Source organism: Parajatrophihabitans canadensis (assembly GCF_053764775.1).
In genome coordinates this window covers 3,371,589-3,429,259 of sequence record NZ_CM132445.1, presented here as the reverse complement: position 1 = coordinate 3,429,259, position 57,671 = coordinate 3,371,589, and the positions used below count along the sequence as shown (strand labels likewise).

The 57,671-nt window shown below is 63.3% G+C and carries 51 protein-coding genes, 1 pseudogene and 1 riboswitch (1 of these 53 only partly in view); of the genes and pseudogenes, 24 read left to right on the top strand and 28 right to left on the bottom strand.

The genetic code is table 11. The features are described from left to right. Positions 1–874, bottom strand: partial view of an NAD+ synthase gene (locus ACSMXN_RS16590; RefSeq protein ID WP_022912670.1) — the 5' end (the start) only. 884 nt of this gene lie to the left of the window's left edge; the window shows 874 of its 1,758 coding nt (coding positions 1–874); the start codon lies at positions 872–874; its stop codon lies beyond the left edge, outside the window. Positions 875–1,226: 352 nt separating this feature from the next. Here ACSMXN_RS16590 and ACSMXN_RS16585 point away from each other — a divergent pair, with 352 nt between their 5' ends. The 4 genes from ACSMXN_RS16585 to ACSMXN_RS16570 all read left to right on the top strand — a co-directional run bounded on the left by ACSMXN_RS16585 (position 1,227) and on the right by ACSMXN_RS16570 (position 8,171). Beyond that, positions 1,227–2,504, top strand: coding sequence for an Ig-like domain-containing protein (locus ACSMXN_RS16585; RefSeq protein ID WP_155958310.1), 1,278 nt, complete (start codon positions 1,227–1,229; stop codon positions 2,502–2,504). Between the two features lie 159 nt (positions 2,505–2,663). Then, positions 2,664–4,022 carry a type I glutamate--ammonia ligase gene (gene glnA / locus ACSMXN_RS16580; RefSeq protein WP_022912673.1) on the top strand — a complete coding sequence of 453 codons (1,359 nt, stop codon included), beginning with the start codon at positions 2,664–2,666 and terminating at the stop codon, positions 4,020–4,022. A 95-nt stretch (positions 4,023–4,117) separates the two neighbouring features. Continuing rightward, on the top strand, positions 4,118–5,008 hold the full coding sequence (locus ACSMXN_RS16575; RefSeq protein WP_022912674.1) for a type 1 glutamine amidotransferase: 891 nt from the start codon (positions 4,118–4,120) through the stop codon (positions 5,006–5,008). After that, complete coding sequence (locus tag ACSMXN_RS16570) at positions 4,989–8,171, top strand: bifunctional [glutamine synthetase] adenylyltransferase/[glutamine synthetase]-adenylyl-L-tyrosine phosphorylase (protein ID WP_022912675.1); 3,183 nt, start codon at positions 4,989–4,991, stop codon at positions 8,169–8,171. Before ACSMXN_RS16575 ends, ACSMXN_RS16570 begins: the two co-directional genes overlap by 20 nt. Here the strand turns inward: ACSMXN_RS16570 and ACSMXN_RS16565 are convergent. Beyond that, positions 8,117–8,758 (bottom strand): phosphatase PAP2 family protein, encoded by a 642-nt coding sequence (locus ACSMXN_RS16565; protein WP_196811229.1) that lies wholly within the window; start codon positions 8,756–8,758, stop codon positions 8,117–8,119. The genes ACSMXN_RS16570 and ACSMXN_RS16565 overlap by 55 nt on opposite strands. A 453-nt stretch (positions 8,759–9,211) precedes the next feature. Between ACSMXN_RS16565 and ACSMXN_RS16560 the strand changes: the two genes are divergently transcribed. After that, positions 9,212–10,519, top strand: a complete 1,308-nt coding sequence (locus ACSMXN_RS16560) for a lysylphosphatidylglycerol synthase transmembrane domain-containing protein (RefSeq protein ID WP_022912677.1) — start codon at positions 9,212–9,214, stop codon at positions 10,517–10,519. 138 nt (positions 10,520–10,657) lie between these two features. Here the strand turns inward: ACSMXN_RS16560 and glnA (ACSMXN_RS16555) are convergent, their stop codons facing one another. The 3 genes from glnA (ACSMXN_RS16555) to ACSMXN_RS16545 all read right to left on the bottom strand — a co-directional run bounded on the left by glnA (ACSMXN_RS16555) (position 10,658) and on the right by ACSMXN_RS16545 (position 13,598). After that, a complete protein-coding gene (gene glnA, locus ACSMXN_RS16555) occupies positions 10,658–12,082 on the bottom strand; it encodes a type I glutamate--ammonia ligase (RefSeq protein WP_022912678.1) in 1,425 nt (474 codons plus the stop codon). 245 nt (positions 12,083–12,327) lie between these two features. Next, positions 12,328–12,831 carry an RDD family protein gene (locus ACSMXN_RS16550; protein WP_022912679.1) on the bottom strand — a complete coding sequence of 168 codons (504 nt, stop codon included), beginning with the start codon at positions 12,829–12,831 and terminating at the stop codon, positions 12,328–12,330. 2 nt (positions 12,832–12,833) lie between these two features. After that, positions 12,834–13,598: a DUF4191 domain-containing protein gene (locus ACSMXN_RS16545; protein WP_022912680.1), complete on the bottom strand. Its 765-nt coding sequence runs from the start codon at positions 13,596–13,598 to the stop codon at positions 12,834–12,836. A 216-nt stretch (positions 13,599–13,814) separates the two neighbouring features. Between ACSMXN_RS16545 and ACSMXN_RS16540 the strand changes: the two genes are divergently transcribed. Further along, on the top strand, positions 13,815–15,089 hold the full coding sequence (locus tag ACSMXN_RS16540) for a hypothetical protein (protein ID WP_022912681.1): 1,275 nt from the start codon (positions 13,815–13,817) through the stop codon (positions 15,087–15,089). Between the two features lie 104 nt (positions 15,090–15,193). Here the strand turns inward: ACSMXN_RS16540 and lipA are convergent, their stop codons facing one another. Then, positions 15,194–16,144 carry a lipoyl synthase gene (lipA, locus tag ACSMXN_RS16535; protein ID WP_455407604.1) on the bottom strand — a complete coding sequence of 317 codons (951 nt, stop codon included), beginning with the start codon at positions 16,142–16,144 and terminating at the stop codon, positions 15,194–15,196. 49 nt (positions 16,145–16,193) lie between these two features. Then, positions 16,194–16,862 carry a lipoyl(octanoyl) transferase LipB gene (lipB, locus tag ACSMXN_RS16530; RefSeq protein ID WP_022912683.1) on the bottom strand — a complete coding sequence of 223 codons (669 nt, stop codon included), beginning with the start codon at positions 16,860–16,862 and terminating at the stop codon, positions 16,194–16,196. A gap of 179 nt (positions 16,863–17,041) precedes the next feature. On the opposite strand from lipB, the pseudogene ACSMXN_RS16525 reads away from it, so the two are divergent. Then, positions 17,042–17,755, top strand: a pseudogene (locus ACSMXN_RS16525) (MMPL family transporter); the annotation flags it as partial. Between the two features lie 69 nt (positions 17,756–17,824). Further along, entirely contained in the window at positions 17,825–19,432 is a 1,608-nt protein-coding gene (locus ACSMXN_RS16520) for a protein kinase domain-containing protein (RefSeq protein ID WP_022912685.1), read from the top strand. A gap of 21 nt (positions 19,433–19,453) precedes the next feature. Here ACSMXN_RS16520 and ACSMXN_RS16515 read toward each other — a convergent pair whose 3' ends face one another. The 3 genes from ACSMXN_RS16515 to lpdA all read right to left on the bottom strand — a co-directional run bounded on the left by ACSMXN_RS16515 (position 19,454) and on the right by lpdA (position 23,513). Continuing rightward, positions 19,454–20,356 (bottom strand): TIGR01777 family oxidoreductase, encoded by a 903-nt coding sequence (locus ACSMXN_RS16515; RefSeq protein WP_022912686.1) that lies wholly within the window; start codon positions 20,354–20,356, stop codon positions 19,454–19,456. Positions 20,357–20,438: 82 nt separating this feature from the next. Further along, a complete protein-coding gene (sucB, locus tag ACSMXN_RS16510; protein ID WP_022912687.1) occupies positions 20,439–21,992 on the bottom strand; it encodes a 2-oxoglutarate dehydrogenase, E2 component, dihydrolipoamide succinyltransferase in 1,554 nt (517 codons plus the stop codon). Between the two features lie 141 nt (positions 21,993–22,133). After that, positions 22,134–23,513, bottom strand: a complete 1,380-nt coding sequence (gene lpdA, locus ACSMXN_RS16505) for a dihydrolipoyl dehydrogenase (RefSeq protein WP_022912688.1) — start codon at positions 23,511–23,513, stop codon at positions 22,134–22,136. A gap of 271 nt (positions 23,514–23,784) precedes the next feature. Here lpdA and ACSMXN_RS16500 point away from each other — a divergent pair, with 271 nt between their 5' ends. Further along, complete coding sequence (locus tag ACSMXN_RS16500; protein ID WP_022912689.1) at positions 23,785–24,108, top strand: hypothetical protein; 324 nt, start codon at positions 23,785–23,787, stop codon at positions 24,106–24,108. 109 nt (positions 24,109–24,217) lie between these two features. Here the strand turns inward: ACSMXN_RS16500 and ACSMXN_RS16495 are convergent, their stop codons facing one another. Next, entirely contained in the window at positions 24,218–25,714 is a 1,497-nt protein-coding gene (locus ACSMXN_RS16495; RefSeq protein WP_035943501.1) for a leucyl aminopeptidase, read from the bottom strand. 109 nt (positions 25,715–25,823) lie between these two features. Here ACSMXN_RS16495 and gcvT point away from each other — a divergent pair, with 109 nt between their 5' ends. Further along, positions 25,824–26,933, top strand: a complete 1,110-nt coding sequence (gcvT, locus tag ACSMXN_RS16490; RefSeq protein ID WP_022912691.1) for a glycine cleavage system aminomethyltransferase GcvT — start codon at positions 25,824–25,826, stop codon at positions 26,931–26,933. A 5-nt stretch (positions 26,934–26,938) separates the two neighbouring features. On the opposite strand, the gene cobT is transcribed toward gcvT, so the two are convergent. Beyond that, positions 26,939–28,009, bottom strand: coding sequence for a nicotinate-nucleotide--dimethylbenzimidazole phosphoribosyltransferase (gene cobT / locus ACSMXN_RS16485; protein WP_022912692.1), 1,071 nt, complete (start codon positions 28,007–28,009; stop codon positions 26,939–26,941). 84 nt (positions 28,010–28,093) lie between these two features. On the opposite strand from cobT, the gene ACSMXN_RS16480 reads away from it, so the two are divergent. Together ACSMXN_RS16480 and ACSMXN_RS16475 are read left to right on the top strand one after the other, a co-directional pair. Beyond that, positions 28,094–28,300 (top strand): hypothetical protein, encoded by a 207-nt coding sequence (locus ACSMXN_RS16480; RefSeq protein ID WP_027139295.1) that lies wholly within the window; start codon positions 28,094–28,096, stop codon positions 28,298–28,300. Between the two features lie 26 nt (positions 28,301–28,326). Continuing rightward, the gene (locus tag ACSMXN_RS16475) at positions 28,327–29,337 is read left to right on the top strand and encodes an aldo/keto reductase family protein (protein ID WP_022912694.1); all 1,011 of its coding nucleotides are present in this window, start codon (positions 28,327–28,329) and stop codon (positions 29,335–29,337) included. A 32-nt stretch (positions 29,338–29,369) separates the two neighbouring features. On the opposite strand, the gene ACSMXN_RS16470 is transcribed toward ACSMXN_RS16475, so the two are convergent. Together ACSMXN_RS16470 and nadA are read right to left on the bottom strand one after the other, a co-directional pair. After that, positions 29,370–29,984, bottom strand: coding sequence for a DUF3043 domain-containing protein (locus ACSMXN_RS16470; protein WP_022912695.1), 615 nt, complete (start codon positions 29,982–29,984; stop codon positions 29,370–29,372). Positions 29,985–30,157: 173 nt separating this feature from the next. Beyond that, positions 30,158–31,369: a quinolinate synthase NadA gene (gene nadA, locus ACSMXN_RS16465; protein WP_027139296.1), complete on the bottom strand. Its 1,212-nt coding sequence runs from the start codon at positions 31,367–31,369 to the stop codon at positions 30,158–30,160. A 221-nt stretch (positions 31,370–31,590) separates the two neighbouring features. On the opposite strand from nadA, the gene ACSMXN_RS16460 reads away from it, so the two are divergent. From ACSMXN_RS16460 to ACSMXN_RS16450, 3 genes are all read left to right on the top strand, one after another. After that, positions 31,591–32,550, top strand: a complete 960-nt coding sequence (locus ACSMXN_RS16460; protein WP_022912697.1) for a DoxX family protein — start codon at positions 31,591–31,593, stop codon at positions 32,548–32,550. A gap of 98 nt (positions 32,551–32,648) precedes the next feature. Further along, positions 32,649–33,035, top strand: a complete 387-nt coding sequence (locus ACSMXN_RS16455; protein ID WP_022912698.1) for an iron-sulfur cluster assembly accessory protein — start codon at positions 32,649–32,651, stop codon at positions 33,033–33,035. An 87-nt stretch (positions 33,036–33,122) separates the two neighbouring features. Beyond that, the gene (locus tag ACSMXN_RS16450; protein WP_022912699.1) at positions 33,123–34,097 is read left to right on the top strand and encodes a carbohydrate kinase family protein; all 975 of its coding nucleotides are present in this window, start codon (positions 33,123–33,125) and stop codon (positions 34,095–34,097) included. Here ACSMXN_RS16450 and ACSMXN_RS16445 read toward each other — a convergent pair. The 4 genes from ACSMXN_RS16445 to ACSMXN_RS16430 all read right to left on the bottom strand — a co-directional run bounded on the left by ACSMXN_RS16445 (position 34,094) and on the right by ACSMXN_RS16430 (position 38,856). Beyond that, positions 34,094–34,615, bottom strand: a complete 522-nt coding sequence (locus tag ACSMXN_RS16445; RefSeq protein WP_155958311.1) for a type II toxin-antitoxin system PemK/MazF family toxin — start codon at positions 34,613–34,615, stop codon at positions 34,094–34,096. The genes ACSMXN_RS16450 and ACSMXN_RS16445 overlap by 4 nt on opposite strands. Before the next feature lie 10 nt (positions 34,616–34,625). After that, positions 34,626–36,581 (bottom strand): asparagine synthase (glutamine-hydrolyzing), encoded by a 1,956-nt coding sequence (gene asnB / locus ACSMXN_RS16440; RefSeq protein WP_022912700.1) that lies wholly within the window; start codon positions 36,579–36,581, stop codon positions 34,626–34,628. 2 nt (positions 36,582–36,583) lie between these two features. Continuing rightward, positions 36,584–37,156 carry a dTDP-4-dehydrorhamnose 3,5-epimerase gene (locus ACSMXN_RS16435; protein ID WP_022912701.1) on the bottom strand — a complete coding sequence of 191 codons (573 nt, stop codon included), beginning with the start codon at positions 37,154–37,156 and terminating at the stop codon, positions 36,584–36,586. 92 nt (positions 37,157–37,248) lie between these two features. Continuing rightward, complete coding sequence (locus tag ACSMXN_RS16430; RefSeq protein WP_022912702.1) at positions 37,249–38,856, bottom strand: aminotransferase class V-fold PLP-dependent enzyme; 1,608 nt, start codon at positions 38,854–38,856, stop codon at positions 37,249–37,251. Between the two features lie 133 nt (positions 38,857–38,989). On the opposite strand from ACSMXN_RS16430, the gene ctaC reads away from it, so the two are divergent. Together ctaC and ACSMXN_RS16420 are read left to right on the top strand one after the other, a co-directional pair. Further along, complete coding sequence (ctaC, locus tag ACSMXN_RS16425; protein WP_022912703.1) at positions 38,990–39,973, top strand: aa3-type cytochrome oxidase subunit II; 984 nt, start codon at positions 38,990–38,992, stop codon at positions 39,971–39,973. Positions 39,974–39,986: 13 nt separating this feature from the next. Then, complete coding sequence (locus ACSMXN_RS16420; RefSeq protein WP_022912704.1) at positions 39,987–40,409, top strand: cytochrome c oxidase subunit 4; 423 nt, start codon at positions 39,987–39,989, stop codon at positions 40,407–40,409. A gap of 56 nt (positions 40,410–40,465) precedes the next feature. Here ACSMXN_RS16420 and ACSMXN_RS16415 read toward each other — a convergent pair whose 3' ends face one another. After that, the gene (locus ACSMXN_RS16415) at positions 40,466–41,095 is read right to left on the bottom strand and encodes a class I SAM-dependent methyltransferase (RefSeq protein WP_027139298.1); all 630 of its coding nucleotides are present in this window, start codon (positions 41,093–41,095) and stop codon (positions 40,466–40,468) included. Positions 41,096–41,179: 84 nt separating this feature from the next. On the opposite strand from ACSMXN_RS16415, the gene ACSMXN_RS16410 reads away from it, so the two are divergent. Next, entirely contained in the window at positions 41,180–41,818 is a 639-nt protein-coding gene (locus tag ACSMXN_RS16410) for a helix-turn-helix transcriptional regulator (protein WP_196811231.1), read from the top strand. Positions 41,819–41,898: 80 nt separating this feature from the next. Here the strand turns inward: ACSMXN_RS16410 and qcrB are convergent, their stop codons facing one another. The 4 genes from qcrB to ctaE form a co-directional block, all read right to left on the bottom strand. After that, positions 41,899–43,548, bottom strand: a complete 1,650-nt coding sequence (gene qcrB / locus ACSMXN_RS16405) for a cytochrome bc1 complex cytochrome b subunit (RefSeq protein ID WP_022912706.1) — start codon at positions 43,546–43,548, stop codon at positions 41,899–41,901. After that, positions 43,548–44,642, bottom strand: coding sequence for a cytochrome bc1 complex Rieske iron-sulfur subunit (gene qcrA / locus ACSMXN_RS16400; RefSeq protein WP_022912707.1), 1,095 nt, complete (start codon positions 44,640–44,642; stop codon positions 43,548–43,550). Before qcrA ends, qcrB begins: the two co-directional genes overlap by 1 nt. Next, positions 44,639–45,442 (bottom strand): cytochrome bc1 complex diheme cytochrome c subunit, encoded by an 804-nt coding sequence (qcrC, locus tag ACSMXN_RS16395; RefSeq protein ID WP_027139300.1) that lies wholly within the window; start codon positions 45,440–45,442, stop codon positions 44,639–44,641. The genes qcrA and qcrC overlap by 4 nt, the downstream gene beginning before the upstream one ends. Before the next feature lie 174 nt (positions 45,443–45,616). Further along, positions 45,617–46,267: an aa3-type cytochrome oxidase subunit III gene (gene ctaE / locus ACSMXN_RS16390; RefSeq protein WP_022912709.1), complete on the bottom strand. Its 651-nt coding sequence runs from the start codon at positions 46,265–46,267 to the stop codon at positions 45,617–45,619. A 124-nt stretch (positions 46,268–46,391) separates the two neighbouring features. Here ctaE and ACSMXN_RS16385 point away from each other — a divergent pair, with 124 nt between their 5' ends. Together ACSMXN_RS16385 and trpD are read left to right on the top strand one after the other, a co-directional pair. Beyond that, the gene (locus ACSMXN_RS16385; RefSeq protein ID WP_022912710.1) at positions 46,392–46,820 is read left to right on the top strand and encodes a hypothetical protein; all 429 of its coding nucleotides are present in this window, start codon (positions 46,392–46,394) and stop codon (positions 46,818–46,820) included. Between the two features lie 30 nt (positions 46,821–46,850). Next, on the top strand, positions 46,851–47,927 hold the full coding sequence (trpD, locus tag ACSMXN_RS16380; RefSeq protein ID WP_022912711.1) for an anthranilate phosphoribosyltransferase: 1,077 nt from the start codon (positions 46,851–46,853) through the stop codon (positions 47,925–47,927). On the opposite strand, the gene ACSMXN_RS16375 is transcribed toward trpD, so the two are convergent. The 4 genes from ACSMXN_RS16375 to ACSMXN_RS16360 all read right to left on the bottom strand — a co-directional run bounded on the left by ACSMXN_RS16375 (position 47,924) and on the right by ACSMXN_RS16360 (position 51,222). Next, positions 47,924–48,601, bottom strand: a complete 678-nt coding sequence (locus ACSMXN_RS16375; protein ID WP_022912712.1) for a DUF4166 domain-containing protein — start codon at positions 48,599–48,601, stop codon at positions 47,924–47,926. The two genes, trpD and ACSMXN_RS16375, sit on opposite strands and share 4 nt — an antisense overlap. Positions 48,602–48,712: 111 nt before the next feature. Next, positions 48,713–48,937, bottom strand: coding sequence for a hypothetical protein (locus ACSMXN_RS16370; protein WP_022912713.1), 225 nt, complete (start codon positions 48,935–48,937; stop codon positions 48,713–48,715). 138 nt (positions 48,938–49,075) lie between these two features. Next, the gene (locus ACSMXN_RS16365) at positions 49,076–49,363 is read right to left on the bottom strand and encodes an Lrp/AsnC ligand binding domain-containing protein (protein WP_027139303.1); all 288 of its coding nucleotides are present in this window, start codon (positions 49,361–49,363) and stop codon (positions 49,076–49,078) included. Positions 49,364–49,413: 50 nt separating this feature from the next. Continuing rightward, positions 49,414–51,222, bottom strand: coding sequence for a DEDD exonuclease domain-containing protein (locus ACSMXN_RS16360; protein ID WP_455407603.1), 1,809 nt, complete (start codon positions 51,220–51,222; stop codon positions 49,414–49,416). Between the two features lie 247 nt (positions 51,223–51,469). Between ACSMXN_RS16360 and ACSMXN_RS16355 the strand changes: the two genes are divergently transcribed. The 4 genes from ACSMXN_RS16355 (at position 51,470) to ACSMXN_RS16340 (ending at position 55,755) form a co-directional block, all read left to right on the top strand. Then, positions 51,470–51,712, top strand: coding sequence for a hypothetical protein (locus ACSMXN_RS16355; RefSeq protein ID WP_051148840.1), 243 nt, complete (start codon positions 51,470–51,472; stop codon positions 51,710–51,712). Positions 51,713–51,869: 157 nt separating this feature from the next. After that, positions 51,870–52,053, top strand: a riboswitch (cyclic di-AMP (ydaO/yuaA leader). 15 nt (positions 52,054–52,068) lie between these two features. Continuing rightward, positions 52,069–53,145 (top strand): C40 family peptidase, encoded by a 1,077-nt coding sequence (locus ACSMXN_RS16350; RefSeq protein WP_155958312.1) that lies wholly within the window; start codon positions 52,069–52,071, stop codon positions 53,143–53,145. Next, positions 53,142–54,545: a hypothetical protein gene (locus ACSMXN_RS16345; RefSeq protein WP_155958313.1), complete on the top strand. Its 1,404-nt coding sequence runs from the start codon at positions 53,142–53,144 to the stop codon at positions 54,543–54,545. The genes ACSMXN_RS16350 and ACSMXN_RS16345 overlap by 4 nt, the downstream gene beginning before the upstream one ends. 82 nt (positions 54,546–54,627) lie before the next feature. Beyond that, the gene (locus ACSMXN_RS16340; protein WP_022912719.1) at positions 54,628–55,755 is read left to right on the top strand and encodes a glycosyltransferase family 4 protein; all 1,128 of its coding nucleotides are present in this window, start codon (positions 54,628–54,630) and stop codon (positions 55,753–55,755) included. Here ACSMXN_RS16340 and ACSMXN_RS16335 read toward each other — a convergent pair. Continuing rightward, positions 55,746–57,572, bottom strand: coding sequence for an AMP-dependent synthetase/ligase (locus tag ACSMXN_RS16335; protein WP_022912720.1), 1,827 nt, complete (start codon positions 57,570–57,572; stop codon positions 55,746–55,748). The genes ACSMXN_RS16340 and ACSMXN_RS16335 overlap by 10 nt on opposite strands. Positions 57,573–57,671 lie beyond the last annotated feature (99 nt).

The window sequence follows — 57,671 nt, the reverse complement described above, 5'->3', positions numbered from 1 at the left end:
CGCCTAACAAGGTCGGCTCCTCGGCGTTCGCGCCCAGTGAGTCGGCGAACGGACGAGGTCCTAGTGGGGCCTGCGCTCTCTTGACAACGACGTCGCCGACGATCGGTGAGTCGTCGCTGGTCGCCGTCGGCAAATCGAGGTCCACATAGAACAATCCCTCGACGAACTGGGGTGCGCGGGCAAGCAGCGCGCCATCGGCTGCGACGACAAATGAATCGCCGTCGAAGACGAGCTCGTCCTGACCGCCAACCTGATTCACGTACACGACCGGGGCACCGGCCTCCCGGGCTCTGCGCTGCACCAGCGGCAGTCTCAGATCGTCCTTGTTCCGCTCGTATGGCGAGCCGTTGATGTTGAGCAGCAGCCCGACCTCCGCCGCGGCGGCAGCGGTGAACGGCCCACCGTCCTGCCAGACGTCTTCACAAATTGTCAGGCCGACGTCGACGCCGCCGAAGCGAACAACAGTCAATTCGGAACCGGCCGTGAAGTACCTGTCTTCGTCGAATACGCCATACGTCGGTAGGTGGTATTTGAAGTATCGAGCGACAACTTCACCGTTTTGCAAGAACGCGGCCGCATTGCGAGCGCCGGCCTGCTCGTCGAGGTAGCCGACTACGACCGCGATGTCGCCCAGCCCGTCAGCTCTCAGGCGTGCCGCGAGGTCAACCAGTTCTCGCCGCGAGGCCGTTCGAAAAGAATGCCTGAGCACGAGGTCTTCAGGCATGTACCCGGTGAGGGTCATCTCCGGAAACACCACGAGTTGGGCGCCGTGCCGGGCCGCCTCCTCGGTGCGGCGCGCGACCATCGCCGCGTTGCCGGCAAAATCGCCCACCGTCAGGTCGACCTGCGCGAGGCTGATACGTATCTGTGTCACCCTCACAGTCTGCCGCGCCGGGTTCGGCGGGGCGCAAGAACCCAACATTTCCAAGTCACAAGTCTCGATCAGCGCTTGTTCGGGGCGATTCCAGGAGCCGTCATAAAGCGCGCGGGATTAGCGAACGCGCGCTTCAACTGGAATACTTCGAGCACAATGCCGTACAAATCACTCAGATTTGACACCATTTCGTCATCTCTACCGGCGTGTCGACGGTAGAAAGTAGGTCACAATAGAGCAGTCAGCCGTCGGGGCTGATTCTTGCTGTACGGCCCAATCCGATCAGCCGCCTAAACCGAATACGTCATCGTGCGGCGCGGACGCTGCAGCAAGTCTCTAGGAGGATCACGTCTTGGCTCGCCATTTGCGCAGCACGTATCGCAACGCCGTCCTTGTCGTCAGCGCGGTGGCAATCGCCGCGGTCGCCCTCAGCGCCTGCTCGGCGAAGAAGCAAGCGACAACCGCTGCGGGCGTCAATGCGTCCTCCGCCAGCCAGTCAGATGCCTCACAGCAGCCTTCGACTCCGCCGGCGGCTGAGCCCGCCCTGCTGACCGTCAGCGCCGCGACTGGCGCGAAAGACGTCAATCCAGCCCAGCCGATCAAGGTCAACGTCAGCAACGGCTCGCTTACCACGGTGTCGCTGATGACCCCCGAGGGTAAGGCCGTGAAGGGCGCCGTCGCGGCGAACAAGCTGTCCTGGGCGTCCGCTGAGCCGCTCGGCTATGGCAAGACGTATGCGTTGACGGCTACCGCGACCAATGTCGACGGCAAGACCACCACCGAGACGCGCTCATTCACGACAGTTCAGCCGAGCAACTTGACGATGCCCTACATCCAGCAAGGGTCGGGCTACACGATCACCCCCGGAGCCACCTACGGGGTTGGCCAGGTGGTCAAGATTCATTTTGACGAGGCCATCCCGGACCGGAAGGCTGCTCAGGCCGCTCTGACCGTCACGACCGTGCCCGCTCAGGTGGGCGCCTTCAGCTGGCTGAGCGATCAGGACGTGTACTGGCGCACCCAGACCTACATGAAGTCGGGTACGAAGGTCACGATCACGGCCAAGGCCTATGGCACCAACTTCGGCGACGGTCTTTACGGCCAGGCGGATGCGACGACCTGGTTCAAAGTCGGAGCCAAGCACGTCTCGATTGCCGACGACAACACCAAGCTGGTGAACGTCTACGAGAATGACAAGTTGGTCAAGACCATGCCGACTTCGATGGGACGCGATACCACGATCGCCGGCGACACCGGCCCGATTGATTTGCGGACAAATTCCGGCCCGCATGTCGTCATTGGCGGCGAGACCAACATCAACATGAACTCGGCGTCCTTCGGCCTGAGCAAGGGTGCGAACGCGTATCAGACGATCGTGCCGGTCGGCGTCAAGATCTCCTACGACGGCGAGTACGTGCACTGGGCGGACTGGTCGGTCTGGGCGCAGGGCAACACCGACACCTCGCACGGCTGCCTCAACGTCTCGCCGGACAACGCCTGGTGGTTCTACCACTTCTCCGTTCCGGGTGACATCGTCGATGTGCGCAACACCGGTCGTCCGCTGGAGGAATGGAACTCGGGCTACTGGGCGGTGTCCTGGGCCAAATGGCTCAGCACGAGCGCCAGATAGTTCCCCACAAGTCTCGGCGCTGGATAGCCCCGACCGAGAAGACACGAACCGCAGAGAGCCCCCGCCAGCGCGGGGGTTCTCTGCGTTGTCGGGGTCTCGACGCTCCCGAGGTGGCAGGCCGTTATCACCGCGAAATGCGGACACGGCAGACTGCGGGGTGTGGATCGCCAGCAGGAGTACGTCCTTCGCACGCTCGAGGAACGCCAGATCCGGTTTGTCCGGCTCTGGTTCACCGATGTGCTCGGTTATTTGAAGTCGGTTGCCGTCGCGCCCGCTGAGCTCGAGGGTGCCTTCGCTGAAGGCATTGGCTTCGACGGTTCGGCGATCGAGGGCTTCGCGCGCGCCAGTGAGTCGGACATGCTGGCCCGACCCGACCCATCGACATTTCAGATCCTGCCGAGCGATGACGGCCAGCCGAGCGATACGGCGCGGATGTTCTGCGACATCACGATGCCGGACGGCTCGCCGTCCTGGGCAGATCCGCGCTACGTCCTGCGCCGGACCTTGTCCAAAGCAGCCGACCGGGGGCTGACGTTCTACACGCACCCCGAGATCGAGTTCTTTCTGCTCAAGGATCGTCCTAGCGACGGCACGGAACCAAAGCCCATCGACAACGGTGGGTACTTCGACATGACGAGCCACGACACTGCGCATGACTTCAGGCGCACGGCCATCGACGCTCTCGAGGCTGTCGGAATCTCGGTCGAGTTCAGCCATCATGAGGTCGCGCCGGGCCAACAGGAAATCGACCTGCGCTACGCAGACGCGCTTTCGATGGCCGACAACATCATGAGCTTTCGGCACATCATCAAAGAGGTAGCGCGCACGAAGCAGGTCCACGCGACGTTCATGCCAAAGCCTTTTCGCCATCAACCTGGCAGCGGCATGCACACTCACCTTTCGCTCTTCGAGGGTGATCGCAACGCTTTTCACGACGCCTCGGACGAGCTCTTTCTGTCGCCGACTGCGCGAGCCTTCATCGCGGGTCTGCTACGGCACGCACGCGAGATCACAGCAGTCACCAACCAGTGGGTCAACTCCTACAAGCGACTCTTCGGCTATGCCTCGCCGGGCCAGATCGTCGAGGCCCCGACCTACATCTGTTGGGGTCACGCCAATCGTTCGGCGCTAGTGCGGGTGCCGATGTACAAGCCGGGGAAGGCCAACTCGACCCGTGTCGAAGTCCGTTCGCTCGATTCCGCCTGCAATCCCTACTTGGCGTTCGCGGTGATGCTCGCTGCCGGATTGAAGGGTATCGAGGAGAACTACGAATTGCCGCCCGGCGCTGAGGATGACGTCTGGTCCTTGTCAGACACTGAACGCCGTGCGCTCGGCTACGACGAACTGCCGCATAATCTCGCGGACGCACTCGATGCGATGGAGTCATCAGAGCTCGTCGCAGAGGCACTGGGCGAACACGTGTTTGAGTTCTTCCTGCGCAACAAGCGCGCAGAATGGGTCGATTATCGGGCCGAGGTAACGCCCTTCGAGTTGCGGCGCTACCTGCCCTCGCTCTAGTGCCGCTCGCACCGGTCTGATCCCAGCAGCTCCAGTCGAACGTGTCGGAACGCCGTAGTTCTGGTCGGAGATTTCCGATCAGTAGCCTGGATGCCATGCCAGTCGATGACAGCAGCCCGGCTACGGGTCCAGACAACGTCCGCAGGCCGATCCTTGTCGTCGAGAATGACGTCACGGACCCCGTCGGCCGGCTTGGTGACTGGCTTACCGACGGCGGTGCGATGCTCGATATTCGCTCGATGCCCGATGGTGCGGCTCTACCGGAATCGCTAGACGATTTCGGTGGTCTGGTCGTGATGGGTGGGGCTCAAAACGTCTACGACGACGACGTCGCGCCGTGGCTGCCCCAGCTTCGGGCATTGCTGGCCGCGGCCGTCCAAAGCGAGGTGCCGACGTTGGGTGTCTGTCTTGGGGGGCAGTTGCTGGCGGTGGCTGTTGGTGGCCGGGTCGGGCTTGCGGAGACGCCCGAGTACGGTGCGCAACTGATTGCCAAGCGGCAGGCCGCGGCCGACGACGTGCTGTTCAAGGAGCTGCCGATCACGCCGGACGTACTTCAATGGCATGTCGACGAGATCACCCAACTGCCGCCCCGCAGTGTGCTCCTGGCTTCTTCGCCCGGGGGCGAGGTGCAAGCGTTTCGGGTCGGGCGCAGGGCATGGGGTCTGCAGTTTCACATCGAGACCTCGCCGGAGACGATTACGGCCTGGGCTGAAGACGATGCGGCTGCGCTCGCAGACTATGACGTCGAGCGAATTGTCGATCGGTCGATCGCGGCTCACGACGACATTGCCGAGGTTTGGCAGCCCTTTGCGGCCCGGTTTGCCGCGGTAGTTGCAGACCCGGCGTTGGCTGCGACGCCGCGCGGGCTTCCGATGGCGTCGAGCTCGGTCCCTACCAGCGTCGCCGGGCCGGTCACCGATCCAGCGGAGATCCGGGCCGCGCTCGCGGCTCAGATGCAGGCAGCTCGTGGCTCCCACGGTCACTGACGGGGAAGAAGCCCGCGGCAACGATTATCAGGCCGAGAGCAGCAACGACGCTCGGGTTGGCGCTCGGCTGGTTCGGACGGGTTTCGCGGACCCGGTGGCTGCCGGTCGGCTGCTCTCCGACGACCTGCTCGGCATTTGGGATCCGGTCGCCAACGGACCGCGCGATGATGCGGCCGCCGCCATAGTCTCTGCCTTGGGACGGACCGCTGACCCAGACCAGGCCGTTGTCATGCTTGCGAAGTTGGCGGCCACCCCGGTTGGTCCGCAAGTGTTGATTGAACTGCGGGCCTCGGCAAGTTTCCGAACGCGGTTGCTCGCTGTGCTCGGGGCTTCGCTGGCACTCGCCGAGCATGTCTTGATGAATCCGTCCGACGCCTTGCTCCTGCGCGGCTCGAACGCGGATCTGCCATCAATCGAGGACGCTCGGCATCGAATTCTCACGGCGGTCGGCGGCGATGCCGACGATCCGGTACTTGGTACCGCGGGTTGCCCGGCATCGCTGGTAGGCCCACCCGCGGTCACTGCCTTGCGCAACGCCTACCGCGCCGAGTTGCTGGTCGTCGCGGCGCAAGATCTGGCTGGTGAACTGGATCTTCAACAGGTCACCGAAGCGCTCGCCGACCTCGCGGGATACGTGCTCGCGGCTGGCCTGGCGGTTGCCAGGGCGGTGTTGCCACCGGCTGCCGCGGCCTGCCGCCTGGCCATCGTGGCGATGGGAAAGGCAGGCGGACGCGAACTGAACTACGTTTCCGACGTCGATGTTGTCTTCGTCGCAGAGCCGGAAACGTCAGACGGCTCGATCGACGAGGCCCTGGCGAGCGCCACCAAGCTTGCCGCTGAGACGATCAAGATCTGTGGCCAAGCGGCGTGGGAGGTGGATGCCGCTCTGCGTCCCGAAGGTAAAGACGGCGCCCTGGTTCGTACGCTTGCCAGTCACGAGGCTTACTACAAGCGCTGGGCATCGACGTGGGAGTTTCAGGCGTTGCTCAAGGCGCGGCCGGCAGCAGGCGATCTTGACTTGGGCCGTGCCTACGTCGATGCGCTCGCGCCGATGGTGTGGACAGCCGCGGAGCGGCCTGACTTTGTTGCCGACGTCCAGGCGATGAGGCGGCGGGTGGTCCAGCATCTTCCTGCTGCCCTTGCCGAGCGGGAACTCAAACTCGGTCCTGGCGGGCTACGTGACGTGGAGTTTGCGGTCCAGCTTTTGCAGCTGGTTCATGGCCGGGCCGATGAATCGCTTCGCGTTCAGGCGACGTTGCCCGCTCTTGCGGCGCTGCGCGATGGTGGCTTCGTCGGTCGCGACGATGCCATCAGCCTCGCAGATGCTTACACCTTTCTCCGGACGACTGAGCATCGGGTCCAACTCGCGCGCCTTCGGCGTACTCACCTGGTGCCCGACGACGAGGGGGCGCTGCTGAGGCTCGCCCGCTCGATGGGCTTTCGCGCCGACAGCCGCGGCGACGCGGCAGCGGTGTGGCGGGATGAGTGGGCTCTGCACGTGCGCGAAGTCCGCCGGCTGCACGAGAAACTCTTCTACCGTCCACTGCTGGAGGCGGTCGCCCGGGTGCCGTCCGAGGCCATGAGGTTGAGTCCGGACGAGGCGCGCCGACGGCTGGAGGCGTTGGGTTATTCAGATCCCGCTGGTGCACTGCGCCACCTGGAGGCTCTGACGACTGGTCTGTCGCGGCGAGCGGCGATTCAGCGTGCGCTACTACCGGTCATGCTTTCGGATCTGGCCTCCTCGCCCGATCCGGACGCTGGATTGCTGGCTTATCGACAGGTTTCCGATGCGCTGGGGAGCACGCCGTGGTTCCTGCGGTTGCTGCGTGATGAGGGCGCGGTCGCCTCGCGGCTGGCAGCGATTCTGGGTACCTCGCGCTACGTGGCTCACATGCTTGTGCGCGCGCCCGAGGCCTTGCAGATGCTGGCCGATGACGTGCAGCTGCAGCCGCATCGCAGGGCCGAAATCGAAACGACCATGAACACGGCCGCTCGGCGGCAGGAGGACCCTGCGCAAGCGGGACATGTGATACGAAGCCTGCGTCGCTTTGAGCTGCTGCGCATTGCCTTTGGCCATCTCGTAGGTCTCCTCGACGACTCGCAGACGCGCATTGCTTTGACAGAGCTTGCCGACGCGACGCTGGCTGCGAGTCTGGCAACGGCCCGTGCCAGCGTGACCCGTACGCTGGGCGTCGCCGATCTGGACATCGATTTCGCGATCATCGCCATGGGACGGCTCGGCGGTCAGGAATTGGGGTATGGCTCGGACGCGGACGTGATGTTCGTCTTCGAGCCTCGTGGTGGCGATGACGGCACGGCGCCTGGGCATCGAAACGCTCCTGACCGAGCCGTCGGCATTACCGAGGCTGAGGCGGCTGAGCGGGCGCTGGCGGTGATCGAGCAGCTAAGGCTCATGCTGTCCGCAGCGACCTCGGACCCACCCCTCGTTCTGGATGCGAATCTACGACCGGAGGGCCGCAACGGGCCCATAGCTCGCTCGCTGAACTCCTACGCCGAGTACTACGCGCGGTGGTCGTCGGTCTGGGAGGCACAGGCCTTGCTTCGAGCTCGATTCTGCTGCGGAGACTCGGTTCTGGGTGAGAAGTTCATCGATCTGATCGATGACATCCGGTATCCGCCAGGCGGCCTGGCGCCTTCGGCCATTCTGGAGATCCGTCGAATAAAGGGACGTGTTGACGCCGAACGGCTACCCCGCGGAGCGGACCCGCATACGCATACCAAGCTCGGTCGGGGGGGCTTGGCTGACGTGGAATGGACGGTGCAGCTTCTACAGCTGGAATATGCCCACCAGATCCCGGGACTGCGAAGTCCGGCGACGTTGCCTGCGCTCTGGGCGGCAGCTGAAGCAGGGAGGTTCACGCGGGACCAGGCTTCGGCGTTGGAGGCAGCGTGGCGATTGGCCAGCAAGGCCCGGGACGCGATCATGCTGGTACGCGACAAGGCCGATGACCAGTTGCCAAGCCAAGGTCCGATCCTGGCCGCCATCTGTCGCGTTCTGGACTACCCGCCAGGCTCGGACCCCGGTCAGTTCATCGATGATTACCGCCGCACGACGCGGCGCGCGCGCAAGGTCGTCGAGTCCGTGTTCTACGACTCGCCAGGTACGGACCGTACCGACTCGACAGGATCCTTCGGCGGATGAGGTGCCTCGCTGAAGGCTGAGCGTCCGGACATCGTGTATTGAATGGCGCAGCCGGCAAGAAACACGACCAAGCCACCGACGGCGTCGATCACGAAGTGGTTCGCGGTGCCGACGATGACAAGCAGCGTGACGAACGGATACATGATGCCGAGAATTCTGACCCAGAGATGCTTCGCGCACAGGAAGATGGCCACGCCACACCACAACGACCAGCCAATGTGCAGGCTGGGCATGGCGGCGAATTGATTGGAATGCTCTGCAACCTTCGGATCAGCGAGTGAGCCCCAGGTGTGAAACACCTCGAGGGTGTCGATGTAGCCGTACTGCGGCAAGAGCCGTGGGGGCGCCAGCGGGTAGAGATAGAAACCGGCGAGGGCCAGCAGTGATGTGGCGAAAATAACTGTCCGGGCGCCCCGGTAGACACGCGCATGGGCCTTGTACAGCCAGATCAGCACACCAATGGTGATGATGAAATGCAGCGTTGCGTAGTAGTAATCCATCACCTGGGCCAGCGGCTCATGATGGGCCACGAAACGATTGAGTGATCGCTCGAAACTCAGGTGCAGAGTGTCCTGCAGATGCTGCACGCTACGTCCGTGCCGCAGCGCGATGGTCTCTTGCTCGGGGACAAGATTTCGAATTTCGCTATATATCCAATAGCAGAAACCGATAATCGCGACCTCTTGCCACCAGCGCGGTTGCCGGTGCTGGAGCAATCGATTTGGTAAAAATCCGGTGAAGCGCCGACGAGTCTTTTCGGTAGCGGAATCGGCCGCCGACGTCTGGCCCGACGTTTGTCGGGCCGGTTGTGATGCCGGTTGTGGAGGTGCCGATTGTGCCGTCACCTGAGCATCCTCTCATTGGAGACCGACAAGTCCCACGAGGCACCCAACTTGCTCTCAGGTTTCCAAGGATGAAACCGGAGATGAAGACCAGGGGTAGGGGACGTGATGAGTCGAGTGGGAATAACGTTCCCACCCGGGCAGCTGACTTAAGAAGGACGTTCACCCAGCAGGCGGGCGCTGAACAACGGAGTCGAGATGACCGAGGTGCAGGCATCGCGGTCGGCACCGGTTGCCGACGCCGGCTGGGACGAGCCTTGGTGGGCTTCCTCGACTGCCCGCCACCCAGCTACGAGCCAACCCAAGCGCGCCCAGACCAGCGCTGATCACCCCCTTACCGAGCTCGACCAGGTCTCAACGGCGACCGCTGCTTCGGACGCAGATCGCGAAGATCGCATCGGTTGGGACCCCGCCGGCGACACGGTGAGTGCGGTACGCGAGGCGGATGGCGCCAGATCGGTTCTCACCTCCCGCGCGCTCCGATTGTGCGAAAAGTCGACCGCGGGGCCGCACCGCGGTCTGCAGCTCGCCGTGGTCGTGATCGTCATCGGAGTTCTTGTCGCGGAGGGCTTCGCGATCGCGCCGCATGTGCGTGGCGCCGGCGCCGCACTTACTCACCCGAGCTGGGGTTGGCTCATCGTGGCCGTGCTTGCCGAGATCGGATCGATGATCTCCTTCGCCCGTGTACAGCGGCGGATGCTGGCGGCCGGCGGAATGCGGCTGGCCCTGCGCCGAGCAATCGCGGTCACTTTCGCAGCGAACGCGATGAGTGTCACGTTGCCTGCAGGTCCGGTGTTGTCTACCGGCTATACCTTCCGCCGGATGCGCGCGTGGGGTGCGAGTTCACCGGTGATCACGTGGGGCATGCTGACGTCTGGGGTGCTGAGCACTATCGCACTGACGGTGATCGCTGCCTTTGGTGCCAGCTTGGCCGGCGGTGACGCCAGCGTGCTCCTCATCGGGATCGAAATTGTCGCGGTGCTGGCCGTGGCCTGGGGGCTGCGGCGTCTCGCCCGGCGTCCCGATCTATTACTGCGGATCGGTACCTGGTCGCTGCGGCGCGTGAACCGAGCGGTCCGTCGACCAGCCCTGGCCGGTCAGGATCGGGTCCGGGAATTGCTCGACGAGTTGCTGATGATCCATCCGACTGGCCGCGATTGGCTGACCGGCCTCTACTTCGCTGCGATGAACTGGCTGCTCGATCTGTTGTGCCTGGTGGCGGCCTGCCGAGCTGTGGGCGCGCACGGCCCGACGATCGCCGTTGCGATGGTCGCCTATGCCGGCGGCATGGCGGCGTCGAGCCTGCCTTTGATACCCGGCGGGATTGGCGTGGTCGACGGCGCTTTGCTCATTGCCTTGACGCACGGTGGATTGTCGTTGGCGAGCGCGACGGCTGGCGTCGTGATGTACCGATTGATCAGCTTCGTGCTGGTGGCCGCAATCGGTTGGGTTTTCTGGTTCCTGCTGAGCCGCAAGCCGACCAGTCGCACGTCCCGCTGCCTCTGAATCTCCAACCCTCGCGCGCTTACCCTCGCGCTTCAGCCCAGAAAGCGGTACAGCCCAGAAAGCGGTATACCCCTGGGCAGCCATGACGGCCCAGGGGTATACCGACTTCTTTGCCAGATGTTTGGCTCAGCTGTTGGCTCAGATGTTGTAGTACAGATCGAACTCGTACGGGTGTGGACGCAGCCGAACCGGATCGACCTCGTTGACTCGCTTGTAGTCGATCCAGGTGGCGATCAGGTCTTCGGTGAAGACGCCGCCCTCGAGCAGGTAATCGTGGTCGCGCTCGAGTTCGGTGAGAACCTCACCGAGTGACCCTGGCACCTGCGGGATCGAGGCAGCCTCGTCCGGCGGGAGTTCGTAGAGGTCCTTGTCGATCGGCTCGGCCGGCTCGATACGGTTCCTGATGCCGTCAAGGCCGGCCATCAACATTGCCGCGAACGCGAGGTAGGGGTTGGCCGATGGGTCCGGCACCCGGTATTCGATGCGCTTGGCCTTCGGGCTTGTGCCGGTGATTGGAACCCGAATACAGGCAGAACGGTTACCGGCCGAGTAGACCAGGTTGACGGGCGCCTCGTAGCCGGGCACCAGACGGTGATAGGAGTTTACGGTCGGGTTGGTGAAAGCGAGTGCCGAAGGCGCGTGCTTGAGCAGCCCACCGACGTACCAGCGCGCGATGTCGGACAGACCTGCGTAGCCAGTCTCGTCGTAGAACAGTGGCTCGCCGTCCTTCCACAACGACTGGTGGCAGTGCATGCCCGAGCCGTTGTCACCGAACAGTGGCTTGGGCATGAAGGTCGCCGTCTTGCCGTTGCGCCACGCGACGTTCTTGACGATGTACTTGAAGAGCAGGATCTGGTCCGCGGCGTGGGTCAGGGTGTCGAACTGGTAGTTGATCTCAGCCTGGCCGCCCGTACCCACTTCGTGGTGAGCACGCTCGAGCTTGAGGCCGGCTTTCATCAGCTCAGTGCTGATCTCGTCCCGCAGATCGGCTTGGTGGTCATAGGGTGGCACCGGAAAGTAGCCACCCTTGACGCTCGTCTTGTAGCCGAGGTTGCCGCCCTCTTCTTCGCGGTTGGTGTTCCAGTAACCCTCGTCCGAATCGACGAAGTAAGAGCTCGTGTTCATTTTCGACTCGTAGCGCACCTCGTCGAAGATGTAGAACTCGGCCTCCGGGCCGAAGTAGACGGTGTCGGCGATGCCAGTGGTCTTGAGGTAGGCCTCGGCCTTCGACGCGACCTGGCGTGGGTCGCGGTCATATGGTTCGCCGGTACGGGGCTCAACGATGGAGTGATTGATGTTGAGGGTCTTGGCCTTGCGGAATGGGTCCAGGTACGCGGTGGCCGGGTCCGGGATCAACTTCAGGTCCGACTTGTGGATGGCGGCGAATCCGCGGATCGACGAGCCATCGAACATCTGACCCTCGGAGAATGACGCCTCCGAGAAGTTGGATGCCGGGACGTTGAAGTGCTGCTGCACTCCGGGTAGATCGGTGAACCGGATGTCGATGAACTCGACGCCCTCGTTCTTGATGTAGCTCAGTACTTCTTCGGAGCTGTTGAACATCGGCCATCCTTGTCTGCCTGGGTGGGTTCGGCTCCGCCAATGGAGCCGCGGCTGGGTGGGTGCTGAATCCGGAGGGTAAGCGCTCTCAAGCTAGAAACGACTGGTTGCCGAGCGGTATCTCAGATGTTTCACGCAGGTTACGTGGACCCCGTTGTGCTGTGAATCGCTTCGCCAGCCCGACCCTGCCTCATTGCAGGGACTTAGCCATTCGATGCAGCATCGGCGCGGGTTGCCGACCTATCGGATCAATGGACGATAACGGCCGTCGACGTCAGCCGATCATGCAGGCCTCGAAAGTCGGCGTCAACCACGACTGCGGGGATGAGCAAGATCAACAGCGCGGTTCTCACGATCGCTCGTCGCGGACCGACCGGCAGGTTGGCGTCGACTCGGACCACTCGCAGCTTCATGACGTACATCCCGAAGGTGCGCCCTAGGAGAACTAGCCCGAGGATGTAATCCAACGCCAGCGGGATCAGACTCCACGAGCCAGGCAGGTGACCTGCGAGTCCGGGTAGGTCGTCGCGTCGTACAAACAAGGCGGCAACCAGTGAAGAGGCCAGCAGATCGATCAGAAACGCTGCCGCACGGCGGCCAAACGGAGCGATTGAGCCGGGTCCGGATTCGTTCAGCCCGAGGCGCTCACCCCGATAGCGTTGCGGTCTGGCGACTCGCGGCGCCGCCGGATTGCTCGGCGTAGACCCACGGGTCGGTTTCGCGGGGCTGGCGGACCTGTCTGGCTCGGCCACGACTAGCTTCTGCGGCGAGCTGCGCGCTGCATATTGCGAATCTTTGCCCCTGCGGGCATCGGACCCTGCGGCAGCGGTGTTCTGCTCGCCGAAAGCGCTGATAGGCGTCGGTCGAGCGCGACCACCTGCTCTTTGGAGAGGTTGCGCGGCAGCTTCATGATGTGGGCGTTCAACTTGCCCAACGGAATTTCGCCTTCGCCTCGGCCAACCACGATGTCATAGATCGGGGCATCGCCGGCAAGTCGGGCGACGCGCTTCTTTTCCTGGGCGAGCAACGGCTTCACCCGGTGGGGTGCACCTTCGCCAACCAACACCACTCCGGGGCGGCCCAGCAACCGGTGTACGGCATCGAGCTGAGCGGTGCCGGCGACGGCATCCGTTCGGCGCCAGTCGCCACGTAGCTGCCCTAGAACGTACGCGGCCGCACCTGGTTGTCCTTCAGCCTGGCTGTAGGCCGAGCTCTGCGCTCGGCGGGAGAACACGAACAGTGCAGCGACCACGCCGAGCAGGATCGCCGGCACGATGCCATAGTAGATCTTGCCGGTCGGTAGGTAGAGCACCAAAAAGCCGACCGCTGCGCCGAGGACGAAGGCCATCACCAGCAGCGGAATGAGCTTCGCGTCGTTCTTTCGCGTCATCGAAAACGCTTGGCGCATCGAGCTGAACGTCTCGCGTCGGGTCTGTCGCTTGACCGCCCTCGCAGCCTTCTTCTCTTCGCGGCTGAGCTTCGGCTTGCTGGGTTTTTTCGACCGGGATGACTGCGCCATGTACACAGAATAGGCGACTGGACGCTGTCTGAAACCGTCCGTGCTCGCCAGGCTGGTAGGCGGGTACTTTGCGCCGTCGGGCTGGCCGCTTCAGGCACTTGCATTCGCACCCCGACACCATGAAATATGTGCCTGTCGAAGACATCCAATCTTTGTGAATTCGAGGTACAGTTACCTCGGTGTTAATTTTCTCTACCGCCGGGAGTCTCAAGAACCATGCGACTGCGTCCGCGTAAGCGCGATACGGCGGCACTCGTGCTGGCCGGGCTTTTGGCGTTGGCGCCGTTGTTGATCTTCAGTTCAGGCGGCGCCGGCGCGACTACCGACGGTTTGCCGAACCTGTCCGTTCAGGCGACTTATGGCTGTGATGACGGCACGGATTCCGGAGACGCCTTCGTTGAGGTGACCTTGACCGACTCAGCTGCTGACGCGGATGGGACGGTCTACCAAGCTGGGCTGATCACCCTCGGGACGGACGCCGAGGCCTTCCCCGACGGCGGTGGGCCGACGCTCGTAACCGTCGGCCAGCAGCCGGTGACGGTGCGACTCGCGGGCCCGGTCAATAATGGCGACCAGGTAATGGTGACCTCCACCGATCCAAGCCAGACACGACCCAAGTACACGTCGCTGGCCCATTCCTGCATGAAGAATGCTGAACCGACAATCGACGACCTGTCGCAAGCCAGCTTGACCGTGAAGTCCGGCGTTTGCGACGACGGCACGGTTGGCGCGCTCGCCCGAGTGACAAATCCCAACCGGCCGGACGCGGACTTCGTCGATGCCACCGGTCTGGATCAGGTTCCTTACACAGTCGTGCTGCTCACCGCAGGCTCTGCGGAACTTGTGGGGACCGATCAGCTCAATTTCGACCGACCGAGTACCGCATCAAGCTGTTTGTCTCCCGATGTGGCCACCACGAGTGAGAAGTTCGAGGTCCGGGCAATCGGCGTCGATGGGTCGGTCAAGGCGCAATCGGTGACTCTCAACCAGACGCCACCGTCTACCTCGCCGGTTCATCCGCCCACCTCACCGCCGACGACTGCACCGACGAGCAAGCCGACCAGCCAGCCCACCTCGGGACACACGAGCAAGCCCGCACCGCAACCCACCGCCAAGGCCACCGGGGTCGTGCCCTCGGCCGGATCGAATTCACAGGCCGGCGGCTCGCAGGGCCAGCAGCCGGGCTCAAACGGCCTCGGCCTGCTTCCCGGCAACAACGGCGGCTCCGACGGATCGGCGTCGCCCCCAGCTTCAACCCACAGTGCTCTCACGCAACCCGGCAACCGAACGAATAGCTCACCAACACCGAGCTCGTCATCAGCGCCGGCGATCGCAAACGATCCTCGGTTCCAGCGGCTTGCCGATCCGCCGCTGGATTCCAGCTCCCGGATCTTTGTCTGGCAACGCGACGCTGCGCTGATCGTGTTGCTTGACGCCCTGGCCATCAGCGGACTAGTCGGTGGCGTCGTATGGGGCGCGAAGCGACGCTGATCTCGCGTATCGAGGTTCGTGCATCGAAGGCGAGTGCATCGAAGGTTCGTGCTTCGCAGGCGAGTGGCTCAGCGCTAGTACCTACAGGTCTAGTCCTGTAGGTACTAGCCGATAGTGGTGAGCTTCCGGGCATCGAGAGCCTGTTGGTACAGGCGGCCAGCCCGGTAGGAAGAACGAACTAGCGGGCCGCTGAGGACGCCTGCGAAGCCGATGTCTTCAGCTTCTTCACGCAATTCGACGAACTCTTCCGGCTTCACCCACCTGGCGATCGGGTGATGTCGTAGCGACGGCCGAAGATATTGGGTGATCGTGATCAATTCGCAGCCCGCATCGAACAAGTCCTGAAGCGCCTGCGAAATCTCTGCCCGCTCTTCGCCCATGCCGAGGATCAGGTTGGACTTGGTCACCAGTCCGGATGCTCGCGCGGCAGTGATCACGCCGAGCGAGCGTTCGTAGGTGAATGCCGGGCGGATGCGCTTGAACACTCGAGGGACTGTCTCAACGTTGTGAGCGAGCACCTGCGGACGCGACGCGAAAACCTCATCGAGTTGAGCCGGTACTGCGTTGAAGTCCGGGATGAGGAGCTCGACCCCGGTGCCGGCATTCAGCTCATGGATCTGACGGACCGTCTCGGCATACAGCCATGCGCCGCCGTCCGGTAGATCGTCGCGAGCGACTCCGGTGACGGTTGCGTAGCGCAAACCCATCGTTTGCACGCTCTCAGCGACCCGCCGTGGTTCGTCGGTGTCCAGCGCAGCCGGCTTACCAGTGTCGATCTGGCAGAAATCACAGCGGCGCGTGCACTGGTCGCCACCGATGAGGAACGTGGCCTCACGGTCTTCCCAGCATTCGTAGATGTTGGGACAGCCGGCCTCCTGACAAACGGTGTGCAGGCCTTCGCTCTTGACCAGCTTGTGCAGCTCGGTGAACTGCGGTCCCATCACGGCCCGGGTCTTGATCCACGCTGGCTTTCGCTCGATGGGCGTCTCGGCATTGCGTGCCTCGATCCGCAGCAACTTTCGTCCCGCAGGTGCAGGATTCGCCGGCGAACTCACTTGTTCTCCTATCGGGACCGGGCTGAGGCTGGCCATCAACGGAAAGAGGTCAACTCGCGGTCAGTTCAAGTCCAGCGTACCGGGCAAGCAGATCCGGTAAGTGCCTTTCGACGACGGGAACAACCTCCGCGACGCTGATGTCGCGACCCAGTTCCTTCGACAGCGACGTGACCTCGGCGTCGGGGATGCCGCAAGGGACTATGCGGGAGAACCAGCTGAGATCCGGGTTGCAGTTCAGAGCAAACCCGTGCAACGTCACGCCCTGCGCTACGCGAATTCCGATCGCGGCGATCTTGCGGTCCGGGCCGCGGTCGTCGGCGGGCAGCCATACTCCGCTGCGGCCCTCGACCTGCCCGGTGGACAGGCCGAGATCCGCGCAGACCGAGATGAGAACACGTTCCATCTGGCGCACATAGGCGACGACATCGACCGGATTCGGTAGTTGCAGGATCGGGTAGCCAACCAGCTGCCCTGGTCCGTGCCAGGTGATCTTGCCGCCACGGTCCACGTCGATAACCGGCGTACCGTCCACCGGTCGTTCCCATGGTTCGGTGCGCTTGCCGGCCGTGAAGACCGGCGGGTGCTCGAGCAGCAGAACGGTGTCTGCGACTTCGTCAGCAACCCGTTGCGCGTGCAATTGTTTCTGCCACTGCCATGCTTCGACGTACTCGATCTCACCAGCACGCACGATCTTCAGGTCACCCACTGCGTAAGCCACTCATTCACCCTAATCGCCCCGCGGCGTGCTGCCGACTTCGCCGTGCACATCACACAAGCGAGGCACCCGACCGTGCCGCGAAACGCCCAATGCGCAGAAATCGGGTTGGCTCTGAAGCGGCGGCCACCAAAGCCGGGGGAGCGCCGCTGGCTAACGGCAGTTGCCCGTCTAGTGCGCTCCAGGTCGATCCGATCGGCGGGCGCACGATGGTGAATGCCACGTTGGCCGACTCCTACGACTCTCCAGCCGCCTACGACACCATCAAGCGTTTGCGCACCGCGCTGCATGCGATTCCCGGAGCTGACGCACAGGTTGGTGGTAACTCAGCGGCGACGTTGGACGTTCAAACGGCCTCGGTGCACGACCGCAACCTGATCATCCCGATTGTGCTCGTCGTCATCTTCATCATTCTGGCCTTGCTCTTGCGGGCGTTGCTGGCACCCCTCTTGCTGATCGGAACAGTCGTCCTATCGTTCGCTGCCACCTTGGGCGTATGCGGTTTCGCCTTCACCCATCTGTTCGGCTTCGCCGGCGCGGACCAGTCGTTTCCGCTGTTTGCGTTCGTGTTTCTCGTCGCGCTCGGCATCGACTACAACATTTTTCTGATGACCAGAGTGCGGGAAGAGACTTTGGGCTTCGGGACTCGGAGCGGAATCCTCAGAGGGTTGTCGGTGACTGGTGGCGTGATCACCTCGGCTGGCATCGTGCTCGCTGCAACCTTTACGGTGCTGGGCATTCTGCCTCTGGTGTTCCTTGCCGAAATCGGTTTCGCTGTCGCGTTCGGTGTGCTGCTCGATACGATCATGGTGCGAAGCATCCTGGTCCCTGCGCTGTCCACCGACATCGGCAAGAAGATCTGGTGGCCCTTCAAGCTCGCTTCGGGCGCGGACTAGAAGCTGCTGCTCGTGCACCCTGTGGACAACCACACAGGGGTAACGCTGAAAGTTTGTACCGTCTGGGACATGACGGTGAACGTGCCCGGCTACCGGGTCGGAGAACTCCTCGGTTACGGCAGCTACGGCGAGGTGTGGGCAGCCACGAAATCGCAGTCGGGCGAGCGGTTCGCCTTGAAACGAGTGTCGGTCAATGCGGTCTCCACCGTCCGCGAGGTCAGGGCTGAGGCTGCGTTGTTGGCCACGCTCGACCATCCCAATCTGATCAGGCTTCATGAGTTCGTGCCGTGCCAAGACGCCTTCGTACTGGTCATGGAGCTTGCCGGTGGCGGGTCGATGGCCGACCTTCTGAAACGCCGTGCTCGACTGACTCCGGCCGAAGTTGCAGCGAGCATAAGCCCGATAGCCGCGGCGTTGGCCTACGCACACGACGAGGGCGTGTGGCATTCGGACGTCAGCGCGGCGAATGTGCTGTTCACTGCCGCTGGTCATCCGAAGCTGGCAGATCTCGGCCTCGCGCGGCTGCTCGGCTCAGAGCGAGGGGCGATTTCGAGTACGCGAGCGGTGCTCGGCACTCCTGCATATGTCGACCCTGCGGTGGCATCGGGTGGTCCGGTAGGCGCCGCTAGTGATGTCTTCTCGGCTGCTGCGGTCGCGCTGCACGCCCTGACCGGGTTTGGGCCTTGGCAGTCAGCCGCAAGTGTCGGAGTGGACGAGGTTTTGGCGGTAGCCGCAGCGGGAACACTCCCGGACTTGGCAACGCTGCTAGCCGACTGCCCGCCCGCGATGTCGGCGGCGCTGATCCGAGCGCTCGATCTAGAACCTCATCGGCGCGGCACCGCAGCAGAGCTCGCCTTGGACCTGCGGGCTTCAGTGGCGCCAAGATCAGCAACGCCAACCGTGGTGTTGAAAGCCGGTCGGGTGGCCCCGCGAGTGGGGCGTCACTCGGTCGAAATCGCTAAGGAGCGCTTACGGCAGCCCTCTGAATGCAAGCCAGCCGCGGTTCTCTCCCGCGGCGCAGGTAACGACGCACGTCCACCATTCAACCGACCGGGCTTTCTGGAGAACGGAATTGTGCCGGCGGATCTGACTCACGTCGTACGAGCGCAGGTCAGACAGCCACTGACCGAGTTGCGCAACGACGGCAGACAATTTCGCTGGTTACGCAATCATCAGCGGCATATCGCTACGGGACTCCTCCTCACGGCTGTCTGTGGTCTCGTCGTTGGGTTGATGCTCACGGGCGCGATCGGTGAGAACGACGTTGGCCGACATATCGACACTGCCGCCGACAAGGGAGTTGATGTGGCTGCCGACCTCAGAAGGCTTGATGCCCAACGCGTCCTGGCCTTTTCGCGCCGGCAGCCCGATCTGCTGACCGCTGTTTACGCCGATCCTGGTCTGCTCGCCCAGGATCGCAATCAACTGACGCAACGAGTGCCGCTGGGTTGTGGTCTATCGGGCGCAAGCACGAGCTACTCATCCGTCGTGGTCACGGCTCGCTCTGATCGCAGGATCGAGTTGCGCGCTACCGCGTCGCTGGCGTCCGGAATGCTCAGTTGCGGTGCGCGGCCGCCGGTCGCAACCCGTGGCCTTGGACCGACGCCGTTGTCCATTGTGCTGACGCGCCCCGCTAGTGGCTCGTTCGAAATCACGTCACTGCAGGTAGCTCGCTAGCCGAGGGCCGCGCAGGGTGCGTCAGTTCTTGACGGCCCATTCGAGCGCGGACCGCACGTCGCCATGCTCGAACTGAAAACCCGAGCTTTGCAGAACGTTGGGTATCACGCGCTGACTGGCCAACGCGCCTTTGTCGGCAAATTCCCCAAGCACCAGCCGGATTCCGAAAGCAGGAGTCGGAAACGCCGATGGTCGATGGAGCACCTGTCCAAGCACTCTGGCGAACTCTTCGTTGCGCACTGGGTCCGGCCCGGTCAGGTTCACCGGCCCAGAGATTGAATCGGTTTCGAGAAGGTGCCGTACCGCTGCGATCTCATCGGCAAGGCTGATCCAGGACTGATACTGCTGCCCCGAGCCCAACTTTCCGCCGATGCCCACCTTGTACAGGGGTATCAAGCGTTTTACCATTCCACCACTACCAGAGAGAACGAGGCCGGTGCGTAGCGTCGCAACCCGTACCCCAGCCTCAACCGCGGGCTGCGTGGCCGCTTCCCATTGCGAGACAAGATCAGCCAGAAACCCTGTTCCAGCCGCAGCATCCTCGGGCAGCGGCTGGTCACCGCGTTCGCCGTAGAAGCCGATGGCTGACGCCGATAGCCACACGCCCGGACGATCTTCCGGTGACATCGCCGCCAACGCGCGCGCGATAGTTCCCGTCGGTTGAAGGCGACTCTGCAGTAGGACCTGCTTGTAACCTGGCGTCCATCGCTTATCGCCGATTCCGGCTCCGGACAAGCTGATCACGGCATCCGCGCCAGCCAACGCTGCCGGGTCGAGCACCTCTTGTTCCGGGTGCCATTCCGATTCCGCGGGTGAGCTGGCCGCCCTCCGGACGAGCGCCGTTATGCGATGGCCATGCAGGATCAGGTCTTTTGCCACCGCTTGGCCGAGAAAGCCAGAAGCTCCAGCGAGTACGACCTTCACGCCCGGCTCCTGTTCGGTTGTCTGTTCGCGCTATCGGATGGCAGGCGAGTTCTGTTGACCTGTGACGAAAGGCTTCTATTGGCTAGAGTCCGAGATCGCGTTCGAACTCGCCAGCCTCCAGTCGCGTCTTGATCGTCGTGAGAAAGCGGGCAGCGTCGGCGCCGTCAACCATCCGGTGATCGTAGGTCATGGCCAGATACACCATAGAACGCACGGCGATCGTCTCACCAAGGTTCGCATCGCTGATCACGACCGGCCGTTTCACAACGGCACCGGTGCCAAGGATGCCGACTTGTGGCTGATTGATGATGGGGGTATCGAAGAGAGCACCGCGACTGCCGGTGTTGGTCAGCGTGAACGTGCCGCCGCCAAGTTCGTCCGGGCTGACCTTGTTGGTTCGGGTGCGCTCTGCGAGATCAGCGATCTTACGGGCGATACCGGCGAGATTGAGGTCGCCGGCATTGTGGATGACAGGCACGAGGAGTCCGCGTTCGGTGTCCACGGCGATCCCAAGGTGTTCGGCCTCGTGATAGGTGATGGTGCCAGCTTCCGTATCGACGGACGCGTTGACGTTGGGGTGCTCCTTGAGGGCCTCAACCGCCGCTACGGCGAAGAACGGCAGGAACGAAAGCTTGACGCCCTCACGCTTCTCGAACTCGGCCTTCGCCGAATCCCGCAACCGGGCGATCCGCGTGATGTCGACCTCCACCACGGAGGTGAGTTGTGCAGAGGTTTGGAGTGACTCCACCATTCGTGCCGCAATCACCTGCCTGAGGCGTGACATCTTGACTGTCTGGCCCCGCTGCGCGGCTGGAGCGCCGGTCACGGGCGTCGCAGAGGGAGCTGTGGACGCCGCTGCTGCAGGATTTGCGGCAGCCGGCGGCGCAGCCGCCTCCTCGGCCTTTTGCTCGGCCGCGGCACTGGCGGCGGCGAGAACGTCGGACTTGCGAATCCGCCCACCCACACCTGTGCCGGTCAGGCTGTTCAGATCTACGCCGTGTTCGCTGGCGAGCTTTCGCACGAGCGGTGTGACATAGGTGCCTGCGACCTCGTCGTCATCAGCCGAATCGGGAGCTGGTGCCGTTGCAGCCGGGGCCGGTGCGGCGGGCACCTGAGCGGCGGAAGCCGGTGCTGGCGCTGCGGACGCAGGTGGTGGCGGCGCGGGCGCGGCAGGGGCTGCTGCGGCGGGGGCTGCTGCGGCGGGCGGCGGTGTCACCGTGGTTGAGGCCGGCGCAACCGCTGCAGATGCAGGCTCGGGCGCAGCGGGTGCGGACGCCGGGGGAGGGGGAGCATCTGCCGCGGGCGTGACCTGCTGAGCCGCCGGCGCCGCTTCCGCAGGTGCAGCTTCGGCTGGCGCTGCTTGTGCGTGTGCTGGTGCCGCTTCCGCGGGCGCCTCGGCGCCATCGCTGATGATCGCAAGTTCGACGCCGACCTCGACGGTCTCGTCCTCGGCGACCTTGATCGAGGTCAGGACACCGGAGGCCGGAGAGGGAACCTCGGTATCGACCTTGTCAGTGGAAACCTCGAGCAGCGGCTCATCCGCCGTGACCGTGTCGCCCTCCTGCTTCAACCAGCGGGTGACGGTCCCCTCGGTCACGCTCTCGCCGAGACGCGGCATGGTCACTGAAACCGGCATGTTCTTTGGCTCCTTCTCGTTCGGGCAACTCGTTCGGGCAACTCTTTGCGACAGTTCACGCGGCCAACCTGCTGTTCGCCGCGCAGCGCCCGGCGAGATGAGGCCGGTGACACGTGCTTGTCGCCGGCGGCCTCATCGAATTCAGTCGTGCACGTGCAAGGGCTTACCCGCTAGAAGCAGGTGAGCCTCGCCGATCGCCTCCGATTGCGTCGGGTGCGGATGGATCAACTGTGCGACCTCGCTCGGCAGCGCCTCCCAGTTGTAGATCAACTGAGCCTCTGCGATCAGCTCGCCGACGCGGTCGCCGACGATGTGGATACCGACGACGGGGCCGTCCTTTTCGGCGATGAGTTTCACGGCACCCTTGGTATTGAGAATCGAGCTCTTGCCGTTGCCGGACAGGTCATAGGTCACGGTCTTGATGTTGTCCGCCCCGTACTTCTCGGTCGCCTGGCTCCCCGTGAGCCCTACTGAGGCAACCTCGGGCTGGGAGTACGTGATCCGGGGGACCCCCGCATAATCGATCGGGGCCACCGGAAGCCCCGCGATGTGTTCGGCGACCATGATGCCCTCGGCGAAGCCCACGTGCGCGAGTTGCAGGGTAGGGATCAAATCACCTACCGCATAGACGCCGGGGACGCTCGTCCGGCAATATTCATCGACCGTGACGAAGCCTCGCTCGGTCGCGACGCCAGCCTCTTCGTAGCCGAGGTTGGTCGATGTCGGTCCGCGTCCGACCGCGACCAGCAGTAGTTCGGCCTCAAGTGTGTCACCGCTTTCGAGCGTTACCTTCACGCCGTCCTCGGTGCGCTCGACGCCGGCAAAGCGCGCTCCGAGTTTGAAACCGATGCCGCGACGCCGGAAGGCCCGCTCGAGAAGCTTGGAGCTGTCCTCGTCTTCGAGAGGCACGAGGTGGGGCAGAGCCTCGACGATCGTTACGTCGGTACCGAACGATGTCCACGCGCTGGCGAACTCACAGCCGATTACTCCGCCACCGAGCACGATCGCGCTGGCAGGAACCCGGTCTAGGACGAGGGCGTGATCAGAGGTGATGACCCGCTGCCCGTCGATCTCAAGACCTGGGAGGCTGCGAGCGTATGAACCGGTGGCAAGCACGACGTTGGTCCCGGTGTACGTGTCGCTGCCGACCGTGACCGTCTTTGGAGCGGTGAGCCGGCCTTCGCCCTCGATGGTCTGGATGCCCCGGCTCTTGATGAGACCCTGCAGACCCTTCCAGTTCTTGGATATGACGCCGTCTTTGTATTTGTTGACGCCAGCCATGTCGACGCTCTCAAACGTCGAGTTGATGCCGAATTGGGCACTCTCGCGCACGTTGTCAGCGATTTCACCGGCGTGCAGCAAGGCCTTCGTCGGAATACAGCCGCGGTGCAAGCAGGTCCCACCGACCCGGTCCTTCTCGATCAGGGCGACCGATTTGCCCAATTCTGCAGCTCGCAAAGCGGCCGCATAGCCACCGCTGCCGCCACCCAAGATCACCAGGTCAAAGGCATGATCCGCCACGAAAACTTTCTCCCTGCTGTCTTCGCCGCCCGGCTCGTGTTCGCCCGACGGGACTGCTGTTGAGACTCTGTATGAGCCGACGTCTATCTTGTCACTTCTGCGTACCGCGCGGGCACGCGGGCACCGAAGTTCCGAGCGCGACAGCGACGGGGTGGAGTTCGAGTCGGAAGTCTGAGTTGGAAGACAGTGTCGGCGATCGGGCGAGCGTGGGCCGTGACAATGCGATTATGGGCACCGACAGATGTCCGGCGTTAGAGCTGAGGAGTTGGTCATGGGGCGGTTCAGCCTCGGCAGGCGGCGCGGTAAGCGCTCGGACGGCACCTTGCGAACAGGAGATACCGCCGACACGCGCCATCTGGAGCAATTCATCGCCAGCCGCCAAGGGGTGGAAGCCTTCGTCGAGCCTCGGACGACCGTTACCGATACAACAATCCTGCTCGTGGCTCACGACGGTGAGTGGACCCGTCGCCGGGTCGATGGTCCGGCCGGCGCTGCAAGCTTCGCGAAGAAACAGGCAATCCCGTTGTATGACGCGACCGTGGTTGGCTACCCGCAGCGAATGCGCGACTACAACGCCCGGCAGAAGGACCGCTGAGTTGTCCGGCCCGCAGTTGTCCGGCCCGCAGTTGTCCGGCCCGCAGTTGTCCGGCCCTAGTCGTCTTGGTCGATCGATCCCATCCTGGCGGACACGTCGCCAAGCCGGCTCATTCTGCTAAGTCGGCGAGCGTCGCCACGATGGTACGAACGATGACGCCAGTGCCACCCTTCGGTGTGTAGCCAGATGGCGCGCCGGCGAAGGACGGTCCCGCGATGTCGAGGTGAACCCATTCCACGCCCTCGGCTACGAAATCGGACAGGAACACACCAGCTACCAGCATTCCCGCCCAGCGATCCTTTGGCAGATTGACGATGTCGGCGACGGGGGAGTCCAAGCTCGCCCGTAGGTGAGCCGGTAACGGCATGGCCCACAGCGACTCGCCGGCCGCGGACCCGACCGCGACGACGCGGTCACGGAAGGCATCGCTGCCCATCGAGGCAGTGGTCTGCATTCCGAGCGCGACCAATTGTGCACCGGTCAGGGTGGACGTCTCGATCAAGTACTCCGGTGAGTCCTCGCACGCTCGCAGGATGGCATCGGCCAGAATGAGCCTGCCCTCAGCGTCGGTGTTGTCGACCTCGACAGTGCGGCCATCTCGCATCGTGAGGACGTCTGACGGACGGTACGAGGTTCCGGATACCGCGTTCTCGGCCATCGGGACCGTCGCGGTCACGCTCACCGGCAACCGAAGCTTGGCGGCCGCGATGATCGCTTCGACCACAGCCGCAGCGCCGCCCATATCGGACTTCATCTGGGCCATCATCGCGGTTTTGAGATCCAAGCCACCGGTATCGAAAGTGATCCCCTTGCCGACGAGCGCGACATCCGCCTTGGCCCGGGCCGGGCGGTAGCTCAGGCGGACCAACCTGGGTGGCGTCACTGATCCGGCGCCGACAGCCAGGATTCCGCCGAAGTTACCGCGCTTGAGCGCCCGCTCGTCGAGTACTTCCACCGTCAAGCCGGCGGCCTCGCCGGCCTGTTTGGCATACGTTGCAAACGTCACCGGATTGAGGACGTTGGGCGGCGTGTTCACGAGGTCACGAGTGTTGTTGACGGCGTCGGTGATGATCTTCGAACGTCGTAGGGCTGCTTTGCCGGCCGACGCCGCGGGGTTGCTCACCGCGATGTCTACGCGTTTGAGGGCGGCCGGTTTCGCGGCTGACTTGTACTTGGTGAAGCGGTAGCCGCCCAGCAGCGCGCCGTCGGAGATCGCCTCGACGACGTCGGGGTCACTGCCGCTCCCGATCGCGATCGCGACCCGCTTGGCGGAGCTGATCGCACGCAAGGCCGCGCCCACGCCACGTCGAATCGACTCGGCTTCCGGTAGTTCGGATGGGTCGTCGTCGGGGTTGAACTTCCCGAGACCGGTCGCGACGACGAGTGGCACGCGCCCGTGGCCGAGGGTAGGAATCTTGACGACCTCGTCATGGCGGCCCGACGCGTCTATCGCCCGCAGCGCGCCGAGCAGGACATTGCCGAGGGCCTTGTCGACCGCCTCCGCACCCGCGGCGAGGGCGATACCGTCAGATGTTGAGATGGTGCCGATCACGATCACGTCGGCAGTTAGCGGGGCTGAGGAGTTGACGAGCGACACCGTTGGCATAGCGGTCAATATAGGTGCACCGCGTATTCATCCAAATTTCCGATGGCGCGCCGGGTCAGAGCGGCCCGTCAGAGCGACCCGATCCGAGTGACTAGGTACGGTTGCCGCCATGACTGAATTGCGTCGCTCGCCCCTCCACGATCGCCACGTCGACCTCGGCGCCAAGCTGGCCGACTTCGGAGGGTGGGAGATGCCTATCGAGTACGGCGCTTCCGGTGGCGGCGTGATTGCGGAGCACACCGCGGTGCGTGAGGCGGTCGGGATCTTCGACGTGTCCCACCTGGGCAAGGCAACCGTTTCGGGTCCACAGGCGCGTGCGTTCGTCAATTCGTGCCTGACTGCCGACCTCGCCCGCATTGATCCGGGTCAAGCGCAATACACGCTGTGCTGTGCCGAGAATGGTGGCGTCATCGACGACGTCTTCAGCTACCTCGTCTCGGACGAGGAGGTATTCCTCATGCCGAACGCGGCCAACACGACCGAGGTCATCGGCCTGATCTCCGATGCTGCGCCGTCCTCGATCACCGTCACGAACCAACATGAGGACTTTGCCGTCATCGCCGTTCAAGGCCCGCGTTCTGTGGAGGTGCTGAAGGCTCTCGACCTGCCGACTGATCTTGAATACCTGTCCTTTGTCGACGCCGAGTTCGATGGTCGACCTGTGCGGGTCTGCCGTACGGGCTACACCGGAGAGCACGGTTTCGAGCTGATACCCCCATGGTCCGCCGCGGTGGGAGTCTGGGACGCGCTAGCGGAGACAGCGCGGCTGCACGAGGGGATGCCTGCGGGCCTGGGTGCGCGTGACACGTTGCGCACAGAGATGGGCTATCCGCTGCATGGCCAGGATCTCTCCCGCGACATCACGCCCGTGCAAGCTGGATCGTCGTGGGCAGTTGGCTGGAAGAAGGATGAGTTCTGGGGTCGCACGGCGCTCGTCGCGGAGAAGGCTGCCGGTCCGGCACGTCGTCTTCGTGGTTTGGTTCTCGCCGATCGAGGCGTGCCTCGGCCACACATGAAGGTGTTGCGCACCGACGGGCTAGAAGTAGGCGAGACGACGTCAGGCACCTTCTCCCCGACGCTGAAGCGAGGCATCGCGCTCGCCTTGATCTCAACCAGCGCCGGATTGGCCGTGGGCGACGAGGTAGCAGTGGATGTTCGAGGTCGCCGGCTCAGCGCAAACGTCGTCGCGCTTCCCATGGTCGAGTCGCACGTCCGATGACCTGTTCAGCCGACACCGGCTTCCGAGCGCGTGTCGAGCTCGCCGAGTGTGCGAACGGCCGCTCGATACGCGGGTAACGCGAGCAAAGCGCCGGCGCCCTCGCCCACGCTGACGCCAAGGTCGAGAATCGGCTCAAGGCCCATGCGCTCGAGTGCTATCGAGTGCGCAGGCTCGGTCGAAAGCTGACCCGCCCGAAGCCATCTGGCGACGCGTGGACTGGCCTGGTGCGCTACGAGCGCGGCGGCGACGGTGACCACGCTGTCGAGCAGGATCGGCGTCTTTCGGTACGCGGCCCAGATGATGAAACCTGTCATCGCCGCGACATCCGCACCGCCTGCCACCGAGAGCAGTTCGGTTATCTCGTAGCGATGCGGCCAACCTCTTCGCCGAGCATCGCGGACGGCCGCGCACTTCCTGGCCCAGGTCGCGTCGTCGATCCCCGACCCCCGGCCGACTACCTTGATCGGTTCCGTATCGGTCAGTACCGAGATCAGCGTGCTGGCGACCGTGGTGTTGCCGACGCCGAGATCACCGACGATGAGCAGGTCGGCGCCCGCCTCGATCTCAGCGTCCGCGAGTGCGATTCCAGCGTCGATTGCCCGGCTGGTTTCGTTGAGGGTGAGTGCGTCTTCCCGATCGATGCGGCCGCTCGATTGTCGAATCTTGTACTCGCTGATGATGGGGTCCGTATCGCTTGCCACCGCGAGATCGGCAAGCCGCACCGTAGCGCCACCGAGCGGAGCCAGTACATTCGCGACACCGCCCCCGGCGAGCAGGTGCCTCACCAGCTGAGCAGTCACCGCGCTCTCCCGCGCCGAAACACCAACCTCGGCAACGCCGTGATCACCGGCGAAGATCACCAGGCGGACTCGACTCGGATCCTTCGGTGGACATATTCCCTGTACGGACGCGGCCCAGATCGAAAGGTCCTCCAGCGAACCCAAGGAGCCGACGGGCTTCACGAGATCGTCCTGCCGCAGTCGTGCAGTGTTCGCCGCTACGGAATCCGGGTAGTCAATACCGTCGATCGCCTGCTCGAGTCGACTCGGCGCGGGCAGGTCGGATGGTTCGCTCATGAGTCACATCCTGCCGCGTTGACCTGACCGGCTAGCGTTCAGGTAAACGCGCTTCACGTAAAGCAGGAACGGATGGTGGGTGGAATGACGCAGTCGCAAGCCTCGTCATGGACTTGGCGGTTCGAGCCGGAGGGCGTCGAAGCCGAGAATCCGGGTGCGTTCTCGAACCAGTCCGATGCCGAGAGCTGGCTCGGCGAGGCGTGGCGACAACTCGCCGAGGCAGGTATCACAGGGGTCGTGCTAGTGGGCGATGGCAAGGATGTCTATGGCCCGATGCCGTTGGCCGAGTGAGTCAATCCGCGGGCTAGGGTTGGCTTGTGGAATTCAGATACCTCGGTAACAGCGGCTTAAAGGTCTCAGAAATAACGTACGGAAACTGGCTTACGCACGGCTCCCAGGTCGAAAACGAGGTTGCTGCGGCCTGTGTGCAAGCGGCGTTGGACGCTGGGATAACGACATTCGATACGGCTGATGCGTACGCGAACACGAAGGCCGAGGTTGTCCTCGGCTCTGCTCTCAAGAATGAACGTCGTGAATCGCTGGAAATATTCACGAAGGTCTATTGGCCTACTGGCCCCCGCGGGCATAACGATACTGGTTTGTCGCGTAAGCACATTCTCGAATCCATCAATGGTTCGCTGAGCAGGTTGCAGACCGACTACGTCGATCTCTATCAGGCGCATCGCTTCGACTCCGAGACGCCTCTCGAAGAAACCATGCAGGCATTCGCCGACATCGTGCGATCGGGCAAAGCCCTTTATATCGGCGTCAGCGAGTGGACGGCCGAGCAACTACGGGCCGGTCATGCCCTCGCAGTCGACCTCGGCTTCCAGCTGATCTCGAGCCAACCCCAATACTCGATGCTCTGGCGGGTTATCGAGGACGAGGTGATACCGACTTCGCAAGAGCTAGGGATCTCGCAGATCGTGTGGTCACCGATCGCGCAGGGCGTGCTGACCGGCAAATATCGCCCAGGTGAGCCGCTCCCCGCCGGATCGAGGGCGACGGACGACAAAGGCGGGGCTGACATGATCCGTCGGTTCCTGACCGACGATGTGCTCATGCGGGTTCAAGCGCTCGCTCCGATTGCGGCCGAACTTGATCTGACACTCGCCCAGCTTGCAGTGGCCTGGGTGCTGCAGAACGACAATGTCGCATCTGCCTTGGTTGGAGCTTCCCGCCCTGAGCAGGTCCACGAGAACGTCAAGGCAGTGGGGGTAGTCATCCCTGCCGACGCGCTAGGGCGAATTGACGATGCGTTGGGTGACATCGTCGAGCGCGATCCAGCCAAGACGGCAGAGAACACTCCGAAAACGCGCGTGGCGTGATCGACTGAGGGGATCCAAGCCAAGCCAGAGCGCTAGATGCTCTCGCCGATCCGGACTCGAGGGGCGGGCCGGCGCCAGCTGCGCGGAAAATACGCCCGGCTACCTGCGTAGAAGCCGAGAGATACAGCGCCCTCGCGCGTTTCCAAGCCACGATCGCGTGCCAGCTTGCGGAGCTTGGTGCCGGTCACGACCCACTCCACCAACAACAGGAAGAAGAGCGCGAGGGTGATGATCTGCAGGGGCCTGATGATGTAACCGATGAACATCAACGGAAAGAGCAGCAACAGGTAGTTCGAGGCCATTCGTCGCGAGTCGACGTAATCGCGAGCCAGCGCGCGGACTGGTCCGGCATCTCGCTTCGGCAGGACCCGCGGATCGCCTGCCTTCATGGCTTGCCGGTATTCGGTCGTTGTCATCTTCTTCTGGCCGGCAACTTTCGCCCGCGCGCCTTGCTCCTTCTGCCAGGCAACCGCCTCTTTGCGGGTACGCGGAGCTTTCGGCACCGGCACGGAGTTCGTCCGCCGCTTCGGCGTAGGGCGCCCTTTGCGAGCGTTGGAAGCAGCGGACGCGTCTTCAGGCAGTTCGCCAGCGGAGGCGGAAAGTTCCGCGTCGATACTGTCAGTGGACTTTCGGCGAAGCAGATTCACGGCTGGATGCTTTCTTTCAAAGGCTAAATGATCTTCAAAGGCTAAGAGATCTTCGAAGGCTAATCGACTTACGAAGATTAAGTGACTTTCGAAGACTCTGTGAACAGCGCACGATCAAAATGGTCCAACGTGAGCGGTCCATCGAGAGTTGTGCCTACCTAGAGTGTGCCTGATCAATCGACGTCGGCGGAAACGATCTCGGGTAGTGCGAGCATCCTATCCAGGGCAAGCCGGGCAAAACTCGCCACCGATTCGTCGACTGCTATGCGGTTGACGACCTCACCACGGACCAAGGATTCCAGCGTCTGTACGAGGTGTGGCAGGTCGATGCGGTTCATGGTGGCGCAGTAACAGACCGTGGATTCGAGAAATGTGATCTGCTTGTCAGGATGTGCATTCGCCAGCCTGCGGACAAGGTTCAATTCGGTACCGATCGCCCACGAGGAGCCCGCTGGCGCAGCCTCGATCGTCCGGATGATGTATTCCGTCGAACCGATCAGATCCGCTTTGGTGACCACCTCGTGCGTGCACTCCGGGTGGACTAGAACAGTGACCCCGGGAACTCGCTCGCGCACCTTGTCCACCTGCGCTGCAGTGAATCGCCCGTGAACCGAGCAGTGACCCCGCCAGAGAATCACCCGCGCTCGGCGTAGTTCGTCCACGGTCAGGCCGCCGTTGGGTTTCAGTGGGTTGTAGACGACGCAATCGTCCAGACTCAGCCCTAGTTGCAGAACTGCGGTGTTACGTCCCAAGTGCTGATCGGGAAGGAAGAGCACCTTGCCGGATCCCGGGCCGGCCACCGAATCGCCCTGCTCGAAGGCCCAGCGCAGGGCACGCTCTGCGTTGGACGACGTGCAGATCACCCCGCCGTGTTCCCCCGTGAAGCCCTTGATGTCCGCTGCCGAGTTCATATACGTCACCGGTATGGTCACGTCTGCCACGCCGGCCTCGGTAAGGACGTCCCAGGCATCCAGTACCTGGTTACCCCGAGCCATGTCGGCCATCGAACAACCCGCTGCCAGATCGGGCAGAATCACCTGCTGGCTCTCCGAGGTCAAGATATCGGCGGACTCTGCCATGAAATGCACGCCGCAGAAGACTATGTAGTCAGCCTCGGGGCGAGCCGCGGCGTCGCGTGCAAGCTTGAATGAATCGCCGGTGACGTCGGCGAACTGAATGACTTCGTCGCGCTGGTAGTGGTGGCCGAGGATGAATACCCGATCGCCGAGCGCCTGTTTCGCCGCGTGCGCTCTGGCCACCAGATTCGGGTCCGACGCCGGCGGAAGTTCACCAGGGCAGTCCACACCGCGCTCGGAATCGGCATCGCTGCCACGGCCTAGCAGGAGCAGCGCCCGAGCTGTGGCGGAGACCTCTGATGAACCGATCCGCTCAGGTTTTGCGTATGAGTCGTTAGACACGCTTGTGCTGGTCACGCCTAACAGTCTGCCTCTTCGCGCCGGATGTGTTGGAATTGGGCTGTTGGTATCTGGTACTGCGGAAAGCACGTGGCCGCGGCGTACGGCGCCTCAGTGAGTGAGTCAACAGTCAACAGTCGACTGCAAGCGCTACTGAGAGAGCGAAGAACACCGAGAGGACGCGATCTGACATGAGATTGAAGAAGAACAGAGCGGACGACCAGTTGGAGGCGGCACCTACGACAGTCGACGACGCGTCGGTCGTTCAGGTCAGACCGAGGCGGTTCAGCAACGGATGGCCAACCATCCCACTGCGGATCTTTCTCTCCTCCATCTTCCTGTTCGGCGGGTACGCAAAGCTGACCTATCCGGACTTCTTCAACCCCAACGCCAGCTTCGGGTTCAAGAGTGCCGTCGACAGTGCGAAGGCAAGTTCCCCGATCAGCGGTTTGCTCGGCCCACTCAGCGATCACGCGTCGGTCTACGGGCACATCACAGCATTTGCCGAGCTGGCGATCGGCGCCGGCCTGCTGGTCGGCCTGCTGACCCGAGTCGCTGCGCTCGGCGGTATGGCGCTCACGACGCTCATCGTGCTCAGCGTCAACTGGCCCGAGGTGAGGCAGTACACCGGTAACGGCGGCTGGTTCACCTCCGTCGACCTTGCCGTCGCCGCGGGGCTATCGGTATTCCTGCTCGGGGGCGCCGGTCCCCTTTCGCTTGATGCCGCCTATGGGCTCATGCGCACCCGACGTCGTGCAAAGGAAGCGGCCGACGAGCAAAACTCAGCCCGAGCCCGTTCCGATGAGACCAGCGCCGACCTAGAGGATTCCCGGCGACGTCTCCGTGGCGATGAGACGGTTCAGCCCGGCTACCCAGTGCCGGGAGACTATTCCGCGCCGCCGGCATATTCCGCGCCGCCTGAGTACTCCAACCAGCCAGAACACTCAACGCAACAGCTGCCGAATGTTGACACCGCACCGACGCCGTCAACGGTCGGGCGGGGCTCAGGTTCTGCCTCCTACCCGTCGGCTCCCCCCGCTTCCAGCCCGCCCCCGGCAGGCCCGCCAACCGCACCGGCGCCGTCGAATGCACCCCCCTCGGACCCCAACTCACTATGGAACCAGCCACGTAGCGAGACCGACGGTCAATAGCTCGCTACACTGGGAATATCGATCGGCTCGTCACGGGTTGAAACCCGCAACAACATAACCGCTGAGCTGCACGCTCACGAGCACTATTTGGGGAGCGCATGACCGCCACCGAGATCACCATCGACACCGCTGCACCCGTAGAGGTTGCCCCGGTTTCGCTGACTGCCGACGCCGCAGTGAAGGTTCGTGAGTTGCTCGACGCCGAAGGTCGATCAGACCTCCGACTCCGCGTCTCTGTGCAGCCGGGCGGGTGCGCGGGCATGCAGTATCAGCTCTTCTTCGACGAGCGCAGCCTCGACGGCGACGTCTCGATCGACCAGCCTGTCGGTGGGGCCACGGTTCCGCTCGTCGTAGACCGCACCAGCGTGCCGCTACTCGCGGGCGCCGTGATCAGTTACACGGACACCATCGAGAAGCAGGGTTTCGAGATCGACAACCCGAACGCAGGCGGCGGCTGCGCCTGCGGTAACTCGTTCTGCGGCTGATCAACAAAGTTCGTTCAAGCGGGCGTGTGCCACTCTTTTCGATAGTGGTGCGCGCCCGCTTGGCTATCTCCAGGTAACCTCACGACCATGCCTGTTCTTCTGTCCGGCTCTATCGCCACGGACCACCTCATGCACTTTCCGGGTCGATTCTCCGAGCAACTGCTTGCCGACCAGCTACATCAGGTGTCGTTGAGCTTTCTCGTCGATGACCTGGTGGTACGCCGCGGCGGCGTCGCGGCAAATATCGCGTTCGGTATGGGGCAGCTGGGCGAGACGCCGGTACTGGTAGGCGCTGTCGGGCAGGATTTCGCGGACTATCAAGCCTGGCTCGAACGGCACGGCGTCGACTGCGGGTCTGTGCATGTGTCCTACGAGCATCACACTGCGCGTTTCGTTTGCACGACGGACGAAGAGATGAACCAGATCGCGTCGTTCTATGCGGGCGCGATGAGCGAGGCGCGCAACATCGAACTCAAACCCGCCATCGATCGCACCGGTGCCGAGCTCGTGGTGATCAGCGCAGACGACCCGGCCGCGATGGTGCGGCATTCGGTCGAAGCGAAGGAGTTGGGTTACCGGTTCGCCGCAGACCCATCCCAGCAGATTGCCCGGATGTCCGGCCCGGACTTGAAGACGCTGGTGTCCGGTGCGGAACTGCTCTTCACCAACGACTACGAGAAGAATCTGCTGGAGTCCAAGACCGGCTGGTCAGAGGCGGACGTTCTCGGCGAGGTCTCGGTACGCGTGACGACCCAAGGCAAGATGGGCGTCGACATCGTGGGCCGCGACATCGAGTCGGTGCACGTTCCGTGTGCGAAAGAGCGCGCGAAAGTCGATCCGACCGGGGTCGGGGACGGCTTCCGCGCTGGCTTCCTCGCTGGGCGGACGTGGGGCCTTTCGTGGGAGCGTGCCGCCCAGGTCGGCAGCTTGCTGGCGACGATGGTTCTAGAAACCGTCGGCACTCAGGAGTACGTCGTGAAGCCCGCTGAGTTCGCCGATCGGCTCGCCGAGTCCTACGACGACGATGTAGCCGCAGAGGTACTTCCGCTGCTAGCCGACTAGCCGACTAGCCGATCGGGCGGGTTATGCACGTAGGGCCCGCACACCGGCGCTGACCGCGTCAAAACCGGTCGAGGCAATGTCGCACCCTCGCGCCGGACGCCGTCGGGATGTAACCGAAGAATCCTGTCGAGCCGCACTTCACTCGGGCGGCGTTGACCATCCCATCCGCCCGCTCCTACATCGAGCCAATGGCGTCCGTGCGTGGCTTCCTCGGCGGCGTCTCGGTTGTGGTCCTTACTAGTGAGCATGAGTCCGAGTAACAGGTCGCCGTCGCGGCCTACGATCAGCACCGGACGGTCCTTGCCCTTGCTGTAGTCCTCCTCGAACGGAACCCACGCCCACACGACCTCTCCAGGGTCAGCTAAGCCGTCGGGGTGCGGCGCGTACTCGATATGAAGTGGCCGAGACCCGGGTTGCGGGTAATCCCCGGCATATCCGGGCAGGCCAGCTCGCCCGAGCGCAGCATGCGAGTCGGTTACGAGCTGATCCTGGCGGTTGCGCCTGAGCCAACGAAACATCCCTACCGCCTCAGATCGCGACCGGATACACCGGCTCTGGGATCTCGGGTTTGATTCGACCCTCGACGAAGATGCCATGCCAGATCATGAAGACGAGCAACGTCCAGATCTTGCGGGAGTAGTCGATCTGGCCATCGCGGTGGGCGGAGAGCAGTCCCAGCGCGGCCTTGGTGTCGATCAAGTGACCGGTGCCGGCATCTGTGATGATCTGCCTGGCCCAGTCATACATCACGTCCTTCAACCAGGGCCTGGTCGGTACCGGAAACCCGAGCTTTGCGCGATTCAGCACGTGTGACGGGACGATGTCGGCCAACGCTCGACGCAGCGCGTACTTCGTCGTTTCCTTAGTGATCTTCTGATCAACCGGAATGCGGGAGGCGACCCGGAACACTTCGGTATCGAGGAAGGGAACGCGCAGTTCGAGCGAATTCGCCATGGTCATCTTGTCGGCCTTGACAAGGATGTCTCCCCGCAACCACGTGAACAGGTCGATGTACTGCATGCGGGTGGAATCGTCGAGGTGTGCGCTCGCAGCGTAATACGGCGCCGTGACGTCGGTATAGCTGACACTCGGCGAGTAGGTCTTCAGCAGGTGCTGCATCTCGTCCGGGCGAAATATCCGGGCGTTGCCGTAGTAGCGCTCTTCGATGCCGATAGAGGCGCGACGCAGCAGATCCTTGCCTCGCATACCTTCGGGCAGACGTGTCGAGAACGTGCCGAGAAGTCGCTTCACCGGGTCGGGCGCGGCAGTAAAGCGTCGAAGCGAGATCGGCTCACGGTAGATCGTGTAGCCGCCGAACAACTCGTCCGCGCCTTCTCCGGACAGAACAACCTTCACATGTTTGCGAGCTTCGCGCGCGATGAAGTAGAGCGGAACCAGCGCTGGATCGGCCACCGGATCGTCGAGGTACCAGATGATCAACGGCAGCGTCTGCATCATCTCTTCCGGCGTCACGACTTTCGTGATGTGCTCGACGCCGATGGCTGCCGCGGATTCTGCGGCGACGTCGATCTCGGAAAATCCGGCGCGCTCGAACCCGGTCGTGAACGTGAGCAGTTTCGGATTGTGTTCCTTGGCTAGCGCGGCGATCGCGGTGGAATCGATCCCTCCGGACAGGAACGATCCGACGGTGAAGTCCGAGCGCATGTGCTTGGCGACCGAATCCCGCAGGACGTCGGCGATCTCGTCATAGAGCTTCGCACGCTCGCCGGCTGCCTTGTTGCTTCTCGGATCGATCGGGAAATCTGGAACGAAGAAGCGTCGGGTCTTGGGCAATTCGCCCGGGCGGATGCTGAAGGACGTGCCCGAGTCGATCCGGGTGATCTTGCTGTGCATCGACGCTGGCTCTGGCACGTATTGCAGGGTCAGATAGTGCTGAAGCGCCGCGGTGTCGATCACCGAGTCGGCTTGCACGGGATCGCCTTCGTCCGGATCAGCGCCGTACAGCCGCGGGCCTGCCACCGAGAGCAGGGACTTCTTTTCTGACGCGAAGAAGGAGCCCCGCTCGTCGGTATAGGTGTACAGCGGCTTGATGCCAAACCAGTCTCGTGCGCCGAACATGATCCGTTCCTGGGCGTCCCAGATCAGGAAGGAGAACATCCCGCGCAAGCGTTTGACGATGTCTTCGCCGAGATAGTGGTAGCCGGCGACGATCGCCTCGCCGTCACCCTCGGTCTCAAAGGTTGCGCCGAACTCGACCCGCAACTGTTCACGCAGCTCCAGGTAGTTGTAGATCTCGCCGTTGAAGATGAGGTGATAGCGACCGTTCAGGTACGGCAGCGGCTGGTGGCTGTGTTCCCAGTCGATCAAGGACAGCCTTCGGAAGCCAATGACGACGTCGTCGTCATACCAGCTACCACCGTCGTCGGGGCCCCGGTGTCGCATCTGGACGAGGGAGGCCTCGATCGCCTCTCGGGTTTGTCCCGCGTCGCTGTGGGCCGCGAGAAAGCCGATCAGTCCGCACACCGTCAGTGACCCGCCATCGCATCGCCGAATCTCGGGGCCGAGGCATCCTTGGCCGAGATCTGGGCTGGGTTGGCGGCATCAATGGCGACCGGCCAATCGATCCCGAGCTCGTCGTCCAGCGGTGTGAAGGCGATGCCCGCCATCCCTGGAATCCACTCCTCGGTGAAGCAGTACACGTACTGGGTGCCGCCCTGGCTCGTCGATTGGAAGGCATTACAGACGCCAGCCGGGACCAGCACCTGGACGCCAGGCTCCAGTTCGACGGTGACGACTTTGCCGTAGGTCGCGGAGCCGGCCCTCGCGTCCAGGTAGGCGCCAAAGGCGCGGCCGGAGACGCACGATACGAGCTTGGTCATCGACTCGCCATGCAGGCCCCGAATCGCGCCGTACTTGGTCTCGGTGACGTTGATCTGCTGCCAGGTACCCAGATCTGCAAACGGGCCTTCGGCGTAGGCCGAGGCACGAAAGAACTCCCGAACCGTGCCGCGGTCATCGGTCACCTGCTTGAGCGTGACGACGAGAAGGCCGTCGATATCGGTCTCGGCTGCCTGCATCTCAGTCATTTCGAAGGTCACACGTCAATTTTCTCATGCCTTCGACATCGAACGATGCAATCGATCGGTATCAGCCGACACGACCAGATGCCGTTGGCGGAGGTCAGCGGTGGCTAGCTGCGCCGACGGAGGCGGTAGGCGGTGGCAACGGGAGCTTCAGGCACCGCTCGCGTCGACGACTCGTCGCCGTTGCTTTCGCCGCCGTTGCTTTCGCCGGTAGGCCCGCCGCGGTGAGGCGTGGAGCCGAGATATTCCTGACCTTGCATGCGCGCCCAAGCTTCAATGTCTGTTTCGGCCGCTGGGTCGTCGGAGAGGACGGTTATGTCGCCGCCGACCGGCAGCGCGGGCCAGGCCCGAGCCAAATCGAGAATCGGGAGCGGGCAGCGTCGTCCTCGCGAATCGACAAGAATTCCGTCCGATGCGTCGGCGACCGGGTCGGCCGGTACCGGATCAACTGATCGCGGGTGGGTTGATAACGGGTCTGTTGACGGGGACTTTGGGGTCGAGGCAACCTCGATCGGGCCGGACACGGGCAGCTCGGCCCGCAGCGCGCCGAGCACTCGCGGCAGCACTGCCAGAAATCGGTCCACGTCTGTCTGGCTGACCTCCGGGTGCAACGAGATCCGCACGTTTCCGGAGCTGAGCGCGCCCATGGCGACCAGCACATGAGAGGGCGTCAATGTGTCAGAGGTGCAGGACGATCCAGATGACACGACGAATCCTTCCCGGTCCAGCGCCGTGAGCAAGGCTTCGCCGTCGACGTACATCGTCGAGAAGGTCATCAGGTGCGGCAGCCGGTCTCTAGGATCGCCAAGCACGATCAATTCGTGCCCTCCGACGCCTGCGACGGTTGCATTGACCCCACCGTCCAAATGGGTGACGCCGTCGCGAATCTGGTCGATCAGCAGCCGCAGTCGGGTAGCGTGCCCGTCGCGATCTTCGTGGAAGGCCCGCAGAGCGGCGGCCGCGGCGAGGGCAGCCGGCACGCTGACAACGCCCGCCGACCGCCGGGACTCTGCCTCATCCGCCGGAAATGGAGACACCCACCGCGTGCCGCGGCGTACGACCAGGACTCCCACGCCGGGTGGACCACCCCACATCCGAGCATCGGCGGTGAATACTGCAGCGCCCAGGGGAGGGTCGCCGTAGATCAGGTCGTGGGTGGCGTCCACTACGAGTGGGACGCCGCTTTCGCTCAGTCCGGCGGCGACGTCGGCAACGGGCTGACGAGTGCCAACCTCGTGGTTGGCCGCTTGCAATACGGCCGCGGCTACGCCCGGACGGCGAGCCACCGCCACGAAGTCCGCAGCATCGACCCGGCCGAATGAGTCGACACCCACAATGTCGATCAAGCTGCTCGGGTCATCGCTGCGCTGCGTCGAGTACCACTCAGCTGCTTTCAGAACCGAGGAGTGTTCCACGGCTGAGTGGACCAAGCGGTTACCGGCGCGCGCCCGTCCGACGAGGGTTCCGAGCACCGCCAACTGCAGCGCGTGCGTGCCGGACGGTACGAAGATCACCTCGTCTGCCCGGACCGCAAAGATGCCAGCCACGGTTTCCCGCGCTGCGTCGAGCAGTACCGCGCTTCGCCTTCCGGGCCCGGTGAGCTTCGTCGGATCAGCCCAGCCGTCCTCCGCAGCCATCTGGAGTGCCTCGAGGGCGACCGGGTGGATCGGCAGTCCGGCTGCGGCGTCGAAGTATCCGGCTGTCGAAGTGGGCACCTAGCTGACGTTAGTACCTATTCAAAGGCCACCCCTGCCACCTTCGTTGGGGGCTGTCAGATACGCTCGCAACGAACATCGCACCGGCCCCCGCCGGTCTGTGCCTTGGTTGTAGAGGAAGGCGGTCTCGCCAGTGCAGCGCAAGCTCCGGTCACGTCTGTCGCGGCTCGGTCTCCTCGCGGGATCCACCGTCTTACTCACTGGCTGTTCGGCCCACGACGTGGAGCTGAAACTCCGCTTCGGCTGGCCGACGGGAGTGACCAAACAAGCCGAGCGGATGCGCACTCTGTGGACGTGGTCCTCTGTGGCCGCGCTTGTGGTTGGCGTGATTGTGTGGGGCTTGATCTTTTGGGCCTGCGGCCGCTATCGCCGCAGGAACGACGTGTTGCCCGAGCAGTTCAAGTATCACCTGCCAATTGAGATCGCATATTCAATCGCACCCTTCCTGATCATCGCGGTGCTCTTCTACTACACGGCGATCACGGAGAACTACGTCGACAAGCTCTCGCCCAACCCGGACGCTGTCGTCCAGGTCGACGCGTTCAAGTGGAACTGGCAATTCGAGTATCAGAAAACCGATGGCGTTGCGACGACCTACAACGCCCAGAACGGCAGCGGCGTCGCAGATCCAGGCGTCGGCACACCGCTTTCCACCGTGGGAAGCTCGACGGAGATTCCGGTTCTGGTCTTGCCAGTCAACAAGAAGGTGCAGATCGTCGAGGTAAGTGAGGACGTCGTGCACTCGTTCTGGGTGCCCGAATTCCTGTTCAAGCGCGACGTGATTCCCTACGGCACTGACGCAAACGGCGACCCTAAGCACCCGAACCGATTCGAGTTCACCGCGACCAAGATGGGTAGCTACGTGGGCCGCTGTGCCGAACTCTGCGGCACATATCACTCCCAGATGAACTTCGAGGTCCGCGTTGTCTCCGATGCGGACTACACAAAGTACCTGGACGCCCTGAGCAAGATCGGGTCCCAGGATCCGAATCGACAGAGCGAGGCGCTGGTAGCGATCGGCGGGTCACCTTGCGCTACGACAACGCATCCGTTCAACACCAATCGCTCCGCCAAGGCCGCCTCAGAGGCGACCACGTGCGATACCAAGTCGAGCTAGGGGGCAACCAGCCATGAAACTCGAAGCACGGATCTTCTTGGGGATCGCCCTATTCTGTTTCATCATCACGGCCGTCTACGCGTGGTGGACACAGCACGATATGGGCTCGGTCGAGTGGGCGGGCACGGCCGGTCTGCTGCTGTCAGGCGGTTTGCTGGGCTTGGGCGGATCGTTCTTCTGGTTCGTCTCGCGTCGTATCGATGACCGCCCGGAAGACCGCAATGACGCCGAGATCGCGGACGGAGCCGGCGAACTCGGCTTCTTTTCACCTGGTAGCTACTGGCCCATCGGCATCGCGCTCTCGGCGACGGTAACCGGTGTCGGCTTCGCGCTCGTTCAGTTCTGGCTTGTTGGGGTCGGAGTAGTACTGATCCTGACGTCTGTAGCCGGTTTGCTCTTTGAGTACTACGTCGGTGCGCGCGCCCCGCTTCGTTAGTCCTGATCTCTGGGCCTCGTTCGCCTCGCCTCGCCGCGTCCGGGCTGCTCTGCGCTTCACGCTGAACGGTTGCGATACGCCTTTACAACCATGTCGGCGATGCTGAGCGTGGTGGCGCCGCGAGTGACCTGACGTGTCCGGCCCTCAGCGACGGCCAGGTGCCATTCGCTGGGCTCCAGCGCACCGATAACAGCGTCGAGTGCGATCGAGGCTGTCTGGGGCGCGTGGGCCGCTGAGTGGCTGTCGTCGCGGTCGTGTCCGACGATGAGCAGCGTGCCGCCCTCGGCAACAGTGTGGGCAAGCCGAGTGACAAATTCTCCGAACGGCATGTCGGGGTGGACATACTGGCTGACGACTAGATCGTATTGGCGCGGCGGCTGCCACGCGGTCAGGTCGGCGACGAGCCAGGAGATGCGATTGCTCGCCTCAGGCTCGTGCTGTACGGCGAGCATTCGGGCACGCTGCACAGCGGTTGGTGAGATGTCGACTGCTGTGACGACCCAGCCCTGACGAGCGAGCCAAACGGCGTCGGCGCCGGTACCGCAGCCTGCCTCGAATACCGTCCCCGGAGAAACTCCGGCCACCTCCGCGACCAGTTGGGCGCTCGGCGTACCACTCAGCCTTCCGACTGTGCCTCGGTAGTGCTGCTCCCACCACTGCGCGTCGAAGTCGCGGTCCGGTGTCATGACTGCCACCGTAATGCGACACCCCCTATCCGCAAGGACTCATGCGATTTTGGCAAGAGCCTGCGACGGCCTAACATCACGCTCGTGCCGGAAATCGATCTGTCCCAGGTGGTCCGTCAACGCATTCGCGGCCTCCGTCAAGCCCGCGGGTGGAGCCTGGACGCGCTAGCCGCTCGGTGCCACATGAGCCCGTCCACGCTGAGCCGCATCGAGACCGGTCAGCGTCGCATCGGCCTCGACCAGCTCGTCCCGCTCGCTCGCGCCTTGGGCACCACTATCGACCACCTCGTCGAGTCGGTCGAGGACGAAGATGTGATCATCCGGCCAGTGCCACATCAGGAACCCGGCCTGACTACCTGGTTGCTCTCGAGAGAGTCACCGCAACCTGGCGCCAGTCTGGTGGCGAAGATGCGGATCACCCGCGAACGACGCATCGGCCCAGGCCACCTTGCGGTGCATCCCGGGCGAGAATGGTTCACCGTGCTCTCGGGCACCGCGGTCCTGCATCTCGGCGAGCGGCGCATCACCGTAGAAGCCGGCGATGCTGCCGAGTTCTCCACGATGACCCCGCACTCCATCGGGACGCAGACAGGCCCGGTCGAGATCCTCACGATCTTCGACCGTGACGGCGAACGCGCCCACTGGCGGATCGGCCGGCGAGAGTGCGGCGGGTGGGAGTGCGGACGGAACGTGACTGCGGGCGCAAACGTCCTCGAACAATGAGCTGCTGATACAGACAAATCCGCGCCTCTCGAACCTGGGTTCGAGAGGCGCGGATCCGGTGTCGGTGGCTACGGCTGGAGTTACTCGGTCAGCTCACCCTGCTTGGCAGCGTGCTGCTCCGCCTCAGCCTGTTCGAGGGCAGCCAGTTCGGCCTCGATCTCAGCCCTCTCCCGCACCGGGAAGAAGAAGCCCTTGACTCGCGTCCGATGGGGGTTTCCGAGTTTGTTCATCTTCTTCGGGATCGGTGTCGCCGCGTATTGCAGCAGTCCGTGCCCGTGATCGTCGACCGGTCCGAGTGGCTGGTGGATCTCGATGAACTCACCGTTCGGCAGCCGCTTGATGATGCCTGTTTCGATGCCGTGCTCGAGGACCTCGCGGTCATGCCGTTGCAGGCCGAGGCAGATCTTGTACGCGACGGCGTATGCCAGCGGAGGCACAACAAGGATGGCGATACGACCAGCCCAGGTCATCGCATTGAGCGAGATGTCGAAGGACTTCGCGATCAGGTCGTTGCCGCCGGACAGAAGCAATACGGCATAGAACGAGATCGCCATCGAACCGAGGCCGGTTCGAACTGGCACGTCCCGCGGTCGCTGTAGCAGGTTGTGTTTAGCTCGGTCTTTGGTGAGTTTGGCCTCGAGGAACGGATAGGCGCCCGCGAGGGTGAACAGAATGCCAGGGAGCACCACCGTCGGCCAGAAAACCGCCGGAATGGTGTGGTCCCACAGTCGTATCTCCCAGGATGGGAACAGACGGGTGGAACCGTCGAGGAATCCGATGTAGAAGTCGGGTTGCGAGCCCGCGGAGACCTGCGCGGGATTGTATGGACCGTAGAGCCAGACCGGGTTGATCTGAGCGAGGCCACCGAGAGCGGCGCATACAGCGAAGACGATGAAGAAGAAACCGCCGGCCTTCGCGGCGTACGTCGGGTACATGCGCTCGCCGGACACGGTGTGCTCGGTCTTGCCCGGGCCGGGGAATTCGGTGTGCTTCTGCTTGATCAGCAGTGCCATGTGGGCGCCGATCAGACCAGCGAGAATCCCGGGTACGAGGAGCACGTGGACGATATACAGCCGCCCGATTATCTCTGTTCCCGGGAATTTGCCACCGAAGGCAAGGAAGGCTACCCAGGTGCCGATGACGGGGATGGACTGCATGATCGCCTCCGCGATCCGCAGGCCAGTGCCCGAAAGCAGGTCGTCCGGCAGGGAGTAACCCGCGAAGCCTTCCAGGATTCCGAGAGTGATGAGGCCGATGCCGATCAGCCAGTTCATCTCGCGAGGCTTGCGGAACGCACCCGTGAAGAAGACTCGGAACATGTGGATGGTCATGGAGGCGACGAACAGTAGCGCCGCCCAGTGATGAATCTGGCGAAGGATCAGGCCACCGCGGACATCGAATGAGATGTGCAGCGTTGAGGCGTATGCCCGCGACATCTCGACACCCTGCAGGGGAATGTATGAGCCGTCGTAACGGACGTCCGTCATCGACGCGTCGAAGAAGAAGGTCAGGAAGGTGCCGGTCAGGATCAGGATGATGAACGAATAGAGGGCGATCTCGCCCATCATGAATGACCAGTGGTCCGGGAAGACCTTGTTGAGCTGTTTACGTGCGCCGGCCGCGAGGCCGAGGCGCTCCTCGGCCCACTTTCCTGCTTTACCGTGTGGTGTCCGCGGCTTCTCGTAACGCCGCGGACTCGGCACAGTTGGCGACTCGTCTATGGAAGTCATCAGGGCCGCTCCCAGAATGCTGGACCGATTGCCTCGGGAAAGTCTCCCCTGGCCACAAAGTACTGCTTACCGTCGACAACTTCGACACCAATCGGCAGCTTGGGCAAGCTGCGAGTGGCTGGCCCGAAGATGGGCTTGGCGTCCCGAAGGACGTCGAACTGCGATTGGTGGCACGGGCACAGCAACCGGCCGGTCTGTTGCTCGTACAGCGACGCCGGGCAGCCGGCGTGCGTGCAGATCTTCGAGAACGCGATGTAGTCGCCCCATTGGAAGCTGGACTGGCCTGGTCTGGCCTGCACAACCTGCCCCGGGCGCAGCCGGATGAGCAGCGTCGGCGAGTCGCCGGCCTTCACACCGCCGGGGACACCGGGGAACACCGTTTCGATCCCGCCGGGCAGGATGTCGTCTGTGCTGACCCGTCGGCCATCGGAGTAAACCACCGGTACGCCAGCGGCCCAAAGCGTGTGGAAGAGACTTTGGCCCGGCCCTCTGTTCGGCTTCTTGATCATGGCGCCGACCAGTGCGACCAGCGGCAATGCGGCGAGCGCACCACCGGCTAGCCCGATCGTCGTCTTGAGCATCGACCGCCGCGCGACTCCGAGGTCGTTGAATCCTGAGACCAAGGTCTTCGCGGTCATGATCTGTTCGGTTTCCGGCGACGGTTCGTCGTGCCGATCCTGGACGGCTTCTTCTTCGGGCATGAGCCACTTGGCCCAGAGGATTACCCCGATGCCGATACACGCGAGAGAAAGCCCAAGGGTGAATCCGAGCAGGGGGGTGAAGAACCGGAAGTCTTGATTGCCCTCGGTCGGCAGATGCCACTCAAATGGCACTGCGCCGCAGAACACGACGATGAATGCCACCGCTGAAAGAAAGGCAATCACGAAGAGCGCGGCGATGGTGCGCTCGGCGCGGCGCTCAGATCTCGTCCCTGCGATCGGGAACCGCTCTCGCCGGTGGACAAGATAGACACCGTCGACCTCGGCACCGGCAATCATCGCCTCTTCAGGCGTCATTTCGGCGAGCTCGTCGGCCGTCAACGGCACCGGCTCATTAGTGCCGGGGTGAGAACCCTTTGTTGTATCGATGCTCACGATTTACGTCCGATCCAGAGAATCGCCACCATCAGAACCCCGAGTCCGACCGTCCAAATGAGCAGGCCCTCAGACACTGGCCCGATGCGGTCTAGACCGGCACCCCCAGGATCCTTCGACGCCTTCAGAGTCTGGATGTAGTTGATGATGGCTTTCTTTTGGTCCGGGGTGATTTGGTTGTCGGAGAAGACCGGCATGTTCTCGGGGCCGGACTGCATTGCTGTGTAGATCTGCCGATCAGTCGAATGGTTCAGGCTTGGTGCGATCTTTCCAGCAGACAGCGGTGCGCCCTTGCCGGCGAAGTTGTGGCAGGACGCACAGTTCAGCCGGAACAGCTCGCCACCTGCAGAGATGTTGCTCGAGTCGCCACGAAGATCAGTACCCGCGGGTGGGACCTGAGGGCCGCCGCCGACGGACCCGACGTAAGCGGCGATCTGCTCGGTCTCGGTCTCGTCGAACATTGCAGTCTTGCGAACGTTGTTGGCGCCCTGGAGGGCAGCGGGCATCCGACCGGTACTGAGTTGGAAATAGGCCGAAGCCGAACCGACACCGACGAGTGAGGGCCCACGACCGGTCACGCCTTGCAGGTTGGCGCCGTGGCAGGTGATGCAGCTGGTCTCGAAGAGCTGACGTCCTTTTTCGACGTCCTGTGCGCTCACAGCGGTATCGGCGGCACCGGAAGAGGGCGCGAGGAGCGCGTAGCAACCACCGACAGCGGCGAGGGCTCCGATCAGGATCGCGACACTGGTCACCTTGCGGCGAAGGCTGCCGCGACGACGACTCGGGCTCTTCTTCCACATCGCCGAGCTGCCGGTCTTGCCGACACCAGGGTCGCCGGCCGGCAACAGGTTGCCGTCAGTTACGGCCGGTTCGAAGCCGAGCTCGCTGTCCGCGTCGACGCTGTCGTCGTTCATGGACATCCTTTCGTGATCGCCGTACTTAGTACGTTCCGAGCAGGTGCTTCGGAGGCGGGACTACTGGATCAGATAGATCGTTGCGAACAGCCCGATCCAGACGATGTCGACGAAGTGCCAGTAGTACGACACGACGATGGCGGCGGTGGCCTGCGCCGGGGTGAATCGCCCCAGCGCCGTTCTTGCCAGGAAGAACAGGAATGCAATCAGCCCACCGATGACGTGCAATCCGTGAAAGCCGGTTGTCAGGTAGAAGACTGAGCCGTAACCCGATGAAGACAGGGTCATGCCGGCCTCGTGCACGCCGTTGACGATTGCCGAGTTGTGATACTCGTTGACGTTCATGCGGTACTCGTTCGCCTGACCGAGCACGAAGATCAGGCCCATTATGAACGTGAGGAAGAACCACCGGCGCAGGCCGTAGACGTTGCCCTTCTCCGCGTCGAACACACCCATCTGGCAGGTCACGGAAGAGGCGACGAGCAAGATGGTGAACGGCGTCGCGTACCAGACGTTGAGGTGGGTGACCGGCCAGTCGTTGAGGTTGTTGGCGCGCACCGTGAAATACATGGCGAACAGCCCGGCAAAGAACATCAGCTCGCTGGACAGCCAGACGATCGTCCCGACGCTGACCAGGTTCGGTCGCGTCAGGGAATGAACCCTGGACGATGGGAAGCGCTCAGCGGCAGAAGCCGGTGCAGTCGAGGTCACCCCCGCATTATTGCCTGATCCAAACCGCTTGGCTGGTTCGGGGTCGGCCCAGCGCGTCGCTGGGTTTGCTTTCGCGGGGGTAAGGCGTGAACGTCGTCCCAGCCACGACCGATACGATGCCCAAATGACCGGTACTTCAGCCAACGCCGCGAACGTGTCCATCCTGGTTTACAGCCAGCATGCCGAGGTTCGCAGCTCGGTTCGCACTGCTGTCGGGCGGCGTGCCGCGAGGGATCTGCCGCGGATCGACTGGATCGAATGCGCCAACTACAGCCAGGTTATGGATCAGCTGGATTCCGGAGACATCGATCTTGCGATTTTCGACGGAGATGCCCAGCCCACAGGTGGCATCGGCCTGTCTCGCCAGTTCAAGAACGAGATAACCGACTGCCCGCCGATCATCGTCCTGATCCTTCGTGAGGTTGACCGCTGGCTCGCCTCATGGTCGCAGGCCGACGGTGTGATCGTCCGTCCTATCGACCCTGTCGCAGCCGCCGCGATCGTAGCCGAGACCCTTCGGGCGCACGCTGCGGCCATTCCCGTCATCCGCTGAACCTCAGCCCCGGCAGAACGGCTTCGCCCCATGGCTGACGCCATCGCTTCGAGCGCGCCATCACCGACAACGTCGACGTGGCCCCAGTTGCTGTCCGCGCTGGTGGCTGGTCGCGCGCTGAGCTCGGATCAGACCGCGTGGGCCATGAACGAGATCATGGCCGGTGAGGCCACCTCGGCGCAGCTGGCTGCCTTTGCCGTCCTGCTGCGGGCCAAAGGCGAGACCGTTGATGAACTGACTGGACTGGTTCAGGCGATGCTCAACCGAGCGAAACCGGTTCTGGTAGACGGTCGCTCGGTCGACCTCGTCGGTACCGGCGGTGATGGTGCCCACACCGTGAATATCACCACCATGGCCGCGTTGGTTGTAGCGGGCTCGTCGCGACAACTGGTCAAGCACGGCGGTAGAAGCGCATCGTCGTTGTGCGGTGCGGCAGACGTCCTCGAGCGACTTGGGATTGCCATCGACCTGGACGCGGACGGGGTCGCGGCGACGGTCGCAGAGGTCGGAATTGGCTTTTGTTTCGCTCCGGTCTTCCATCCTGGAATGCGCCATGCCGGGCCGACACGCCGTGAGATCGGCGTGCCCACGGCATTCAACGTGCTGGGGCCGCTCACCAACCCTGCACGGCCGGCGGCCGCGGCGATCGGCTGCGCCGATCTGCGCATGGCCCCGGTGATGGCCGCGGTGATCGCCGCGCGTGGCGACACCGCGCTGATCTTTCGCGGCGACGATGGCCTCGACGAACTCACGACAACGACAACGTCGCGGCTCTGGCTTGTCGACAACGGCGAGGTAACGGCCGAGGTTCTCGACCCCAGGAAGTTCGGCCTGGCGCCTTCGACGCCGGAGTCACTTCGCGGGGGAGACGCGGACTTCAACGCGGATGTAGTGCATCGAGTACTCGGCGGCGAGGGCGGCCCGATCCGAGACACCGTATTACTCAATGCAGCCGCGGCGATCGCGGCCTTTGACCAAGTGGTCTCCTCGGGCGAGGCGGCCATCGCCCACGGACTACCGATCGCGGCGAAGTCGATTGACTCGGGTGCCGCAGCTCGGCTGTTGGAGCGTTGGGTCGAATCAAGTCAGCGCGTGGCGGGCGGTTAATCCTGGCGACGCTCCACGTCCGGTCGTACCTCAAGTGGGATCTGAGCGGGCTTGGTCTCGACATCGGCTACCCGGAACCACCCGCGATAGCCGAACAGCATCGCGCGGGCAGCCTTGATCTCGACCGAGATGGTGAACCGGTCGTCCGCAACGTCAAATGACTCGACCACCTCCGCGGTGGCGGCCAACGCCCGCGGAAGCTTCATCCCGAACCTGCCTTGATATAGGCGCTGATCGCCGCCGCGCATGCGGATGCCGCCGTCGGGGGTTACGGACAGTTGTAGTTCAGCTGCGATGTCTTGGTGTGAACCCAGGTAGTTGACGATGCAGCCGCGGTTCTCGCTGAAGATCATCGTGTCATCGAAACGGTTCTCACGACCGGCAGGGTGAAATCGGCGCGAGTACGCAAATGTCTCGCGGCCGAGGGTGTCGAGGTACGCGTAGTTGGCAAGGTCATATGCGACGTCGGCACCCGAAGCCGGCAACTCCAGTCGCCGGTGTCGGCCCGCGAGCGCGATCGGCCGCGCTGCCAGCGCCCCCCGGGTCAAATGCGTCATGACTCCGCCACCGATCTGCGCTGTCCCGCTTGCACTGGACATGCTCAGTCGCCGTTGTAGCTTCGGATGCAGCAGCGCAAAGTCCTTACCGAGAGCGCGCTGGAATATCGAGGTCACGCGGTGATCCTGCTCCTAGTTTCCCGTGCGGGCATTCCGGTGCAGGCGTTCCCGGTGCTGGCGTTCGCAGGTGGCGAGCTGCTGGCTACCCCCCACTCTCGGCCCGCTTTGTTAGCCCTCTTTGTTCTCAAGGGCGACCAGTACGCCCGCTAGGGCGAAGTACTTGTTCGACCCGAGTTCACGGACCGTGTCGATGCCGAACTTCTCCTTGAGGACGGCGTCGTGCTCGGTTGTCAGACCTGCGAGGGCCGACGGTGGCGCATCCAGAACTTCTTTGACGGTCTTGTCTTCATACGACTTGTCGAGGGCCTTGGACAGATTGGCCTGAACTGCCATTTCGTGCCTCCTCGTCCTCCTTGCGGAGCGGTGCTGATGCGGCGAGCCTCCAATAAAGAAACGTTCGGCGCAAGAGATGCACTTGGATCGACCGCTGGCGGCTCCGCCACCAGCACGAGTCGTGACTGGGAGGCAGCGCTACGAAGGTTCGGTGTATCCGATCGAGAATGCGGCGTCCAGGTCGTGCTGGGAATAGGCACGAAACGCAACGTGGGTGTCGGTATGCAGTACGCCCTCGACCTTGCTGAGACGGCCGGCGATGACTTCGGCGATGTGCTCGAATTCGCGCACTCGAACGATCGCAATGAGATCGGCGTCGCCCGCGACGCTGTACACCTCACTCACGCCGTCAATGTCGGCGATCTCCTGCGCGACCTCGGGGATGCGGTTGGCTTCGACGCTGATCATGACGATGGAGGTAATCACCCGCTCATCGTAGGGCCAGTCATGCCAGCCGTTCGGCGAGAACTGCGCGATCATCGCACTGGTCGAGCGACCAAGGGCAATCTGCGTCGGTCCACGAACGGATTCACCCGGCGTCCGGCTGCGGTGGCTGAGGCTAGCCAGCTGCGTTGGCGAGCTGCGCCGGTAGCGGGTAGGGCCCACGGCTGGCTGCACCGAACGAGACGGACGCCAGATTCGCCCAGCCAGCGCAGCAGAATCTCGGTCTCTTCGACCACTGCGAACAGCGCATGGCCGCTGGCCGTCGGCAGGGCCTCGGCGGTCGCGACCATCGACTCGACAATCGGCATCGGAGGCACGCCGCGCGGTGCGGTCTCGGCTGCGACGAGTCGGCCGTTTCGGATCACGGCAAGGTCCCAGCCGCCAGCACCGTCCGGTCTTGCGGCGACCAGCTCATCGATTGTGCTGATCGCTGTCAGCGACTGAGTGCGCGCGCAGCTGCGAACCAATGTGGCGATTCTGTCCCTTTGCAGCGCGGCCTCTTCGTAACGCTGTGCCGCAGAAAGCGCAGTCAGTCGATCGCGAAGTGGTCCGATGAGGTTGCCAACGTCTGAGCGCCACGCCTCGACAAGTTTGGCGACGAGCTGGGCGTAGTCAGCAGGAGTGACCCTGTCCTCGCACGGTGTGCTGCATTTGCCGATGCCTGCCAGCGTGCAGGCCGAACGGACGGCCCGCCCTGGCGAGAGCCGTTCCGTGCATTGACGTAGTGGAACGGCGTCATGAATCGCGTCACGCAGCTGCTCGGCCTGGCGAGTAGATCGCAAGGGCCCCAGATAGTCGGCGCCGTCGGACTTGACCTCTCGAACCACTGACAGGCGTGGAAACACCTCGTGGGTCAATTTCAGCCAGACCGTCCGATCGCTGTTCTTGGAGCGACGGTTGTAGCGGGGTTTCAGGGCCGTGATCATCCGGAGCTCACGTACCTGCGCTTCGAGGGCGTGCGCGCACACGATTGCGTCCACAGACTCCGCCAGTCCGACCATCTCGCCCATCCTTGAACGGGTCTCAGAGGCGACAAAATACTGTCGCACGCGACTGCGAAGGTCCTTGCTCGTCCCGACGTAGAGCGGCGAACCGGCGCTGTCGGAGAACACGTATACGCCTGGTGCGTGTGGGAGGTCATCGGCCAAGTGGCGTTTGCGGCGCTGTGCGTCGCTCACCTGGGCGGTGAAGGCACGAAGTTCGGGCAATGAGTGCACACCGAGCACGCCCAATCGGCTGACCAGACCGTGCAAAACGTCGACGGTGGCTCGCGCATCGGACAGGGCACGGTGATTGGGCGTGGTGGTGGCGCGGAAGAAGCCGGCCAGCGTCGCGAGCTTGCAGTTGGGAACCTCGTCGCGGGTCAGGATGCGTCGAGCCAGCACTGCGGTATCGACAACGGCGAAGTTCGGCCAGCGCGTGCCGTGTGCCGCGCAGGCCGCCTTCAAGAAACCGATATCGAAGGGTGCGTTGTGCGCAACCAGAACGGAGCCGGCCGCGAACTCCAGAAAAGAGGGGAGCACGGCAGAGATGCGGGGCGCCTGAGCGACCATGCGATCGGTGATACCGGTGAGGACGCTGATGAAGGGTGAGATCGGCTCACCGGGATCTACCAGCGTCGCGAACTCACCGAGGATCTCGCCGTTGCATACCTTCACCGCGCCGATCTCGGTGATCGAGTCAGACCCGGCAGCGCCGCCCGTGGTCTCGAGGTCGACAACGACGAACGTGGTTGACCGTAATGGCTCGTCCAACTCGTCGAAATTCAACTGCACGTAAGGCGGCTGCCGTTGCGGCGGTGGCGCCGGCGGGAACACCGGCCTGCTCTGAATGGTGGGCACGTTCGGGACGCTAGCGCCGAGGTACGACGGAACTGACCAACCCGGCCGTGCGCTCGGGTGACCGATAACTGTGGTTTCCGAAAACTGTCGTAGGTGCTTTCTACGGTGTTGATGCCGGCCAAATCTGAACGGCATTCACAAAAGCATCACTCCACGGGCGGCATTCAGAAGCGGTATTCGCCGGCTTGGGCAGGCTAGGAGGCCCGAGACGCACACGCTGGCTGATTGCCGCAGAGAGGTAATGAGCATGCTCATCGACTGCGACACCTGTGCGGTTCGCGACATCGCGTGCGGCGATTGCGTGATGACCGTTCTCCTCGGGCCAAGGCAGGGGTCCGTCGAACTCGACGGACCCGAGCAAAACGCATTGGGAGCGCTCGCCGGCGCCGGCTTGTTGCCCCCACTGCGCCTGGTGCCAACGACGCCCGGGCCGGTCGCGGCTCCGCCGCCTGCTGCAACCGGCGAACCCAAGCGGAGTGCAATCGCATGATTTGGCCCCTATGCGACATCAATCCCCCGGGACACGCCGACCATGGATTGCCCTGCCTCGTGGCCGTAACGTAACCTTTCCGAGACCTTCCGGTGAATCACTCTCTGAACCGGGGAGCGCCGAAAGGTACCGCCGAGTCGACGTCCAGTTGATCGAATCTGATCGCTTGCCTTGATCAGGTCCGACAATGTCGAGCCGGGGACCCAGGTTACTGGGGTGAATCGACGCGCTGTTGCGACGAGCGAAACGAGAACTCGCTCCGCTGGTCGTGAAGGCCGCGTCGTAGGGCAACTTCCAGGCCCGAACCCGACAGCTAACTCGGTAGGCGGTCGAGTGGAAGAGGAGTTCCGCCAACCGTGGCGTTGACTCGTACGGCACATTTGCCCCGCGTGATCTTGGGCGTAGCACTCCTTGTCGGCGCAGTAATGGTCGCTCCGATTGCCGCAACCGCCGCCCCTCATCTGCAGACGCCGACGCCGCCGGCTGCTCCAAAGACTTCCGCCGAAGTCAAAGTGACACTCGCGCAGCTCGCGATCTCGAACGAGCAGCTCGCCGAGAAATACAACCTCGCCCAGATCAATGTGACCAAGGCGGAAAAAGCTGCCGCGGAAGCGGACAAAGCCGCGGTCGCTGCTGCGACCGCGTTGACCGTTGCCCGACATGCGCTTGCGACGTCGCTGGCCGCCCAGTACCGGGGAGCGTCGTTCAGCCGGACGGCAGCACTGCTCGACAGCAGCTCCGGCCAGAATTACCTGGAGAAGATGCAGTCGCTGAGCTTCCTCGCTATGCACCAGAAAGAGGTCGCTGTCGCTGCGGGCCATGCCACTGTCACCCTCGCGCAGGCCGAGGCGAAGGCCAAACAACTCGTGGCCAACTCTCTCGCGTTGCGCGCCAGCGTTGACCAGCAACGCGCCGCAGTAGCAGGAGACATCGCGAAGCAACAGTCCTTGTTCAACAGCCTTTCCGCTGAAGAGCGTGCTGCCTTCCTGGCCAAGGCCGCGCCTACGCCAACGAAGGTCCAAATACAACAGGTCGAGCAGCAACAGGTGAAGATTGCTGCCACGCCCATGGTCTCGACTTCGAAGGGCGCTGCCGCCGCGGTTGCCGCCGCATTGTCGCAACAGGGCAAGCCGTATCAGTGGGGTGCTGCGGGGCCGGATTCCTACGACTGTTCCGGTCTGACCATGTGGGCTTGGGGCCAGGCGGGCGTCAGCTTGCCGCACCAATCCGCCGAGCAGCAAGGTCTCGGCACGCCGGTCAGCGAGAGTGAACTGCAGCCGGGTGATCTGGTGTTCTTCGGCTCACCGGCGTACCACGTTGGCATCTACATCGGCAACGGAATGATGGTCCACGCGCCTACCACTGGCGATGTCGTGAAGATCAGCCCACTTGCCAACATGAGCGATTACTCAGGCGCGACCCGCGTCGGGTGACCTCCAGCACAGACGCCAGCGGGCGGGAGCCGGAAACGGCCCCGCCCGCTGGCGTTTCGCTTGCGAGGCAAACGCCGCCGCTAGCTCGGCGCGGTCGGCCCACACGTTTGATCGCCTTCATCGCAGTTGCACTGTTGGTCTGCGGGGCGTTCTGGGTGGTCCGATCATTGCGTCCCCACTCTGGCGACGCCCGCCTGGCCGCGGACGCCGCCGCCCCAACGGGTGCCGAGATGCAGCAGGCGTTGGGTGCGCTCAACGCTCATGCCGCCGCGCTCCTAGCGCGGGACGGCTCGTCGTGGGCAGCTGGTCTCGATGCGGATTCCCGCGCTGCCGACTTTTACTCGCGGCAGCGCGCTGTCTTCGCCAACCTCGCTCAGGTGCCCGTGAAAACGTGGCGGTATTCGCTGACTGCCCCCATCACCAGCGCCGAGATTCTCGACGCAGCGGCCGAGCGATTGGGTGCGAGGGTGGTCGTTCTGCACGTCCAACTCAGTTATGCGCTTGATCGGGTGGATCTACTACCCACCTCGAAGGACGAGTGGCTCACACTAGTGAAGCGTGCCAACGGCTGGCGGATTGCCGGCGACACCGACGCCGAACCGGCGGGCGACCACTCATGGATGGGTCCATGGGACTTTGGCCCGCTGAGCGTGCGGACGGGAACGCACACCCTTGTGCTGTCGCATCCCGCTCAGAGAGCCGACCTTCAGAGCTACGGCCAGTTGGTCGAGGATTCCATCGCGGCCGTTACCGAAATCTGGGGTCCGGCTTGGAACAGCCACGTCGCCGTTCTGATCCCCAGTACCGAAGCCGAGTTCATCGCGCTGACGGGTGATAGCGGTGACGTGAGCAACATCGCTGCTCTCTCCGTGGCTGACCGGGTGCAGGCCGACGGCACGGTGTTAGGTGCGCGCATCGTGCTCAATCCGATAACGCTGGCGCGGATGGACGCATCGGGACGGCGCCTGGTCATACGACACGAGCTAACTCACATTGCGGCGCGAGCCTCGACCTCCAACCAGATGCCGAGCTGGGTCGTCGAGGGCTTTGCCGACTATGTGGGGAACCTGGATTCAGGCATTGCGACGGCGCAATCGGCATCAGAGCTGGCTGCTGAGATCCGTCAGGGCCGCATACCGGGCGCACTTCCGTCAAACGCTGAGTTCGATGGCTCCAACAGCCGGCTACCTCAGGTCTACGAGGAGTCCTGGCTCGCCTGCACGCTCGTAGCGCAGCGGGTCGGGCAGAAGGGGTTGGTCCGCTTTTATAAGGCCGTCAGCCTCGCGGCGAGATCGGATCCCGCGAACGCGTCCGAGGCGGCGCTGCGGTCTGTGCTCGGGATCAGTCTGACCGAATTCACCCGCGCTTGGCAGGCCGAGCTTCGCGGCGAGCTGAAATGAGGTCCACCGCAATGAGAATGACCAGACGGCGTCGCGTATCTCATCGCGTCGATGGTCGTCGCGAACAGTACGCTGCCCTGCGATGAATACTAGAAAGCTTCTGATCGTTACGAATGACTTTCCGCCGCGTCAAGGTGGGATTCAATCGTTCGTCTATGAGCTCGCTCGCCGTCTGCCTGCCGGTCAGCTTGCGGTGTACTGCTCGGACTTCCCGGAGGCCAACGCCTTCGATGGTGAGCTGTCATTTCCGGTCCTGAGGCATCCGACAGGACTGTTGGTACCAACGCCCGGCGCACGCCGCCGGGTGCTGGCGGCGGCTAGAGAGTTCGGTGCGACTTCGGTGTGGTTCGGCGCGGCCGCGCCACTCGGCCTACTCGCACCGGCCCTTCGGACCGCTGGAGTGCGACGCCTGGTCGCGACTACGCACGGACATGAAGTTGGCTGGACGATGCTTCCGATTGCTCGTCAAGCGCTGCGCCGGATCGGCAATTCAGTAGATGTAGTCACCTACTTGGGGGAGTACACACGCCGTCGGCTGGCGCCCGCCTTTGGCCCGAGGGCGACCATGCGTCAGTTGACGCCAGGCGTTGATCCGGCGACCTTCAATCCGGACGTCAGCGGCACCGCAATCCGCGAGAGATATGGACTGCAGGACCGTCCGGTCGTCGTGTGCGTTTCTCGGCTGGTGCCCCGCAAGGGCCAGGACACTCTCGTTGCGGCGCTGCCGGCAATCCGGCGGGCAGCGCCGGGAGCCGCCTTACTTCTGGTAGGCAAAGGTCCGTATGAGAAGGACCTCCGTGCTGCTGCGGCTCGCCTCGGTGTCACCGAACACGTGGTGTTCACCGGCGGCGTCGATCACGAAGAGCTCCCCGCGCACTTCGCCGCCGGGGATGTTTTTGCCATGCCTTGCCGCACCCGCCGCTTCGGCATGGACGTCGAGGGTTTGGGCATCGTGTTCTTGGAAGCATCCGCGTCCGGACTTCCAGTAATTGCGGGTGATTCTGGTGGAGCGCCGGACGCTGTGCGCGACGGCGTCACCGGCCGGGTGGTCGACGGGACGAGCGCAGCAGCCGTGGCGAGCGAAGTGGGGCGGTTGTTGACGGACCTCGCCCTAGCCGCAAACTACGGTAAAGCGGGCCGCGAGTGGGTCGAAGAGGCGTGGCAGTGGGACACGATAGCCGAACGTCTTGCTGAGTTACTTCAACTCTGATCGCGTGCGGGCCGCGAATCGACCGAATACAAGGTAGCGATCTCGTCCGAAAACTGTGCCATGACCATGTTGCGCTTGAGCTTTAGCGACGGCGTGAGTTCACCAGTCGCCTCCGTCCAATCATCCGGCAGGATGGTGAACTTCTTGATCGCCTCGGCCTGGGAGACTGCTTTGTTCGCGTCGTCGATTGCCACCTGAACTTCGGCGTTCAGGTCCGGATCATCCACAAGCTCGGCAAGCGTGGCGGTAGCTGGCTTGCCAGCCTTGTCCCGCCACGTCGGGAACGAATCGGGGTCGATGGTGATCAGCGCGGCTACGAAGGGTTGTTGGTCGCCGACAACGAGACATTGGCTGATCAGCCAATGCGCGCGGACACGATCTTCCAAGATCGCCGGCGCCACATTCTTTCCATTCGCCGTAACGATGAGTTCCTTCTTGCGTCCGGTGATCTTGAGAAAGCCGTCGTTGTCAATCTCGCCGATGTCGCCGGTACGAAACCATCGCTTTCCCGCGCTTTCCTCAAAGGCGGCGGCCGTTGCAGACTCGTTGCGCCAGTAGCCGGGAAAGACCACCGGGCCCGACAGCAACACTTCGCCGTCTTCGGCAATCCGGACACTCGTGCCACCGACAGGCCGACCGACCGTCCCAATCTTCACCCGGTCGGGCACATTCAAGAAAATGCCCGCGGTGGTTTCGGTGAGGCCATATCCCTCGTAGGTTGTCACGCCGATCCCGCGGAAGAAGTGCCCGAGCCTCGCCCCGAGAGGCGCGCCACCGGAAATCGCGGCCTCACACCTGCCGCCCAAGGCCGCGCGCAGCTTTCCGTAGACGAGTTTGTCAAAAATTGCATGCTGTGCCTTGAGTGCGATTCCCGGGCCACGTTCATCCAACGACTCGGAATAGGCGATCGCAACGCGTTCTGACCGATCGAAGATCGGTCCCTTGCCGTCCGCCTGCGCGCGTTGTTTAGCCGTGTTGTAGACCTTCTCGAAGACCCGGGGCACGCTGAGTACGAATTTCGGTTTGAAGGAGCCTAGATCTGCGATGAGGTTCGCGATGTCTCCGGTATGACCAAGCGTGGTGCCTGTCGCTATCGCGCCGACCTCGATCGCCCGGCCGAAGACGTGCGCGATCGGCAGAAAGAGCAGCGTCGAGGAGTCCTCGTTGAACAGGTGGTCGAGCCCGCTCACGATCTCGAATACCTCGGCCAAGAAATTTGCGTGCGTGAGTTCGCAACCCTTGGGCCGACCGGTGGTCCCGGAGGTGTAGATCAACGATGCAAGGTCGCCAGGAACGGTCGCGTCGAGGCGCTTGTGGACCTCAGCAGTGTCGATGGCTGAGCCTGCCTCGGTCAGCTGTTCGACGGCTTGAGCCTCTATCTGCCAGACATGTTCGAGGTCTGGGATCCTTGCCCGAACCTCCTCGAGAAGCGCAGCGTGGGCGGCACTCTCGAGGATCAGCACCCTGGCCTGGGAGTCGGTCATGATCCATTCGATCTGCTCGGCCGATGACGTCTCATAAATGGGCACCACCACGGCGCCAAGAGCGAGAATCGCGAAGTCGAACAAGGTCCATTCGTATCGGGTCTTGCTCATGAGGGCGACGCGATCGCCTGCATCGATACCAGCGGCGAGCAGGCCCTTGGCGATGGCTATCACCGAATTGGCGAATTCAGCCGACGTCACGTCCGACCAGCCGTCGGTTCCGCGCACCTTGATCGCGACGTTCTCCGGTCGGTCCACCGCGTTGTCGAAGACGTATCTGGCGGCGCTGTTCTGTTTCGGCACACCGGCGCTCGGGATGGTCAGCTCGCGCACTCGATTACGCACCTTTCGCGGGAGGTCTGCTCGTACCGAACGATAACTTCTTCTTCAGCCCTCGGACACTGACTTCGGATCGCTATACCGGTCACGGTA

Bases quoted from the DNA above. Each gene is read 5' to 3' on its own strand.
- ACSMXN_RS16575 (WP_022912674.1), top strand. From the start codon at position 4,118: ATGCCAGTCGATGACAGCAGCCCGGCTACGGGTCCAGACAACGTCCGC.
- ACSMXN_RS16560 (WP_022912677.1), top strand. From the start codon at position 9,212: ATGACCGAGGTGCAGGCATCGCGGTCGGCACCGGTTGCCGACGCCGGC.
- glnA (WP_022912678.1), bottom strand. From the start codon at position 12,082: ATGTTCAACAGCTCCGAAGAAGTACTGAGCTACATCAAGAACGAGGGC.
- ACSMXN_RS16545 (WP_022912680.1), bottom strand. From the start codon at position 13,598: ATGGCGCAGTCATCCCGGTCGAAAAAACCCAGCAAGCCGAAGCTCAGC.
- ACSMXN_RS16540 (WP_022912681.1), top strand. From the start codon at position 13,815: ATGCGACTGCGTCCGCGTAAGCGCGATACGGCGGCACTCGTGCTGGCC.
- ACSMXN_RS16520 (WP_022912685.1), top strand. From the start codon at position 17,825: ATGACGGTGAACGTGCCCGGCTACCGGGTCGGAGAACTCCTCGGTTAC.
- sucB (WP_022912687.1), bottom strand. From the start codon at position 21,992: ATGCCGGTTTCAGTGACCATGCCGCGTCTCGGCGAGAGCGTGACCGAG.
- ACSMXN_RS16500 (WP_022912689.1), top strand. From the start codon at position 23,785: ATGGGGCGGTTCAGCCTCGGCAGGCGGCGCGGTAAGCGCTCGGACGGC.
- ACSMXN_RS16495 (WP_035943501.1), bottom strand. From the start codon at position 25,714: ATGCCAACGGTGTCGCTCGTCAACTCCTCAGCCCCGCTAACTGCCGAC.
- gcvT (WP_022912691.1), top strand. From the start codon at position 25,824: ATGACTGAATTGCGTCGCTCGCCCCTCCACGATCGCCACGTCGACCTC.
- cobT (WP_022912692.1), bottom strand. From the start codon at position 28,009: ATGAGCGAACCATCCGACCTGCCCGCGCCGAGTCGACTCGAGCAGGCG.
- ACSMXN_RS16480 (WP_027139295.1), top strand. From the start codon at position 28,094: ATGACGCAGTCGCAAGCCTCGTCATGGACTTGGCGGTTCGAGCCGGAG.
- ACSMXN_RS16460 (WP_022912697.1), top strand. From the start codon at position 31,591: ATGAGATTGAAGAAGAACAGAGCGGACGACCAGTTGGAGGCGGCACCT.
- ACSMXN_RS16455 (WP_022912698.1), top strand. From the start codon at position 32,649: ATGACCGCCACCGAGATCACCATCGACACCGCTGCACCCGTAGAGGTT.
- ACSMXN_RS16450 (WP_022912699.1), top strand. From the start codon at position 33,123: ATGCCTGTTCTTCTGTCCGGCTCTATCGCCACGGACCACCTCATGCAC.
- ACSMXN_RS16445 (WP_155958311.1), bottom strand. From the start codon at position 34,615: ATGTTTCGTTGGCTCAGGCGCAACCGCCAGGATCAGCTCGTAACCGAC.
- ACSMXN_RS16420 (WP_022912704.1), top strand. From the start codon at position 39,987: ATGAAACTCGAAGCACGGATCTTCTTGGGGATCGCCCTATTCTGTTTC.
- ACSMXN_RS16415 (WP_027139298.1), bottom strand. From the start codon at position 41,095: ATGACACCGGACCGCGACTTCGACGCGCAGTGGTGGGAGCAGCACTAC.
- qcrB (WP_022912706.1), bottom strand. From the start codon at position 43,548: ATGACTTCCATAGACGAGTCGCCAACTGTGCCGAGTCCGCGGCGTTAC.
- qcrC (WP_027139300.1), bottom strand. From the start codon at position 45,442: ATGTGGAAGAAGAGCCCGAGTCGTCGTCGCGGCAGCCTTCGCCGCAAG.
- ACSMXN_RS16385 (WP_022912710.1), top strand. From the start codon at position 46,392: ATGACCGGTACTTCAGCCAACGCCGCGAACGTGTCCATCCTGGTTTAC.
- trpD (WP_022912711.1), top strand. From the start codon at position 46,851: ATGGCTGACGCCATCGCTTCGAGCGCGCCATCACCGACAACGTCGACG.
- ACSMXN_RS16370 (WP_022912713.1), bottom strand. From the start codon at position 48,937: ATGGCAGTTCAGGCCAATCTGTCCAAGGCCCTCGACAAGTCGTATGAA.
- ACSMXN_RS16355 (WP_051148840.1), top strand. From the start codon at position 51,470: ATGCTCATCGACTGCGACACCTGTGCGGTTCGCGACATCGCGTGCGGC.
- ACSMXN_RS16340 (WP_022912719.1), top strand. From the start codon at position 54,628: ATGAATACTAGAAAGCTTCTGATCGTTACGAATGACTTTCCGCCGCGT.